The sequence below is a fragment of the Streptomyces sp. NPDC006923 genome, assembly GCF_040635655.1.
In the GTDB taxonomy this organism is placed as follows: Bacteria; Actinomycetota; Actinomycetes; order Streptomycetales; family Streptomycetaceae; genus Streptomyces.
In genome coordinates this window covers 228405-284813 of record NZ_JBEYIF010000010.1, presented here as the reverse complement: position 1 = coordinate 284813, position 56409 = coordinate 228405, and the positions used below count along the sequence as shown (strand labels likewise).

At 69.2% G+C, this 56409-nt stretch carries 53 protein-coding genes and 7 pseudogenes (2 of these 60 running past the window's edge); 36 read left to right on the top strand and 24 right to left on the bottom strand.

Features of this window, described 5'->3' with window-relative positions; all coding sequences use genetic code 11:
• From ABZ707_RS22025 to ABZ707_RS22015, 3 genes are all read left to right on the top strand, one after another.
• On the top strand, positions 1-675 hold the final stretch of the coding sequence (locus ABZ707_RS22025; RefSeq protein WP_360177390.1) for a M81 family metallopeptidase. 903 nt of this gene lie to the left of the window's left edge; the window shows 675 of its 1578 coding nt (coding positions 904-1578); the start codon falls outside the window, past its left edge; the stop codon is at positions 673-675.
• Between the two features lie 102 nt (positions 676-777).
• On the top strand, positions 778-1077 hold the full coding sequence (locus ABZ707_RS22020; RefSeq protein WP_360177387.1) for a DUF4235 domain-containing protein: 300 nt from the start codon (positions 778-780) through the stop codon (positions 1075-1077).
• A gap of 39 nt (positions 1078-1116) precedes the next feature.
• Positions 1117-1770, top strand: a complete 654-nt coding sequence (locus ABZ707_RS22015) for an endonuclease (RefSeq protein WP_360177384.1) — start codon at positions 1117-1119, stop codon at positions 1768-1770.
• Between the two features lie 71 nt (positions 1771-1841).
• Here the strand turns inward: ABZ707_RS22015 and ABZ707_RS22010 are convergent, their stop codons facing one another.
• The 3 genes from ABZ707_RS22010 to ABZ707_RS22000 form a co-directional block, all read right to left on the bottom strand.
• Positions 1842-2042, bottom strand: a complete 201-nt coding sequence (locus ABZ707_RS22010; protein WP_360177381.1) for an antitoxin — start codon at positions 2040-2042, stop codon at positions 1842-1844.
• Between the two features lie 102 nt (positions 2043-2144).
• Positions 2145-3701 (bottom strand): M1 family metallopeptidase, encoded by a 1557-nt coding sequence (locus ABZ707_RS22005; RefSeq protein WP_360177378.1) that lies wholly within the window; start codon positions 3699-3701, stop codon positions 2145-2147.
• A 136-nt stretch (positions 3702-3837) separates the two neighbouring features.
• Positions 3838-4320 (bottom strand): hypothetical protein, encoded by a 483-nt coding sequence (locus ABZ707_RS22000; protein ID WP_360177375.1) that lies wholly within the window; start codon positions 4318-4320, stop codon positions 3838-3840.
• A gap of 655 nt (positions 4321-4975) precedes the next feature.
• Between ABZ707_RS22000 and ABZ707_RS21995 the strand changes: the two genes are divergently transcribed.
• A complete protein-coding gene (locus ABZ707_RS21995; RefSeq protein ID WP_360177372.1) occupies positions 4976-5494 on the top strand; it encodes a lytic polysaccharide monooxygenase auxiliary activity family 9 protein in 519 nt (172 codons plus the stop codon).
• A 183-nt stretch (positions 5495-5677) separates the two neighbouring features.
• The gene (locus ABZ707_RS21990) at positions 5678-6415 is read left to right on the top strand and encodes a chitinase (RefSeq protein WP_360177369.1); all 738 of its coding nucleotides are present in this window, start codon (positions 5678-5680) and stop codon (positions 6413-6415) included.
• Positions 6416-6604: 189 nt separating this feature from the next.
• Here ABZ707_RS21990 and ABZ707_RS21985 read toward each other — a convergent pair whose 3' ends face one another.
• From ABZ707_RS21985 to ABZ707_RS21975, 3 genes are all read right to left on the bottom strand, one after another.
• On the bottom strand, positions 6605-7600 hold the full coding sequence (locus ABZ707_RS21985; protein WP_360177366.1) for a DUF1259 domain-containing protein: 996 nt from the start codon (positions 7598-7600) through the stop codon (positions 6605-6607).
• A gap of 88 nt (positions 7601-7688) precedes the next feature.
• A complete protein-coding gene (locus ABZ707_RS21980; protein ID WP_360177364.1) occupies positions 7689-8930 on the bottom strand; it encodes a PP2C family protein-serine/threonine phosphatase in 1242 nt (413 codons plus the stop codon).
• Between the two features lie 106 nt (positions 8931-9036).
• Complete coding sequence (locus ABZ707_RS21975) at positions 9037-10326, bottom strand: GAF domain-containing SpoIIE family protein phosphatase (protein ID WP_360177362.1); 1290 nt, start codon at positions 10324-10326, stop codon at positions 9037-9039.
• Positions 10327-10470: 144 nt separating this feature from the next.
• Here ABZ707_RS21975 and ABZ707_RS21970 point away from each other — a divergent pair, with 144 nt between their 5' ends.
• Complete coding sequence (locus tag ABZ707_RS21970) at positions 10471-11196, top strand: DedA family protein (RefSeq protein ID WP_360177358.1); 726 nt, start codon at positions 10471-10473, stop codon at positions 11194-11196.
• Between the two features lie 724 nt (positions 11197-11920).
• Positions 11921-12184 carry a DUF2180 family protein gene (locus ABZ707_RS21965; RefSeq protein ID WP_360177355.1) on the top strand — a complete coding sequence of 88 codons (264 nt, stop codon included), beginning with the start codon at positions 11921-11923 and terminating at the stop codon, positions 12182-12184.
• A gap of 29 nt (positions 12185-12213) precedes the next feature.
• Here ABZ707_RS21965 and ABZ707_RS21960 read toward each other — a convergent pair whose 3' ends face one another.
• Together ABZ707_RS21960 and ABZ707_RS21955 are read right to left on the bottom strand one after the other, a co-directional pair.
• Positions 12214-12411 carry a hypothetical protein gene (locus tag ABZ707_RS21960; RefSeq protein WP_360177352.1) on the bottom strand — a complete coding sequence of 66 codons (198 nt, stop codon included), beginning with the start codon at positions 12409-12411 and terminating at the stop codon, positions 12214-12216.
• Positions 12412-12515: 104 nt separating this feature from the next.
• Complete coding sequence (locus ABZ707_RS21955; protein WP_360177349.1) at positions 12516-13745, bottom strand: helix-turn-helix domain-containing protein; 1230 nt, start codon at positions 13743-13745, stop codon at positions 12516-12518.
• 242 nt (positions 13746-13987) lie between these two features.
• On the opposite strand from ABZ707_RS21955, the gene ABZ707_RS21950 reads away from it, so the two are divergent.
• Complete coding sequence (locus ABZ707_RS21950) at positions 13988-15730, top strand: thiamine pyrophosphate-binding protein (RefSeq protein WP_360177346.1); 1743 nt, start codon at positions 13988-13990, stop codon at positions 15728-15730.
• Positions 15731-15950: 220 nt separating this feature from the next.
• Positions 15951-16226 carry a hypothetical protein gene (locus ABZ707_RS21945; protein WP_360177343.1) on the top strand — a complete coding sequence of 92 codons (276 nt, stop codon included), beginning with the start codon at positions 15951-15953 and terminating at the stop codon, positions 16224-16226.
• An 88-nt stretch (positions 16227-16314) separates the two neighbouring features.
• Here the strand turns inward: ABZ707_RS21945 and ABZ707_RS21940 are convergent, their stop codons facing one another.
• Positions 16315-17388, bottom strand: a complete 1074-nt coding sequence (locus ABZ707_RS21940) for a PP2C family protein-serine/threonine phosphatase (RefSeq protein WP_360177340.1) — start codon at positions 17386-17388, stop codon at positions 16315-16317.
• 511 nt (positions 17389-17899) lie between these two features.
• Between ABZ707_RS21940 and ABZ707_RS21935 the strand changes: the two genes are divergently transcribed.
• The 8 genes from ABZ707_RS21935 (at position 17900) to ABZ707_RS21900 (ending at position 24421) form a co-directional block, all read left to right on the top strand.
• The gene (locus ABZ707_RS21935) at positions 17900-18328 is read left to right on the top strand and encodes a heme-binding protein (RefSeq protein ID WP_360177337.1); all 429 of its coding nucleotides are present in this window, start codon (positions 17900-17902) and stop codon (positions 18326-18328) included.
• Positions 18329-18769: 441 nt separating this feature from the next.
• On the top strand, positions 18770-19270 hold the full coding sequence (locus ABZ707_RS21930; RefSeq protein WP_360177480.1) for a spore-associated protein A: 501 nt from the start codon (positions 18770-18772) through the stop codon (positions 19268-19270).
• A gap of 333 nt (positions 19271-19603) precedes the next feature.
• Complete coding sequence (locus tag ABZ707_RS21925) at positions 19604-20695, top strand: serine hydrolase domain-containing protein (RefSeq protein WP_360177477.1); 1092 nt, start codon at positions 19604-19606, stop codon at positions 20693-20695.
• 87 nt (positions 20696-20782) lie between these two features.
• Positions 20783-21271: a helix-turn-helix domain-containing protein gene (locus ABZ707_RS21920; protein ID WP_360177334.1), complete on the top strand. Its 489-nt coding sequence runs from the start codon at positions 20783-20785 to the stop codon at positions 21269-21271.
• Complete coding sequence (locus ABZ707_RS21915) at positions 21264-21626, top strand: DUF4180 domain-containing protein (protein ID WP_360177331.1); 363 nt, start codon at positions 21264-21266, stop codon at positions 21624-21626. The genes ABZ707_RS21920 and ABZ707_RS21915 overlap by 8 nt, the downstream gene beginning before the upstream one ends.
• A 214-nt stretch (positions 21627-21840) precedes the next feature.
• Positions 21841-22041: a hypothetical protein gene (locus tag ABZ707_RS21910; RefSeq protein WP_360177328.1), complete on the top strand. Its 201-nt coding sequence runs from the start codon at positions 21841-21843 to the stop codon at positions 22039-22041.
• A 68-nt stretch (positions 22042-22109) separates the two neighbouring features.
• A complete protein-coding gene (locus ABZ707_RS21905) occupies positions 22110-23762 on the top strand; it encodes a SulP family inorganic anion transporter (protein ID WP_360177474.1) in 1653 nt (550 codons plus the stop codon).
• 323 nt (positions 23763-24085) lie between these two features.
• Positions 24086-24421, top strand: coding sequence for a metalloregulator ArsR/SmtB family transcription factor (locus tag ABZ707_RS21900; protein ID WP_360177471.1), 336 nt, complete (start codon positions 24086-24088; stop codon positions 24419-24421).
• A 57-nt stretch (positions 24422-24478) separates the two neighbouring features.
• Here ABZ707_RS21900 and ABZ707_RS21895 read toward each other — a convergent pair whose 3' ends face one another.
• Both ABZ707_RS21895 and ABZ707_RS21890 read right to left on the bottom strand, forming a co-directional pair.
• On the bottom strand, positions 24479-24712 hold the full coding sequence (locus tag ABZ707_RS21895; protein ID WP_360177325.1) for a hypothetical protein: 234 nt from the start codon (positions 24710-24712) through the stop codon (positions 24479-24481).
• A 260-nt stretch (positions 24713-24972) separates the two neighbouring features.
• Positions 24973-25485 (bottom strand): GNAT family N-acetyltransferase, encoded by a 513-nt coding sequence (locus ABZ707_RS21890; protein ID WP_360177322.1) that lies wholly within the window; start codon positions 25483-25485, stop codon positions 24973-24975.
• Positions 25486-25733: 248 nt separating this feature from the next.
• Here ABZ707_RS21890 and ABZ707_RS21885 point away from each other — a divergent pair, with 248 nt between their 5' ends.
• Positions 25734-27734: a polyprenyl synthetase family protein gene (locus tag ABZ707_RS21885; RefSeq protein WP_360177319.1), complete on the top strand. Its 2001-nt coding sequence runs from the start codon at positions 25734-25736 to the stop codon at positions 27732-27734.
• 61 nt (positions 27735-27795) lie between these two features.
• Here the strand turns inward: ABZ707_RS21885 and ABZ707_RS21880 are convergent, their stop codons facing one another.
• Positions 27796-28620, bottom strand: a complete 825-nt coding sequence (locus tag ABZ707_RS21880; protein WP_360177316.1) for an ABC transporter permease — start codon at positions 28618-28620, stop codon at positions 27796-27798.
• A 436-nt stretch (positions 28621-29056) separates the two neighbouring features.
• Here ABZ707_RS21880 and ABZ707_RS21875 point away from each other — a divergent pair, with 436 nt between their 5' ends.
• From ABZ707_RS21875 to ABZ707_RS21865, 3 genes are all read left to right on the top strand, one after another.
• Positions 29057-29335, top strand: coding sequence for an Ada metal-binding domain-containing protein (locus tag ABZ707_RS21875; protein WP_360177313.1), 279 nt, complete (start codon positions 29057-29059; stop codon positions 29333-29335).
• Between the two features lie 43 nt (positions 29336-29378).
• Positions 29379-29939, top strand: a complete 561-nt coding sequence (locus tag ABZ707_RS21870) for a GNAT family N-acetyltransferase (RefSeq protein ID WP_360177310.1) — start codon at positions 29379-29381, stop codon at positions 29937-29939.
• A 131-nt stretch (positions 29940-30070) separates the two neighbouring features.
• On the top strand, positions 30071-30664 hold the full coding sequence (locus ABZ707_RS21865) for a TetR/AcrR family transcriptional regulator (RefSeq protein WP_360177307.1): 594 nt from the start codon (positions 30071-30073) through the stop codon (positions 30662-30664).
• A 139-nt stretch (positions 30665-30803) separates the two neighbouring features.
• Here the strand turns inward: ABZ707_RS21865 and ABZ707_RS21860 are convergent, their stop codons facing one another.
• On the bottom strand, positions 30804-31238 hold the full coding sequence (locus tag ABZ707_RS21860; RefSeq protein ID WP_360177304.1) for a VOC family protein: 435 nt from the start codon (positions 31236-31238) through the stop codon (positions 30804-30806).
• Positions 31239-31494: 256 nt separating this feature from the next.
• Here ABZ707_RS21860 and ABZ707_RS21855 point away from each other — a divergent pair, with 256 nt between their 5' ends.
• Positions 31495-32493, top strand: a complete 999-nt coding sequence (locus tag ABZ707_RS21855; protein ID WP_360177301.1) for a zinc-dependent alcohol dehydrogenase family protein — start codon at positions 31495-31497, stop codon at positions 32491-32493.
• 166 nt (positions 32494-32659) lie between these two features.
• Here ABZ707_RS21855 and ABZ707_RS21850 read toward each other — a convergent pair whose 3' ends face one another.
• Positions 32660-33382: a helix-turn-helix domain-containing protein gene (locus ABZ707_RS21850; protein ID WP_360177298.1), complete on the bottom strand. Its 723-nt coding sequence runs from the start codon at positions 33380-33382 to the stop codon at positions 32660-32662.
• A gap of 132 nt (positions 33383-33514) precedes the next feature.
• Between ABZ707_RS21850 and ABZ707_RS21845 the strand changes: the two genes are divergently transcribed.
• Positions 33515-35110, top strand: a complete 1596-nt coding sequence (locus ABZ707_RS21845; protein ID WP_360177295.1) for an NAD(P)/FAD-dependent oxidoreductase — start codon at positions 33515-33517, stop codon at positions 35108-35110.
• Positions 35111-35178: 68 nt separating this feature from the next.
• Positions 35179-36147 (top strand): cyclase family protein, encoded by a 969-nt coding sequence (locus ABZ707_RS21840; protein WP_360177292.1) that lies wholly within the window; start codon positions 35179-35181, stop codon positions 36145-36147.
• Between the two features lie 32 nt (positions 36148-36179).
• Here the strand turns inward: ABZ707_RS21840 and ABZ707_RS21835 are convergent, their stop codons facing one another.
• Positions 36180-36842 (bottom strand): SDR family NAD(P)-dependent oxidoreductase, encoded by a 663-nt coding sequence (locus tag ABZ707_RS21835; protein WP_360177289.1) that lies wholly within the window; start codon positions 36840-36842, stop codon positions 36180-36182.
• 91 nt (positions 36843-36933) lie between these two features.
• Between ABZ707_RS21835 and ABZ707_RS21830 the strand changes: the two genes are divergently transcribed.
• The gene (locus tag ABZ707_RS21830; protein ID WP_360177286.1) at positions 36934-37347 is read left to right on the top strand and encodes a MerR family transcriptional regulator; all 414 of its coding nucleotides are present in this window, start codon (positions 36934-36936) and stop codon (positions 37345-37347) included.
• Between the two features lie 179 nt (positions 37348-37526).
• Here the strand turns inward: ABZ707_RS21830 and ABZ707_RS21825 are convergent, their stop codons facing one another.
• The 5 genes from ABZ707_RS21825 to ABZ707_RS21805 all read right to left on the bottom strand — a co-directional run bounded on the left by ABZ707_RS21825 (position 37527) and on the right by ABZ707_RS21805 (position 41636).
• Entirely contained in the window at positions 37527-38405 is an 879-nt protein-coding gene (locus tag ABZ707_RS21825) for an SDR family oxidoreductase (protein ID WP_360177283.1), read from the bottom strand.
• Positions 38402-39193 carry an SDR family oxidoreductase gene (locus ABZ707_RS21820; protein ID WP_360177280.1) on the bottom strand — a complete coding sequence of 264 codons (792 nt, stop codon included), beginning with the start codon at positions 39191-39193 and terminating at the stop codon, positions 38402-38404. The genes ABZ707_RS21825 and ABZ707_RS21820 overlap by 4 nt, the downstream gene beginning before the upstream one ends.
• A 506-nt stretch (positions 39194-39699) precedes the next feature.
• Positions 39700-40032, bottom strand: a complete 333-nt coding sequence (locus tag ABZ707_RS21815; protein ID WP_360177277.1) for a helix-turn-helix domain-containing protein — start codon at positions 40030-40032, stop codon at positions 39700-39702.
• Positions 40029-40448 carry a hypothetical protein gene (locus tag ABZ707_RS21810; RefSeq protein ID WP_360177274.1) on the bottom strand — a complete coding sequence of 140 codons (420 nt, stop codon included), beginning with the start codon at positions 40446-40448 and terminating at the stop codon, positions 40029-40031. Before ABZ707_RS21810 ends, ABZ707_RS21815 begins: the two co-directional genes overlap by 4 nt.
• Positions 40449-40697: 249 nt before the next feature.
• A complete protein-coding gene (locus ABZ707_RS21805; protein WP_360177271.1) occupies positions 40698-41636 on the bottom strand; it encodes an MBL fold metallo-hydrolase in 939 nt (312 codons plus the stop codon).
• Between the two features lie 101 nt (positions 41637-41737).
• On the opposite strand from ABZ707_RS21805, the gene ABZ707_RS21800 reads away from it, so the two are divergent.
• Together ABZ707_RS21800 and ABZ707_RS21795 are read left to right on the top strand one after the other, a co-directional pair.
• Entirely contained in the window at positions 41738-42676 is a 939-nt protein-coding gene (locus ABZ707_RS21800) for an AraC family transcriptional regulator (protein ID WP_360177268.1), read from the top strand.
• 266 nt (positions 42677-42942) lie between these two features.
• Positions 42943-43336 (top strand): annotated as a pseudogene (locus ABZ707_RS21795) (transposase); the annotation flags it as partial.
• Here the strand turns inward: ABZ707_RS21795 and ABZ707_RS21790 are convergent.
• Positions 43302-43484, bottom strand: a pseudogene (locus ABZ707_RS21790) (hypothetical protein); the annotation flags it as partial. The pseudogenes ABZ707_RS21795 and ABZ707_RS21790 overlap by 35 nt on opposite strands.
• 634 nt (positions 43485-44118) lie before the next feature.
• On the opposite strand from ABZ707_RS21790, the pseudogene ABZ707_RS21785 reads away from it, so the two are divergent.
• The 5 genes and pseudogenes from ABZ707_RS21785 to ABZ707_RS21765 form a co-directional block, all read left to right on the top strand.
• Positions 44119-44343, top strand: a pseudogene (locus ABZ707_RS21785) (hypothetical protein); the annotation flags it as partial.
• 732 nt (positions 44344-45075) lie between these two features.
• The gene (gene uvrA, locus ABZ707_RS21780; protein WP_360177265.1) at positions 45076-47562 is read left to right on the top strand and encodes an excinuclease ABC subunit UvrA; all 2487 of its coding nucleotides are present in this window, start codon (positions 45076-45078) and stop codon (positions 47560-47562) included.
• 134 nt (positions 47563-47696) lie between these two features.
• A pseudogene (locus ABZ707_RS21775) lies at positions 47697-48015 on the top strand (thioredoxin family protein).
• 32 nt (positions 48016-48047) lie between these two features.
• The gene (locus ABZ707_RS21770; RefSeq protein WP_360177262.1) at positions 48048-48311 is read left to right on the top strand and encodes a UBP-type zinc finger domain-containing protein; all 264 of its coding nucleotides are present in this window, start codon (positions 48048-48050) and stop codon (positions 48309-48311) included.
• Positions 48311-50125, top strand: a complete 1815-nt coding sequence (locus ABZ707_RS21765; RefSeq protein WP_360177259.1) for an FAD-dependent oxidoreductase — start codon at positions 48311-48313, stop codon at positions 50123-50125. The genes ABZ707_RS21770 and ABZ707_RS21765 overlap by 1 nt, the downstream gene beginning before the upstream one ends.
• Before the next feature lie 84 nt (positions 50126-50209).
• Here ABZ707_RS21765 and ABZ707_RS21760 read toward each other — a convergent pair whose 3' ends face one another.
• On the bottom strand, positions 50210-50944 hold the full coding sequence (locus ABZ707_RS21760) for an alpha/beta fold hydrolase (RefSeq protein WP_360177256.1): 735 nt from the start codon (positions 50942-50944) through the stop codon (positions 50210-50212).
• 170 nt (positions 50945-51114) lie between these two features.
• Between ABZ707_RS21760 and ABZ707_RS21755 the strand changes: the two are divergent.
• Positions 51115-51501 (top strand): annotated as a pseudogene (locus ABZ707_RS21755) (helix-turn-helix domain-containing protein); the annotation flags it as partial.
• Between the two features lie 816 nt (positions 51502-52317).
• Positions 52318-53143: pseudogene (locus ABZ707_RS21750) on the top strand (IS5 family transposase).
• Here ABZ707_RS21750 and ABZ707_RS21745 read toward each other — a convergent pair.
• The gene (locus tag ABZ707_RS21745) at positions 53125-53577 is read right to left on the bottom strand and encodes a DUF5959 family protein (RefSeq protein ID WP_360177253.1); all 453 of its coding nucleotides are present in this window, start codon (positions 53575-53577) and stop codon (positions 53125-53127) included. The pseudogene ABZ707_RS21750 and the gene ABZ707_RS21745 overlap by 19 nt on opposite strands.
• 158 nt (positions 53578-53735) lie before the next feature.
• Here ABZ707_RS21745 and ABZ707_RS21740 point away from each other — a divergent pair.
• Positions 53736-54687, top strand: a pseudogene (locus ABZ707_RS21740) (transposase).
• Positions 54688-54781: 94 nt separating this feature from the next.
• Here the strand turns inward: ABZ707_RS21740 and ABZ707_RS21735 are convergent.
• Positions 54782-55813 carry a saccharopine dehydrogenase NADP-binding domain-containing protein gene (locus ABZ707_RS21735; RefSeq protein ID WP_360177250.1) on the bottom strand — a complete coding sequence of 344 codons (1032 nt, stop codon included), beginning with the start codon at positions 55811-55813 and terminating at the stop codon, positions 54782-54784.
• Between the two features lie 102 nt (positions 55814-55915).
• Between ABZ707_RS21735 and ABZ707_RS21730 the strand changes: the two genes are divergently transcribed.
• On the top strand, positions 55916-56409 hold the 5' portion of the coding sequence (locus ABZ707_RS21730; protein WP_360177247.1) for a helix-turn-helix domain-containing protein. Its footprint extends 496 nt past the window's final position; 494 of the gene's 990 nt are visible here — the first part of the coding sequence; the start codon lies at positions 55916-55918; its stop codon lies off the right edge, out of view.

Sequence of the window (56409 nt, the reverse complement as noted above, 5' to 3'; positions counted from 1 at the left end):
GCCCGGGCCGTCGCCTCCGACAAGCGCCCGTTTCTGATCAGCGACTCCGGCGACAATCCCACCGCGGGCGGTGCCGGTGATCTCGCCCATATGCTCGGGAAACTGCTCGACCACGAGGAGATCGCCTCGGGCAGGGTCACCGCGGTGCACCCGGGGATCACCGACCCCGCCGCCGTCCGGGCCTGCTTCGAGGCCGGCCTCGGCGCGACGGTCACACTCGACGTCGGCGGCAAGGTCGACCCGAACCATGGCGGCCCCTACCGGCTGACCGGTGTGGTGACCGGGCTCCAGCGCGCCGCGGACAGGACCGACCGGGCGGAGGGCGGCGCGTACGACCTCGGCTGCGACCTCGCGGCGATCACCACCGGCGGCCTCACCGTGGTCGTCACCGAACGCCGCAAGCCGTTCCACACCGTCGCGGACTTCACCGGGCCGGCCGAGGGCGGCCTCGGCATCGATCCGCGCACCTTCGACCTGGTCGTCGTCAAGATCGGCTATCTGGAGCCGGAGTTGTACGACATGGCGGCAGACTGGCTGCTCGCGCTCACGCCCGGCGGAGTCGACCAGGATCTGCTGCGTCTGGGCCACCACCGGGTGGAGCGGCCGCTGTATCCCTTCGACGAGGACGCGTACGAGGACGGCTCCGGCCCGGATCTGACCCCGGTGCTGCTGTAGGCGCCACGGCGCGCACCTGTGTGTATCCGCGCGGGGCGGGCACATGCCTCCTGTATCGCGAAACCGGCCGGACACGGCCGCCGTCAGCGAAGGGAGACGCGGGTGAGGAAGAAACAGAAACTCACGCTCGCCTACAGGCCGATCGGATTCGTCCTGGGATGGACGGGCGGAGCGCTGGCGGGCCTGGCGTTCCAGACCACATGGAAGGCGCTGCGGCACGAGGACGACGCCCCGGACGCACTCGACCGCAATCGCGGCTGGGGCGAGGTGCTGCTGGCGGCCGCCGTTCAGGGCGCGATTTTCGCGGTCGTGCGCAGTGCCGTGGACCGCTCGGGAGCCAAGGCCATCGAGCGTGCGACCGGGACCTGGCCGAGTGACAATGGCAAGGGCGGCCGGGATTAGGACGTGTCCCGGGCGTCCCGCCCCGGGAGGTGTGCGGTGGTGAAGACCAGCGAACAGGAGGCCGTGCGGGAGCTGCTCGACACCCATGGCCGGACCTACGCGGACGAGGCGCACATCCATCTGCGTGACACCCCCCAGCCGCTCTACCAGTCCTTGGTGCTGGCCTGTCTGCTGAGCGCCCGGATCCGCAGCGGCATCGCGCTCGCGGCCTCCCGGGCGCTCACCGATGCCGGTCTGCGCACTGCCCGGCGCATGGCCGACGCCACCTGGCAGGAGCGGGTGGACGCACTCGGCGAGGGCGGATACCGCCGCTACGACGAACGTACGGCCACCCAGCTCGGCAAGGGGGCCGAGCTGCTTCTCGACAAGTACGGCGGCGATCTGCGCCGGATGCGGGAAGCGGCGGGCGAGGACATCGACACCCTGCGCGACCTCCTGCGGGAGGTGCCCGGTCTCGGTCCCGTCGGTGCGGACATCTTCCTGCGCGAGGTGCAGGGCGTCTGGCCGGAGATCGCGCCGTATCTGGACGAGAAGGCCCTCCAGGGAGCGCGCCGTCTCGGGCTGCCGGGCGAGCCCGAGGAGCTTGCCCGGCTGAGTGGTGACACCGACCCGGCCACCTTCGCCGACGCGCTGGTACGAGTCGCCCTGGAGAAGAAGAGCGAGAGGAAGGGCGGACCGGCGAAGGCCGCCTGATACGCGGGCGTGTGCCGCTGGGCCGCCGACGAGCGATCGGCGGCCCAGCGGCACACGCGCGACGGCGGCAGTCAGACCTGCGGCGGCCGGTGGCCCGACGGCGGATCCTGCTTGCCGAGCTGCTCGTCCATCTTCTTCTGGGCGGTGTCGACCTGGCCGCTGTACTTGTTCTGCGTCCTCCGGTCGAAGGCGTCACCGCCCTTCTCCACCCCTTGGCGGGCCGTGTCCTCGTGCCCCTTGATGAGGCCCTTCAGCTTGTCGAGCATCGACATGTTCGGCTCCTCGCTCGAAACGTGATCACTCCCACCTTCGCCGCTGCCCGCCGATTCCGCATCCGCAAGCGGAGCTGACCGTTCCGCCGCCGGTGCTCCTGGTCAGAGCGTCGCGCTCGCCAGGTCCTTGGGAGAGCGCCGCTGCTCCCTGCGGGCGGCGACGGCGCTCGGCGGGGTGACGGTCCAGTCCGGGTGGCCGGGCATCCGCGGTGTCTTCGTCCCGTAGAGCCAGTCGTTGAGGAAGCCGGAGAGATTCCGCCCGGACACCTCCGAGGCCACCGTGATGTAGTCGCTCGTGGCGGCGTTGGAGTTGCGGTAGCGATCGAGATAGGTCCGCTCCACACGGGCGAACGTGTCGTCGCCGACCAGCTTCCACAAGGCGTACAGGACCAGCGAGCCACCGGCGTAGCGCTGGTTGTCGAAGAGGTTGGACGCCGTCGGCGCGGCGACCGGGCCCGAGTCCTTGCGCCACTGGTCGCCCCGCGCGTACACGTCCTTCATCCGGGCTTCCATGGTGGCCAGGCCCAGCGAGTCGGGCCAGCCGCGCTCGTAGCGGTACAGCAGCGCGTAGTAGTCCGCGTGGCCCTCGTCGAGCCACAGATCGGCCCAGGTGGCGGGCGACACCATATTGCCGAACCAGCTGTGGACCAGCTCGTGCACCATGTGCGGAGCGATCTGGCTCTCCTTCTGCAGCAGGAAGCCCGGCTTGTAGAGGGTCAGGGTCTGGGTCTCCAGACCCGTGAAGTCGAAGGCGGCCGGATCGTCGGTGTTGGCGGGCAGCAGGCCATACGTCTCGAACGGGAAGCGGCCGAGCCGCCGTTCCAGCCAGAGGAGCTGACCGGGCGTCAGCGCGAGGGCCGGTTCGAGGGCCTTGGCGCGGCCCCTCGGTACGACGTCGCGCACGGGCATCCCGCCAGGTCCGCGCCGTTCGGTCAGCCGGTAGTCCCCCACGGTGATCTGCACCAGCTCGGTGGCGATCGGATCGCGCGACTGGTAGACGAATGTGGTCGCGCCGTTCTTCGCCCGACGGGTGGAGACGAGCGCACCGCTCGCGACGGCCGTCAGCCCCTTGGGCACGGTGATACGGAAGCGGAAGTCCGCCTTGTCGCTCGGGTGGTCGTTGCACGGGAAGACGGTGCGGGCCAGGTCCGGCTGAGCGGCCACGGCGAATCCGTCGGGCGTGGGCACCCAGCCGTTGCCCGGCGCGGGCAGCTTGCGGGGATCGGCGGTGTAGTCGATGTGTACGAGCAGTTTCGCGCGGTTCTCGATCCGGGCGGCCGGAGTGACGACGATCTTGTCCGGGCGCTGTTCGAAGGCCGCCTTCCGGCCGTCGACCCATACGCCGTGGATGCCGAGACCGACCGAGTCCAGGGAGAGGCGGGAAAGATCCTTTGTGGCGTACGCGCTGATGGTGACGCTCGCGTCGACCAGCTTGGTACTCGGACGGTACGTGAGGTCCAGCCGGTAGGCCGAGACTCGGTAACCGGCGTTGCCGAGGCGGGGATAGACCGGGTCGCCCAGGCCCTCCTCGCCCGCCGTGCCGGCCGTCGTACCGTCTTCCCCGGCGCTCCGCGCCCGTGCGGCTGGGGCGAGGACGGGTACTGCTGCTGCGCCGAGGAGTGCGGCCGTGGGTGCCGTCACTCGGGTGCGGTATCGCATGCGTCTCTTTCGGTTCGTGCCATGGAGGCCAGAAGCCGGTCGGACTTGTGCCACAAGAACAGCCCTGTCAGCAGGATCCGCCCGGCGGGCGGCTGCGGCAACTTCTCGTGGGCGGCGGTCGGGCCGGTGTCCTGGTTCAGGTCCTGTTGCGGCGCTCGCGCTCCCGTGCGTCCCGGTCGGCGGGCGGCGGGGTGGGAGCGTGCGCGGCGAGCGCGGCATCGATCTCCCGTGCCGTGTCCGGGTTGTAGACCTCGGCGACCTGCCGTACCAGCAGGAGGGCGTCGGCCACCGCTGGTTCCAGCGGCCGGTCGACGCCCCCGACACCGGCCGGGAGATTGCCGAGGTGGCGAGCGCTGCGGAGCTTCCAGGACGCCTTGGTCTCCAGACCGGCGGTGGCGAAGCCCAGGGCCGAGGCCATGGTGACGGCCGCCTCGGCCGCTCCCGCCGCGAGAAGGGACAGCCCGGCCTGGTGCTCCGACTCCGTGCCGGGAAAGGAGTGCAGCCGGCAGGTGTCCTCGGCTCCCTTGAGGAGGTGTTGCGCCTGCTCCAGCAGGAGCACCGCCCAGGCGAGTTGGGCGACCTCCACGGCCGGGGGCTGCGTGCCGGGCTGCATCTCCATCGCGGGCTCCCTCAGGTCGGCGGACCCCGAGCCTAGGGAGCGCGCGGCCCGCTGTGCGGGTGGTTTTCCGCAGGGCCACTCGAAGGGGGAGCGGGCTTCCCGGCGTTTTCATGTGCGAGCCGCTGGGGCGTGGTGTGAAGGCGTCGTCCGCCCGCGGGGCGGGGCCCACGGCGTCCGGTGGGTGCGATCGCGGGGCGGAGGATCGTTCGCGTACGAGGCGTAACCGGACGGCTCCGACAACACGGCGAGCGCGCGTGCCGGGCGTCATGAGCAGGACGGGACTTTCACAACACGCCCCAGGCGCATTCATGCGTTCCCCCAGAGGGCCTGAACATATGTGTGAGGTGACTGATGTCAGCATTTTATCCACTACGACTCGGAAATCCCTCCAAGGCTTCCACCGGGCGCGCCCCGGCCGCCCGCCGCCTCAACTGCCGCTTCACACAGCCCTCTTGACGGGGACACCTCGACCTGTATGGTCTAGGCCAAGTGGTCGAGCCTTTCCGAACGCAACGTCATTCCCGCTGCGTGCGGATATGGAATCTGCCGCCGCCCTTCGCGCCTCTTGGCCCCCACACTCGAGAGGCCGACCCGCCGCATTCGGGTTCCCCACAATCCGGTGCCGCGCGGGAAGACCTGATGTGAAGGAGTAATTGTGCATTCGAAAAGGAAGCTGGCCGCTGCCCTCGGCGCGGTCGTCGCCCCGGCTCTCGCCATAAGCCTCCCCGCGAGTTCCGCCAGTGCCCATGGCTATATCTCCTCGCCGCCCAGCAGGCAGGCCCAGTGCGCCGCGAAGACCGTGAGCTGCGGTGACATCACATACGAACCGCAGAGCGTGGAGGGGCCCAAGGGGCTCACGAGCTGCAGCGGTGGCAACTCACGGTTCGCCGATCTCGACAACGACTCCAAGGGATGGACCGTGACGCCCGTGGGCAGCACGACATCATTCCGGTGGCAGCTCACCGCGCGTCATTCCACCAGCACCTGGCAGTACTTCGCCGGCGGCCGGAAGATCGCCGAATTCAACGACAACGGAGCGCAGCCGGGTGCGACCGTCACCCACCAGGTGAACTTCGGCGGCCTGTCCGGCAAGCAGAAGGTGCTGGCGGTCTGGAATGTCGCGGACACCACCAACGCCTTCTACGCCTGCATCGACGTGAACGTCGGCGGCTGAGGCACTCCGCCGGAGCGGATCCGGGTGAGCCCCGGCACCCCACCCCGGGGCTCACCCGTGCCGTCCGTACACACCTCTCCCCCACCGGGCCGCCCGCCGGCACACGCACGCGCGCGCCCGAATCCCCCCACACGCACGCATAGGGCCGCCGTCCGCGGCGGCCGCATCCAAGGAGTGAGACACGTGCGCCAGCGCATTCTGGGACTGCTCACCGCGACCGCTTCGGCAGCCGCGTTCTGTCTGCTGTCCCTCGCACCGTCCTCCGCGGCACAGACCGCACCCGCACCGAGCACACAGGCCGCTGATTTCATTGTCAGCGAGGCCCAGTTCAATCAGATGTTCCCGAACCGGAATTCCTTCTACACCTATGGCGGTCTCACCGCCGCGCTGAGCGCCTATCCGGGGTTCTCCGGCACGGGAAGTGACACCGTGAGGAAGCAGGAGGCGGCGGCGTTCCTGGCCAATGTCAGCCACGAGACGGGCGGCCTGGTCCATGTCGTCGAGCAGAACACGGCGAACTACCCGCACTACTGCGACGCCTCGCAGCCGTACGGCTGCCCGGCGGGCCAGGACAAATATTATGGCCGCGGCCCGATCCAACTGAGCTGGAACTTCAACTACAAGGCCGCCGGTGATGCCCTGGGCATCGATCTGCTGAACAACCCCGATCTCGTGCAGAACGATTCCGCCGTCGCATGGAAGACCGGCCTCTGGTACTGGAACACCCAGAGCGGTCCCGGCACAATGACCCCGCACAACGCGATCGTGAACGGCGCCGGATTCGGCGAGACCATTCGCAGCATCAATGGCAGCCTCGAATGTAATGGCGGAAATCCGGCACAGGTGCAGAGCCGGATCAACCTTTACACGAGCTTCACCCAGATCCTCGGAGTCGAGCCGGGCGGCAATCTCAGTTGCTGACGCAACACCGGAATCCGGGTCGGAGGACCCCGGCGATGTGGTGCCGCCGGCTCACCGCCGGCGGCACCCTGTCTCAGGGCGTCGCCGGCGCCCCCGTGTACGGAACGGGCTTACGGGCGAGCCGTGCTGGTGAACCGAGCGCCGGGGCCGTCCCCGGCGACGCTGTTGTCCGCCGACCGCTCCGCACGGTCAGCCGGCCGGTCTGATGTTGCTGGCGTTCACCGCGGGGCGCAGCGCCCTGGCGAGTGCGACGGCGTCGTCCACGGCCCAGAAGTGGGTGAAGAACAGACGTGGTTCGTCCGTCAGCCCGTGGTTGTGGAGTTCGACCAGGCTGATCCCGCCCTGCCGCAGCGCCGTGAGGACTTCCTGGACCTCGTCGGCGACCATGGCGAAGTCACCGCTGATCGCGGCCCGGCCGCCGCCCAGTGGCTGGAAGTTGAAGGCCGTGGACGAACCCACTCCGGCGGGCAGCACCATGCCCCCGTCGGTAATGGTCTCGCGGCGGACGAAGACACACTTGTAGACGTTGTCGTCGCGGTACCCCTTGATGCCCAGCGCCGCGTCGATGCCCTCGGTGTCCAGGTCAACGGCCTTCGGCGGGCCCGGTTTCCGGGCGGGCGGAGTTCCGGTGCGGTCGAGCGCCGCACGCAGGCCACGGGCCACGGCCACCGGATCCCGGCCATGGGCGTGGACGTGGGTCCACCAGATGTCGGGTGCCTGGGCGAGCAGGTGCTTGTGGATCGCGGTCTGCTCGATCCCCCGCGCCTGCAGGGTGTCGGTCACCTGCTGCAGCTCGCTCTCGGCGACCACCAGGTCCCCCATCACCATCGTGCTGCCGTCGTCATAGCGGACGAAGGCCACGTGTGAACCGAGGGCGAGCCCCGGTGTGACCGTGATGCCGTATGACACCACGCGCAGGTCTTCGCGCGGAAAGCCCGTGTGATAGGCCGTATCGCGCATCATGTTGCCCGGACGGCCCAGCGCTTTCGCGACGCCTTTCCAGTCGGCCAAGGTGGTGTGCACCGGTTCCAACGGGCTGCTGCCCGTGCCGGCCTTCCCGGTCGGGTCGGCGTGGCCCGCGTACCCCACTCCGGCCAGCACCGGTGCCAGCGCTGCCGCTGCCAGCAGTTGGCGACGCGGGGTGGTGGCCTGCGTATACGTATCCTGCTGTCGGTCTCCGCTCATCGTATGAGCACCTCCGTGAAACAGATGGAATCACGAGAAAAGGTGAGACCTGGTATTAACTAGGACGAATGGGGTAATAGGGGTCGACTCAGTCGATGATCGTGAGGTGGTCGGCGGTGTCTCCGCGCCACTCGATGAGGAAGAGAGTCGCGTCGTCGGTGGTGCGGCCACCCCGCTCCCGTTTCAGGGCGTGGGAGAGGGAGCGCACCACCGCACGCACACCGTCCTGTGTCGGCTCGACGCGGTTCACACAGTCGATGAGCTGCCCCTCGCCGAACTGCGCCGCGCCGGTCTCGTGCTCCTCGATGAGGCCGTCGGTGAAACACAGCACCCGGTCACCGCGCCGGAGTAGCTGTTCGCTGACCTGGGGATCGTCGCCGCCGAAGCCGACCGGCAGGGTGGTGGGGCTTTCGAGCTGCTGGACGACCCGGTGGTGGCGGATCAGCAGCGGCGCCGGGTGACCCGCGTTGACCCATCGCAGCAGGCCGCTCTCGATATTCAGACGCATCATCTGCGCCGTGACGAAATGGTCGGGCCCGAACTGATCGGCGATCGCCTTGTCCATGAACGCGTACATCCCGGCGAGGCCGATGTCGGCGCGTCTGGCGTGCCGGTAGGCGCCGATGGCGACCGTCGCCATTGTCGCGGCGTCCAGGCCGTGCCCCATCGCGTCGATCATCGCCACATGCAGGATGTCGTCGTTGAGCGCGTAGTCGAAGCTGTCGCCCGCCACGTCATAGGCGGGCTCCAGGATCCCGGCCACCTCGACCTGCGGGCAGGACATCTTCAGCGGCGGCAGCAGGGACCACTGGATCTCCGCGGCCACGCCCATCGGCGCGCGGCGCCGGGCCCGGAAGAACTGGTCGGTGTAGGTGTCCTTGGTGACGATCATGTCGGCCACCAGGCCCGCGAGCCGTCGCAGCAGCCGCCGGTCGTCGTCGTCCACCACGTCCAGGGTCAGGCACATCACGCCCACCTGGTCACTGCCGTCCAGCAGCGGCAGATACATCCGCACACCGCCGTCGCCCGGCACCTCGACCACGGCCCCGCTCAGGAACGCCGTCCCCGCCGGAGAGTCACTGATCGGCTCGGGGTCGCCGACGGCCAGCCGCTTCCCCGGCAGCGGCACCAGCACGAGCTGCTCGTAGTCCTGCAGGAGGATCGAGATGTCGCGGCCACCGATACTGGCCACTTCTTCCGCGATCAGCGGGGCGATGAGCTGGGGCGGCATCCGGTGCGCCCGGTCGAGCAGCACCCCCAGCAGCCGCTCCCCGAACCCTTCGGACCGGTCCACGTCGACTCCGCCGGGCTTCCGATCACCTCGGGCCATGGTCCACCACTCCATCACATACGGTGTGTACGGCCGACGCGCCGGAACACTCCCGCCACGGCGAGGGGACTGCCGGACGGTGTGGCCGTGAGTCCGGCGGTATGTCCTACGGCGTGGGTACACGCAGGGCGAGAACGGCGACATCGTCACCGTAACCGATGGCCAGCCTGCCGAGCAGTTCGTCGCAGAACACCGGGAGGGGCTCGTCCGCCAGCACCGCCGCGTGCTGCCGCAGGCGGGTCAGCCCCCTGCCGATGTCCTCCCCGGGACGCTCGATGAGTCCGTCCGTGTAGAGCAGCAGTGTCGAGCCGGCGAAGAGGCTGACGCGTGCGGTACGGCGGCGGAGCGCGGGATCCACACCGAGCACGGGCGCGAGAGCGCCCTCCAGGAACTGCGAGGTCCCACCGTCGCGGATCAGCAGCGGCGGCGGGTGTCCCGCATTGGTCCAGTGCAGCAGCCAGGGCCCCGCACACGGGGTCTCGACCCGCGCGATCACCGCGGTGACGAGTTCGACCGTGCTCACGCCCTGCATGACCCGGTCCAGGCGGCGCATGACATTCGCCGGTGAGCCCTTGCTGTCATAGGCGAGAGCTCTGAGCATGTTGCGCATCTGCCCCATCCGGACGGCGGCGACCAGATCATGGCCCACCACATCACCGATGGCCAGGACGGTGGATCCGTCGGTCAGCGAGAAGGCGTCGTACCAGTCGCCGCCGACCTCGGCCCGCTCCCGGGAAGCCACGTAACGGGCCTCCAGCGGGACCCGTTCCACACCGGTGAGTTCGGGAAGCAGCGAGCGTTGCAACTGTTCGGCCGTACGCTGCTGGAACGCGTACAGCCGGGCGTTGTCCAGCGCCAGCGCCGCGCGATGTCCGAGGTCGACGGCGAGCGCGATGTCCTCCTCGTCGAAGCCGGCCGTCGAGACCGGCCGGACCAGGATGATCGCGCCCAGCACCTGACGGCGCGCGCTCATCGGCACAATGAGCGCCGCTCCCGCCTCCAGCGTGCGGTAGAGCTCCTGCTGCGCGACACCCAGCGGCCCGGGCAGCGCCGACGGTGTGAAGTCGGTCAGCCGCAGCGGCCCCGCCCCGCGCAACACCCTGGCCAGCGGCGCCGTGGAATCCGCCACGGGAAGGAACTCGCCCACCGGCACCCGCCATGCCCGTTCCGGATCACGGTGCGCGACAGCGACCCGCCGTACCAGATCACCGTCGAGCACATCCACCACACAGGCTTCGGCCAGATAGGACACCACCAGCCGGGCCAGACTGCGCAGCGCCTCCTCCGCGTCCTGGTTGCCGGCCAGCGCGCTGCTCACATCGGCCAGGAAGCGCAGTCGCAGTGAGGTCCTCCCCAGCGCGTCCTTGAGGTCGGACACCTGGGACTCCGTGCTCATGAGACCCGCCTCCTCACGACCTCGGCTGCGCCTTCCGTACATATGTCACAGTAGATCGGAAACCGGTCGGCCGAGTGGCGCACGGTGACGACCGGCCGACGAGACCCCAGAGGCCGCCCGACCACCCCGACCACAAGGACCGCGATGAGTTCGATCAGCGACTGGTTGGCCGCTCTGCCGGCGGCCGCTGTGTACGCGGTGGTCGCCGCCCTGGTCTTCTGCGAGGACGCCATTTTCGTGGGGTTCGTCCTCCCCGCCGAGAGCGCGGTGATCATCGGCGGTGTTCTGGCCGGTCAGGGCCGGGTGTCCGTGTACTGGCTGGCCGCGGCCGTGGTGGTCTCGGCAATCCTCGGGGACTCCGTGGGTTACGAGATCGGTCACCGCTTCGGGCCCAGGATCCTGGAGATCCGGGCGCTGAAAAACCATCAGGACCGTATCGGCCAGGCCCGCGGGATGATCCGGCGGCGAGGGGCCGCAGCGGTGTTCATCGGCCGTTTCCTCGCGTTCTTCCGCGCGATGATGCCCGCGCTCGCCGGTGTCTCCCATCTGCCCTATCGCACCTTCCTGCTGTTCAACGCGCTCGGCGGGCTGGTGTGGGGAGTCGGTTTCACGCTCCTCGGCTACTACGCCGGAGCGGCCTACGGCAGGATCGAGCACACGGTGGGCCGGGCTGTCGCCATCACCGTCGCCGGCCTGGTCGTCGCACTCCTGATCGGCCGGCATGTACGGCGCCGGCGCGGGGCCCGGGCGCACCCGGCCGCGCGGCCCACCGCGATGAAGGACCGCGCCGCGCGCGGCAGTGACAAGGACGCCCCACCTCCCGGTGAGGACTCGGGCGAGGAGGTCTCAGGACGACCGGGCGACGAATAACGCCCGTGTCCGAAGGGCCGGATCCCGGCCGTCGGCGTCCGTCGGCGTCCGTCGGCATCCGTCGGCATCCGTCGGCGGTTTCCGCTCGCGGGGAGACCGGGCCCGCGTATCGGGCTCCCCACTGCTCCCAACTACGGGAGGCCGTACGGGAGTACGGCGTCACCGGGCCCTCCCACCGGACCGCCGCGTTTGACCCGGGCAATGGGGCGCAGTTCACTGGCACACAGGCGGGGGATTTCGCCGGGGCCCAGAGTCTGGACCACCCCCACGGGCCAACGGTTCCTGATCGAAGAAGTCAGGAAGCCGCGCGGCGCGGAAGCCACCGCCGAGAGAGCGACGACGGAGCCGACTCTCCCGTCGCCGGGGCGCTCATGAGCGAATCTCGGTGCGCCGTCCATGAACCAGTCGGCGAAAGACCAGCGGGCGAAGTGCGGCACGGCATCAGCGTCGATACCGCGCCCTTCGCCGCACCGTCTCCGACCACACGGAAAAGGCAGCACGGTACACGGGGTGCCGCCTGTCATGGAGAGCCGCGCGGACACGCGGATCAACGCCGCTCCGTACGGTGGTGATCCCCTCGGCCCGCCGGCACCGCGTCTCACACTCCGGCGCGCCCCGACCGTCATCCACTCTCGCATCGCCCGACCGACTCGACCGGTCACAACGGACCGGCCGGTCAGGCGAACCCGACCGCTCAGAACGACCCGACCGAGACGGATCCTCGATGAACTGCTTCGACTGCCACCTCACCCACCAGGCCACCGCCCCCGCCGTCGCGATCTGCCGTCGCTGCGGAGTCGCTGTCTGCGCCGATCACATGCATGTCGGGGCCGAGCCCATCCAGCGCCGTGCCGGACTGGGCCCGGCCACGCAGCCCCACAACGTCCGCAGGATCACCTGCGCGACCTGCCACGCGGCCGAAGCCGGACGCCACCCGCGCTCACACCTGCGCAAGGCGTCCACTCACAGTGGGCGTGTCCACGAGTGATCATCCGTCGAGGTGTCACCGGTCCCCCCTCAGCGGGCCGGGGGTGGTGCCGGTGCGCCGGCGGGCGGCGCGATCTTCGCGAAGGAGGTCTGCCCACCGGCGGCCGCCTCGGCATCGGGCTCCCTCGGCATCAGGGCGTCGCGTGCGGCGCCGGGATCCCCGCCCGTCTCGACCACCCGCTTCCGCATCAGGACCGCGCCGCCCAGGACCGCGAAGCCGATCAGCAAGGTGATGACGAGTCCGGCGCCGCCACCGGCTGCTCCCGCGTTGCCGATGATTACGCCGAACCAGCCGAAGCCGGCGTCGCCGAAGGTGGTGTTCCGGCCGTCTCTCAGACTGGGGCATCCGGGCGCGACAGCGGCAGGCCCAGGGCCACCATGCTGCTGCTCAGCCCCTCCCAGGTGTGTACGTCCCAGCCGGTGAGCTGCCGCCAGCGGTCCAGGCGGTATTTCACCGTGTTGGCGTGCAGATGCATGACCCTGCTCGCCGCCGTCAGCGAAAATCCGTTGTCGGCGAAGGTGTGAACGGCCGAGGTCAGATCCGGATGTTCCGCCGCGATGTCCCGGCCGCGCTTGAGCAGGGGGATCAGCCGGCCGCCGCGGGGCGCCAGGGTGGCGAGCATCCACTGTTGTTCGAACGCCACGGTTCCGCCCAGCTCAGCGGCGAGGTCCAGAGCTTCCTCGGCGTCGACGATGCTGGCGGCAGCGCCGTCCGTGCCCGGCCGGCGGAGGCCGATGCCGACGGGCGTGGCGGGGTTGGCCTCGGCCATCGCCGCCACCAGCGTGTCGGCGGACAGTCCCTGGGCGACAGCCGTCATCGAAGACCCGTGGCCCACACAGCGGACCACTCCCGGGCCGCCCGAGAACCGCCTTCGCAACGCGATGAGTTGGTCATCCGTCCAGGCGGACGCCGGAGCGCACACGGCCTGGAACTCACCCGAGGGATCGAAGGTGAGCGCCCGCGCCAGATGCGCCAGTTCGCCGCGCGCGGACGCGGGGGCGTACAACGCGTCGAGGAATCGGTAGGCCAGTCCCAACTGCGTGGCGTCCTCGGCCCGTACGGCGTCGCCGAACGCCTGGACGGCGGCACTGCTCGCCTCCTGCACCCAGCTCCACACGGGGCCGACAAGACACACCAGGCGGGCGCTCGACTGCGCGTCACCCTCGTTCGCCCGCGCCAGCAGCACATTCCACATTTCCCGGTAGCCGACGTGGTACGCGCTGATCAGCGCCTGGGCCGGCAGTCCTTCGCCCGCGCGGCGCTGCCCCAGCGCCTTGGCCCGCTCGTGCTCCTCGGACGAGGGCCCGCGCCGTGACGCGAGCCCGGTCAGCAGTCCCCGGTACTGCTCGGCGATGCCGATTTCATGGGCTGCCCGGGGCACGACCGCGTACTCGGGGACCTCGCGCCTGATGACCTCCGCGATGCCCGGCACAAGACTCGGCAGATCGGCCGCCACGGCGGCGCACAGCTCAGCGATCGGCTGCCAGTCCGCGCTCTCGACAGGTCCCTCGGAGCGGCCGGCCTCTGCGGTTTCACCGTGGAATGCGGGCGGTCTCGCCATCGCAGATCCTTACCGTGGATTCCACGTAAAGGGTACTCGGCCGGTCGGAGCCGAGGCGCGCGAAAGAGGGCCGGGCGGCGCACCCATCCCGGAACGCGCGCTTCCTGGGCCCCGGCGTGAACACCCGCATTGTGGAAAACACAACGGCAAGCACCTCCGAATCTCGGATCCGGCCCTGGTTCGGCGCCCCCGGCCGGGGCCACTCTGGAAGGGACACGTCCGCATCACCACGAGGACCGTCCATGACCATTGACCAGGCTCATCCCTCTGCCATCTCCGGCGTTCCGCGCCCGGCCGTTCTCTCCCCCGGCGGCTCCGGTCCGGGTGACACGACCACCGTGGTGGATTACCTCCTCGACCGGCTGTCGGAGCTGGGCGTCGGCCATCTTTTCGGCGTTCCCGGCGACTACAACCTCGTCATGCTGGACAGTGTGGTGGACCATCCACGGATCGACTGGGTGGGGACCGCCAACGAACTCGGCGCCGCGTACGCCGCCGACGGCTACGCCCGCGTACGCGGTTTCGGCGCGCTGCTCACCACGTACGGAGTCGGCGAGCTCAGTGCCATCAACGGCGTGGCCGGCAGTTTCGCCGAACGCGTCGCCCTCGTACACATCGCCGTGGGTCCCTCGCAGTCGGCGGAACGGGCGCACGCCGCCGTCCATCACACGGCGGGCGACGGCGACTTCGACCGGTTCGCACGAGCCCATGAACAGGTCTCGTGCGCGCATACGGTCCTGAGCCCGGACAACGCCCCGGCGGAGATCGACCGTGTCCTGCTCACCGCGGTGCGGGAGCGGCGCCCCGGCTACCTCCGTCTTCCCGGCGATGTCGCCACGACGGCCGTACGGGCGGCCTCCGCGCCGCTCGCCATCGAGCCGCCGCCGGTCGACGCGGCGAATCTGGCCGCGTTCGCCTCGGCCGCCCGGCCTCTGCTGGCGGACGCCGGTACGGTCGCCGTCCTCGCCGACTCGCTCGTGGACCGCTACGGCGCGCGTACACACCTCGCCGAACTGGTGGCGACCGGGCCGCTGCCCCACGCCGTCATGGCCATGGGAAAGAGCATGCTCGACGAGACCGGCCCCGGCTTCCTCGGGCTGTATTCGGGAGTCCTGGGAGACCCCCGCACCCGGGACACCATCGACGGCGCGGACCTGCTGATCCGCGCCGGAGTACAACTGGCCGACACGACCAGTGGCGGGTTCAGCCACGGTTTCGACGAGAAGGCCGGTATCGACCTGCGCCCCTCGGACGCGATGGTCGAGGGGCAGTTGTTCGAGAACGTGCCGATAACGGCCGCCCTCACCGTGCTCACGGAGCTGTCGCGGACACGGCCCGCTGCTCCGCCCGTCGCCGGTGACCAGCAGGACCTCAGCGCTCCGTCCGTGGACCGCGACGGGCCGCTGACCCAGGACTACCTGTGGAAGGGGATCGCCGGGGCTCTCACCGGCGGCGAGACGGTGCTGGCCGAACAGGGCACCTCGTTCTTCGGGATGTGCACGCAGCGGCTTACGCCCGGGACGCGGTTCATCGGGCAGCCGATGTGGGGTTCGATCGGTTACACACTGCCCGCGCTGCTCGGTTCACAACTGGCCGACACCGGCCGGCGGGGCTTCCTGCTGATCGGCGACGGCTCCGCCCAGATGACCATCCAGGAACTGGGCACGATCGCCCGTCACGGTCTGCATCCGGTCATCGTGCTGGTCAACAATGACGGCTACACCGTGGAGCGGGCCATTCACGGGGCCCGCCAGGAGTACAACGACATCGCGACCTGGCACTGGTCCGCCGTGCCCGGAGCGCTCGGCGCCGACGACGCCGTGGTCCTGGCCGCACATACCCCGGCCGAGCTGGACATGGCGCTGGCGACGGCGGCCGCGTCCCCGGACCGGCTGATCTTCATTGAGGCCCGCACCGGTAGGGACGACACCCCGGCGCTCCTCGGCAAGATCGCCGAAAGGATCATCGATCACAGCGAGGGCTGAGGCCGCGCCGTCCCGCACGGCCACCGACATGGCTCCGGAGTGCCCCTGCCGCACGGTGCGGCAGGGGCACTCCCCCGTACACCCCGGCCGGGAATCCACCGGCATCCGGACGGCGCCTGGCCAGTGTGTTCCGTCGCGCAGGTGCGACCTCCGGATGCGGCGAGGCATGCGCTGGGTGACGGTAGATGAAGAGAGTGCACTCAATCCTCCGGGGAGAGTCATGATCGTCAAGATGCTTCACACCAAAGGGCTCCGCAGCGAGCACATGTACACCGCGGCCTTCGCGTCCATCGGCCTCACCCTCGTTTCCTGGGTGGGCTCCATGAAGTACGAGCCGACCGGTGGCGTGGACCGCGCCGACCGCTGGGGAATTTTCGTGGGCGAGTGGGCACCGACCTTCTTCGCACTCGGACTGGCCCTGGCTCACTACGAGCGGACGGACGCGGAGCAGCAGGCGCGGCGCGACCAGGTACCGTCCGATCTTTCCACCCTCTGATCCGCTTCAGGACGTCCGAGGCCCCCTCCCGCGCGGGAGGGGGCCTCGGACGTGCTGGGCAGACGCGGACCGGCAAAGGCACTGGGGATCAGCGTTCGCATGCCTGCTCGGGGAACGAGGTGTTCTCCTCGACGCGTTCCATGGCCACAAGGCCGACGTCGTCCTCCAGATGTCCGTCGACATGGTCGAGCAGATCCATGACGAGGCGCTGGAGGAGCTGATCCGGATCGCGCCACCGCAGGGACGCGAACCGGTCGGTCGCCGGATAGAAGGCCCCGGTCGCGTCGCGGGCTTCCAGGAGCCCATCGGTGTGCAGCAGCAGTGTGTCTCCCGCATCGAACTTGAAGGTGTCGACGTGGTATTCCTCTCCGGCTCCGGCCAGGCCCAGAGGAGGCGCCGGCTGCGGCGAGCGCAGGGCCAGCGCGCGACCGTCGTGTGATCGCAGCGGCGGCGGATGGCCGCAACTGATCAGGCGGACCACGGGGGGATCGTCGGGGATCTCCAGGACCAGGGCGGTGATGAAATGTTCACCGCTGTCCCGGTCGGTTTCGCCGACGGATCGCAGATGCCTGCGGACGCTGCCTTCGAGTGAGGCGACCAGCTCGGACAGCGCGGCGTCACGATGGGCGGCCTCCCGGAAGGCGCCGAGCACCGCGGCCGCGTCGTCGACGGCGGCGAGGCCCTTGCCGCGGACATCACCGATGATGAGCCGGACCGCCCCCTTGACCCGCTCGGCCGCGTACAGATCGCCGCCGATCTGGGCCTGGGCGGCCGCCGACCGGTACATGGAGGCGATGCGCAGGGACCCCATCCGGCGGGGCAGTGGCCGCAGCACCGCGCGCTGGGCGGCGTCCGAGACCGTTCTCACCTGGAGAAGCGCCTGGGAGTCCAGATCTCGCAGCCGCCAGAACACGACCACAAGACCGCAGACCACCAGCAGGTCGAGGACATGGATCGGCAGGATCGGCGAGTCCAGCAGGCCGTCATAGACATCGAGGGTGGCGGCTGCCGCGCAGGCGGCCACGGTGAGCCCCACGGTGAACCGAGGGCCCACGAGCCCGGCTGTGAGAGCGGGGACGGCGACCAGCAGAGAGGCCAGATGTATGTCCATCGGGACAAGGAAGCCCGCCACCGCCACCGAGCACAGCACTGCCAGTGGCATCACCTTCGGCGCGTACCACAACAGGCGACGTCGGGCGGGACCCCGGACGCCCGGTCCACACAGCCCAGAGACTCCGGAGCGGCCTCGTGCGGTAGCCGGTATCGCACGGTCTCTCAAAGCGGCACCTCTCGCAACTGGAATCACTGCGGCAGAGCAGCGTTTAGTCGTCTTTTATACCGATTTTCCAACCGTACGTCGTGAGACGGCCTCCTCGCACGGATGTAACCGATGTCACTGAGAGTCGGCGATACGAACCAGCGCCCGTGCGTGACCGGCGCACACGCGGGTCCGCGGGAAAAGATCGTGGCCGCGTGGAGATCCCCGCTGGTCCGCGCGGTCGTTCAGCACGCGGGACGCGGCCGGGACCACACGCTGCCGAAAACCGGTGAAACGCCCTTCGGTTTGACAGCGTTCACCGGAGTGCGACGCTAGTGACGGAAGGGATGCTCTCCCGCGGGAGGGATCCCGTGCCGGGCCGACTTCCCGGAGCGGCGCTCAGGAGGTACCGAGCATGATCAGCTTCGAGACCGTGTCCCTCGCTGACGCGCGCAAGGTGATCGACGCCGGGGAGAAGAAGGCCCAGGAGCTCGGACAGCCCTGCAATATCGCCGTGGTGGACCACGGTGGCAATCTGGTGCTCCATGTCCGGATGGACGAAGCCTGGATCGGCAGCATCGACGTGGCGATCGGCAAGGCCTTCACCGCGCGCGCCCTGGATGTCAGCACCAAGGAACTCGCGGTGAACGCCGCGTCCGGAGGACCTGTTTTCGGAATCAACACCTCCAACCAGGGCCGCATTGTGATCTTCCCGGGCGGCATCCCACTGCTGCGGAACGGCAAAGTGGTCGGCGCGGTGGGCGTCAGCGGAGGCACCGTCGAGCAGGACCAGAGCATCGCCGAGGCGGCAGCCTCGGCCTTTGACGCCGACGCCAGGGGCTGAATACCGAAGCCCGGCCGGACCGCCCCCAAGAACCGCCCCGCCCCCGTCACCGGAAATGGTGTGCCGCCGCGCCCGCTCGCGGTGAACCTCCGCGGCCGGGGCCGCAGGCCCGACGCCGGACGGCAGGTGGGGACACGCCTCGGGCCTGCCCATCGCCGCCGGCATCGTCGAGGTCCCCGGAGGCGGCTCCGGCCGACACCCCGCCCCGGCGGCCTCACCACACGGGACTCGCCGCCCGCACACACACCGGGCACGGCCACCTCCGCGGGGCCGTCGGCCCCGATTGTTCCCTGGGCGCCGCCGCCCCGGCAGGGGGCGATAAGTAGGGGACGTCGTTCCGTACAACGGTGTGCGTGATCCATGGGTCTGACTGGACGAGATGCAGAGGCATCCACAAAGAACTGGGGGAAAGACATGCGGAAATCACGTCGCGCGGCAGCGGTGGCGGCCTTGGCCACACTCGCCGCGGCGAGCTCTGCCACCGTCCTGGCCCAGCCCGCCGCCGCCGCCCCGGCTGCGGCGTCGGCTCAGGCCGCGTACAACGGCGCCTGTGGGAGCGGGTATTCGGTGGTGAACTCGGCCGACATCGGCAAGCAGGGCACCGTGTACCTGACCTACAACTCCCGCAACGGCCAGAACTGTGTGGTGACGATCCGCAAGACCAGCGGAGCGCCGGTGTACATGTTCTCCTACGTGTCGGTGTCCGCGACCGGCGAGGCACAGTACGACGGGGACTACTACTACTCGTACGCGGGACCGGTCTACGCCTACGGGCGGGGCCTGTGCGTCGACTGGGCCGGTGGCATCGGCAACCAGGAGACCTGGACCTACGCTTCGAACTGCGGCGCGCTCTCGGCGACCCGTGTGACGAAGGACGGTGACACGACCGCCCGTTCAGAGGTCGCCGAGCCCTCCGCGTCGCGCACGGGCGTCGCACGCTGACACACTGATCCGCCGCACGACCCTTTTGTGCGCCGGACGCCGCCGTCGGTGATGTACTGCCGGCGGCGGCCTCGGCGTTCCCCTTTCCGTGTGAACGGAGCACCGACGGCGTCACACCGACGCACCTCTCGCCGGAACACTCACGGAGCCGGAACCCGACCGGTCACCGCCCCGGGCCCGAGCACCCGACGACGGATTGCCAAGGATACCCCTCCCCGGTATTTTCTCAGAGCGGGTCAATACCCCCTGGGCGTATGCGCCCGGGGGGTCCGCGGTCCGGCCGGTCCAGGCCGCAGCGCTCCGCGCTGCGGGACGAGGGAGACGTACGTGGTGATGGTCGAGGGGTTTTCCGCAGCCGGATACGAAGAGGTGCGCCAGCTTTTCCAGCGCCTGCTGGACGACGGCCGGGAAACGGGGGCGGGACTTTCCGTCTGGCGGGGCGGCCGGGAGGTCGTCCGGCTGAGCGCGGGTTGGGCCGATGCCGAGCGGCGCCGCCCATGGCTCGGGGACACTCTGGTCCAGCCCTACTCGCTGTCAAAGCCGTTTGCCGCGCTCACCGCCCTGGTGGCGGTCCGCGACGGCGCGCTGGCACTGGACGAACCGGTCGCGACCCACTGGCGCGCGTACGGCGTCCGGGGCAAGGAACACACCACACTGCGTCACATACTGACGCATCAGGCGGGCCAGCCCCGCTTCCCGGCCGAGGCCGCCCGCCTTGACCTGCTGGATGACGCCGGACTGCGGGCGAGTCTCGCGGAGGCGGCGCCGGAGTATGCCCCAGGGACGGGCCTCGGAGAACACGCCCTGACCTACGGCCATCTGATCGACGGCCTGCTCCGCGCCGGAGCGGGCACCACGCTGGGCGAGATGTTCAATGACGTCGTGCGGCCCGCGCTGGACCTGGACGCCTGGTTCGGCCTGCCGGCGAACGCCCTGCATCGCGTCGCGGACCTGGAGTACGCCGAGCGGGACTGGCCGAGCCGACTCCCCGCGGCGCCCTGGCTGGGGATTCCCGCCGGCGCCCTGGACATCGAGCGGACGAACTCCCGGCCCTGGCGGCAGGCGGTCTTCGGAGCGGCCAATCTGCACACGACCGCAAGCGCCATGGCGGGCTTCTTCGCCTGCCTCAACAGTCCGGACGGCCCGGTGCGGCACCTGCTCGGTCCCGAGTTGCACACCGAGTTCCTCACCGCTCAAGTGACCGGCCATGACGAGGTCTTCGGCACCAGGCTCACCTGGACGCTGGGTTTCTTACGCGACCGAAGCAAGATCGCCAAGGGCGGGATCGGCGGTTCGGCCGCCTGGTGGTCGCTCAAGCACCACCACGCCGCCGCCTATCTGACACGCCGGCTGGCGGACCACTCCCGTGCCGCCGAGATAGCCGCCGCGCTGGGCGACGACCTGAGCGTGGTGGGCGAGGACTGAAGAAGCCCCACGAGCACAGAGGTCCATCCTTCCTCAACATTCCCTATCGTCCTTTGTTCAAGTTTGTTTGAGGTAGCATACGGACACATGGAGAACAGTGAACGCGAGCTGTACTCGGTCGGCGAGGTTGCCGAACGGCTGGGACTGCATGTGCGGACGGTCCGGAACTATGTCCGCGACGGCCGGCTCAAGGCCGTCCGGATCGGCAAGCAGTACCGGATCAGCCGGGCGGACTTCGAGGCCCTGACCGGCCCAGGGACCCCGGAGGCCGGCCCGGCGACCGCCGCTGCGCGCGGGCACGTGGAGGTGTCGAGCATCGTGCAGATCGACGCGATCGGCCCCGACGCGGCAAGCAGGCTGAGCACCCTTGTCACGGCCGGCGCCCAGTCCGGGCGGGACACTCCGGATCCGCTGCGCATCCAGACGGTCTACGACAAGGAGCGCACCCGGATGAAGATCGTGATCCTCGGCAATGCCGCTGCCACCAGCGATGTACTGCACCTGATCGACGGCGCACTCGGACCCGGAAACAACATGTTCCTGTCCCAGGGCGAGCAGGAGGCACACCATGCCTGACCTCCTCGCGGAATACCACGGCGTACCGGTGCTCGTCTGCGACGCGAGCGGCCCGCCGATCGCCACGGCGCAGGACGCGCTCGACCATCTGATCGGCGCGGCCTTCCAGCACGCGGAGGTGGTCGCCGTCCCGGTGGGCCGCCTCGACAACAGCTTCTTCGACCTCAGCACCGGGCTCGCCGGGGCGATTACGCAGAAGTTCGTGAACTACCGGCTGCGCCTGGTGGTCGTCGGAGACATCACGACCCGCCTGAGGACCGGCACGGCGCTCCCCGATCTTGTCCGCGAATCGAACCGGGGCCGGCACGTGTGGTTCGTAACCGATCTCGAAGAGCTCGCCGCCCGCCTCACGTAGCCGGGGCCGGGCCCCGGAGCCGACGGGGCCCATAGCCGCCGGAGAGGACACACACCCCGGACCCCACGACCGGCCCGACGGCTTCACGAATTGCAAAAATCTGCAATTACATACATTCTTAGCTGGCTGTGCCCGCAGGTAGCCGCGGGCACAGCCCCCGTTGTTTCCCCGCGACTGAGTGATCAGAGCTGAGTGATCAGAAGGGTGGCCGGACATGCCGGTTCCGCCGCGTCGGGCCAGAGCCGAGTCCTTCCGCGTGCTCGGACACGCGATCCGCGTACGCGTACAGGAGCCGGTGCGGGGCGGGCCTGCGCTCGTACGGGAGCACCTCGCGGCCCGGCGGATCCACACCGCGGTACGGGCCGGGCGGACGGAACCGCTGGAGCCACGCGACGGCGAGGTCCCCGCACGGTGAACACGCTGCTGCTCGCGTTGGCCGGCCGGGGCCGCGCTCTGCTGCCCGCCCGCGCCGACTTCGCCCTCATGGCGCGCGCTCCCCGCCGGGACCTGCTCGCCGGACTGACCGTCGCGATCGTGGCCCTGCCGCTGGCCCTCGGGTTCGGTGTGTCCTCCGGGCTCGGCGCCGAGGCCGGGCTGGCCACCGCCGTGGTCGCCGGGACGCTCGCGGCTCTCTTCGGCGGCTCGAACCTCCAGGTGTCGGGACCGACCGGCGCGATGACCGTGGTCCTGGTGCCGATCGTCGCCGAGTACGGGCCCGGCGGCGTCCTGACCGTCGGTCTGATGGCCGGCGTTCTGCTGATCACACTGGCTCTGCTGCGTGCCGGTCAGTACATGCGGTACGTGCCCGCGCCGGTGGTGGAGGGCTTCACCCTCGGGATCGCCTGCGTGATCGGCCTCCAGCAGATGCCCAGCGCTCTCGGGGTGGCGAAGCCCGACGGCGAGAGGGTCGTGGTGGTGGCCTGGCGGGCCGTGGCGGAGTTCTTCGCGGAGCCGAACTGGACCGCGGTCGGGCTCTCCGCCGGTGTGGCGGCGGTCATGCTGCTCGGAGCCCGCCGGCGGCCGGCGGTCCCGTTCTCGATCGTCGCCGTCGTCGCGGCCACCCTCGCCGCGCAGGTCTTCCGTCTGGACGCGGCGGTTCCGATCGGGGATCTGCCCTCCGGGCTGCCGGCGCCCTCCCTCGCTTTCCTCGATCCGTCCGCGCTGGGCCCGCTGATCGCCCCGGCGGTGGCGGTGGCCGCGCTGGCGGCGCTGGAATCGCTCCTGTCGGCGACGGTCGCGGACGGTATGACCGTAAGTCAGAAACACGATCCCGACAGGGAGTTGTTCGGGCAGGGCATCGCGAACCTGGCCGCCCCGCTCTTCGGCGGTGTCCCGGCCACGGCGGCGATCGCCCGTACCGCGGTCAATGTCCGCACCGGAGCGTCCTCCCGCCTCGCGGCCCTCACCCACGCCGCCGTTCTCGCCGTGATCGTCTTCGCCGCCGCCCCGCTTGTCTCGAAGATCCCTCTGGCGGCGCTCGCCGGTGTCCTGCTGGCGACCGCGATCCGTATGGTCGAAGTCGGCTCCCTGCGCGCGATGGCCAAGGCCACCCGGTCGGACGCCGTCGTCCTCGTGCTGACCGCCGTCGCGACGCTCGCTCTCGACCTCGTCTACGCCGTGATCATCGGCCTCGTCGTGGCCCACGCCCTCGCTCTGCGCGCCGTGGCCGCCCAAGCCGGCCTGGACCAGGTCGACTTCCGTCCGGACCTGGCGGGCGAACACAGTGCGGAGGAGCACGCGCTGCTGGCCGAACACATCGTGGCGTACCGGATCGACGGACCTCTGTTCTTCGCCGACGCCCACCGCTTCCTCCTCGTGCTCTCCGAGGTGTCCGACGTGCGCGTGGTCATCCTGCGCATGTCGAGGGTCACCACCATGGACGCGACCGGCGCCCTCGTGCTGAAGGACGCGGTGGAGAAACTGCACCGGCGCGGCATCGCCGTGATGACCTCCGGCATCCGCCCCACCCAGCGCCAGGCCCTGGACTCCGTCGGCGCCCTCGAACTCCTCCAGCACGAGGGCCGGGAGTACTCCACCACTCCGGAAGCCATCGCCGGAGCCCGCGCCTACCTGGAACAGGCCGGACTGCTGCCCGTCCGGCACCCGCCCCACCCCGTCCCGAAGGCACCGCGATGACCGCCCCGGCCCGCACCACCCACAGATGACCGTGATCGTCGGCGTGAACGACGCGACGTGCCGGACACCGCCGGTGACCAGCTCGGCCGGGATCAGCGGCACCGGCCCGTGCGGGGGCACGGCCTTCACACGAGCCAGGCGTCCCAAACCGGACCACGATGGCCCGGAAGTTGCAAGAATCTGCAATTGTGGAGGTCGCAGATGGTGGACGGGGGCACACAGGGCCCCTCGGCGAGAAGCATTGGGTGGACAAAGTGCCAGGTACACGCGCGGGCAAAGCGGCCGGGATGCCAGGCGACCCGGCCGATGCCGGGAACACCCAGGTGAGCGAGCCGCTCTACCAGTTGAAGGCCGAGTTCTTCAAAAACCTCGGCCATCCGGTCCGCATCCGTGTCCTGGAGCTGCTCAGCCTGCGCGAGCACGCGGTCGCCGAGATGCTGCCCGAGGTCGGCGTCGAAGCCGCCAGCCTCTCCCAGCAGCTCGCGGTCCTCCGCCGCGCCAACCTCGTCGTCACCCGCCGCGAAGGCTCCACCGTCTATTACCGGCTCACCAGCCCACGCATCGCCGAACTGCTGAGTGTCGCCCGCGGCATCCTCTCCGGCGTCCTCGAAGGCCAGGCGGAGCTCCTGGCCGACCTGCGCGCCACCGGCCCACGGTAGGGCGCGCCGCGAAAGCCCCGCCCGGACGGCCCGCCACCGCTGCGGCTGCCTTCCGGGTCAGGGCTGCGGTTCCGCTCTCCCGGCTCCGGCGGACTCGTGCCCGCCGTCCGGGCGGACATACGGGCGGACGCGGACCTTCACCCCATCACGGCCCGCCCGTTCCAGGACATCGCGGACCTCGTGGACGTCTCCCACATGTGTGAGGGACTCGCTGCCGGCGTCCAGATAGGTGATCTCGTACATCCGGGCCTCCTGTCTGCCGCCGCCGGTCATCTCCGCGAACCCGGCCACACCACAACCCCCACCCAGATCCTGAACTGGCAAATTGCATAACTCTGCAAGTCTACGATGCTGACAGCCCGGACGACTCACCGACAGTGGATCGCCGCACCCGACTGGCTGGAAAGTTCGTCCCGGACCCCGGCTACCGGCCCGGCCGCAGAGGTCGCCGGCCGAACCAGCGCCACGGCGCGACGGGGCGGGACAGCCCTTGGGTCGCGACGGCAAGCACCTGGAAAGCCGTCCCCGGACGTTGGCGCGGAAGGACCGGGTCAGGTGTCCAGCGCCGCCGGGTCCCGGTCCAGGTGCCGCAGATAGCGCGTACCCGGACGGCCGCCGATCACGGTCTCGCCGGTCGGTACGAACCCGGTCCGGGCCAGAACCGTGCGCGAGCCCGCGTTGTCGAGGGTGGTCACGGCCCTCAGCGTGGTGAGACCGTACCGCTCGGAGGCGAGCGCACAGATCCGGAGCACGGCCCGGGTAGCCAGGCCCCGGCGGGCGGCCTTCTCCGCGATCCGGTAGCCGAGTTCGGCGGTACGGTCCGCCACGTCGACAAGGTTGATCCGGCCGAGCACCGCGCCGTCGCCGTCCACCAGAACGTGGAAGAAGCACAGCCCGGCGCCCTGTTCGGCGAGCAACTCGGCGTGCCGGGCGTCGAAGCCACTGAAGTAGTCGTCGCCACGGTCCGAAATGGACGCGGAGAAGTACGCCCGGTTCTCCCGCTCGAACGCGAGCACAGCGGGAGCGTGATCGGGGCGCAGGAGGTCAAGTGCGGGTTCGGGCACGGGAGCACGGTACGCGGACACGCCGGTCGCCGCCCCCGTTTTTTTGCGGTCCCAGCTACGGGCAGCGGCGCGGCACGCTTCTTGCGTGACGCGGAACGGCAACGGTGAACCTGACGACGATCCGTTCATACGATCAGGGGATTTTTAGAGACTCCGCCCGCGTGACTCCGGCCGTGTCTCTGTTAATGGCCGCAAGAGGTGGGGCGGCGTCCGCCCCACCTGGGGCCGCCGAGTGCAGGAGCGCACACGTGTCATACGGTATCGATCCCACCGCCTTCCCTTGTCTGGCCGCTGATCTGGACCGAGTTCGCGATCTTCTTGGCCCCGTACGGATACCGGGCCGGCCCGAACTGGCAGCACTGACCGGCGACGAGTCGGACACATCTCGCCGCCTGGTCCGTCCCACCCTGACCCTGCTGTCGTACTACGTGCTCACCGATCCCACCGAGCCGGCCGACGACCGGGCGGTGCGCGCCGCGGCGGCCGTCGAGCTGGTGCATCAGGGCTCCCTCTACCACGACGACGTCATCGGCCACTCCCCCGAGCGCCGGGGCCGGGCCAGCGCCAACGCGGTGTGGGGCACGCCCCTCGCCGTGCTGGCGGGAGACTGCGTCACGGCCGCCGGCCTGCGCATGATGGCCGAGTTGGGCGGGCGCGAGGCTCTCGCGGGTACCAGCACGTGCGAGCTGATGTGCATGGCCATGGTGACCGAGACCGCCGACCGCTACATGGCCTCCCGCAGCGAGCAGTCCTACCTGGACTCGATCGACGGCAAGACGGCAGGTCTGATGTCGCTGGCCTGCCGGGTCGGGGCGATGCAGTCCGGCCGGGGCCCGGAGCAGGAGGAGGCGCTGGCCGGGTTCGGCCGGTACATCGGGCTCGCCTACCAATTGCGCGACGACATCCTGGACCTCACCTCGACCGCCGAGGAGATGGGCAAACCCGTCAACGCGGACCTGTCGCAGGGCATTTACTCCCTTCCCGTCATCCGGGCCGCCGCCCGGGACGCCGGCCTGCGCCGCCTGCTGCGCGAAGGGATGACACCGGAGGACGCGGCACATGTCCGCGAACTGGTGGTCGCCACCGGTGTCATGGACGAAGCACAGACAGTGGTGGACGGCCTGGTGGAGCAGGCCGGGGGGCAACTCGGCGCACTGGCCTGCCCACCACGGATCCGCCGGGCGATGACCGGCTACGGCCGGGCCGTCCTCGACCGGCGCGCCCCCGGCCAGGCCGTACCCCGACAGCCCGGGGAGAACTCCTCCCTGAAGCGCCGGGAAGCGTCGCCGCGCCGGACCATGCACTGGGTCAGGAACTGGTTTCTGGACTCCGGCCTCGCGGCCGACCCGGCCGAACTCGAACACCACCGGCTCGCCGATGTGTTCCACTTCCGGGCCACCGCCCTGCCGCGGACCGATCCCGAACGGGCCGAGACCGCCGTCGGTCTGCTCGCCCTGGGCGCGCTGTGGGACGACCTCTTCGAGGACCCGCGGCTGACGGACCCGCGGGCGGTCACCGCGCTCAGGCGCGCGCTGGTGGCGACGCTGCGCCAGGACCCGCAGGGCCCGCGAGGCGCGATCCCGACAGCGTGGGCGCGGCTGTGGCCGCGGCTGTGTGAGGGCAGGACCACCGACTGGCGGGAAAGGTTCCTCGACAGCTTCGAACAGTGGTGTGCGGCCGCCGAGCGCGAGGCGCACCACCGCATCAGTGGCTTTGTGCCCTCCACCGCCGACTGTCCGGCACTACGGATGGCGACCAGCGGACACAACATCGCCCTGGCCTTCTACGAGGTGTGGCAGGACCGGGAGATCCCGCCGAAGGTGCGCAGCCACCCTGTGGCCCGTCGCCTGGAGGAACTCGTCTTCTCGGTGGCCCTCATCGAGAACGATCTGGCCACACCGGAGCAGGACGAGGCCGACCGGGTCCCCTACAACCTGATCAGGGCTGTCCGCCGGGAGACCGGATGCACGCTCCAGGAAGGCGTCGCACGGGTGGAGCGCCATGTGGCACAGCAGCGCGCTCAGCTCGATGCCGTGGCAGCCCACGCGCCCGCGATCCTGCGGATGCTCCCGGGCCTGTCCAGTCACGGGAGGGACATCGCGTCGTTCTACGAGAGCCTGGCAAGCCGGCTTTCGCTCTTTCGACGGCTCGACCGCAATCGGGTGACCGCGACTTCGCCGGGACCGGATCTGGAGCGCCTGCGCCGCGAGATCTGCGCCCCGGCCGCCCCGGCCCACTCCGTCCCGTAGGCCCCGGAGCCGGGCAGCGGCGGTGTCCCGGGCGGTGTCGGCAGCCGTACGGGACACCGCCTCAGCGCTCCCCCGCTCGCGCGGGCGCGCGGCGCCCGGGCACCCTTCGGAGGAGCCGCGTATCGCCCGGCAGAGCGGACCGGGTGCGTCGACGGAAGGCGAGCAGGCCGACCAGGGCACTCCCGGCGAACCAGGCCAGTTGCACAGCGAAGTATCCCAGGGGCGTACTGGCGGAAAAGCTGGCCGCGACACTGGCCTGCATCGCGCCGTAGGAGGGCAGCCACCGCACAATGCCGTCGTTGGCGCCGGTGCTGGCGATGGGGTTCTGCAGGGCGAGATCGATGACACTGATCATGACGATGGCGAACATGCCCTCCACCTCCCGGCGCAGCAGCGTACCGAGGGCGACACCCAGCGCGCCGTAGGTCGTCGCGGCGCAGAACAGCGCCGCGGCAAGCAGCACCGGCTGCCGTGGCGACCACTGGAGGCAGATGACAACGGTGGCGTACACGGCGACGGCCGCCGCGCTCAGGGCCAGGCAGGCGACCTTCGCCAGGCCCAGCGGGACACGGTGATACCCGGCCATGGACAGCCGCCGGTCGAAGGCCCCGCTGCTGAAGGTGGCGGCGAACATCATGAATCCGACAATCAGCGTGACCGCGTTCAGGGCGCCGGTGATCTGAGTGATCTGGTTTCCGTTGGCGACCAGGACGCCTCCGGTCGCCTGCAGCCGGAACCGCACCGGGTCATCAGAGATGGCCAGGCGGACCAGGGAGACCCACGCGGGAATGAAGAGGGCCACCAGCAGCATGGCAAACCGATTGCGCGCATGCTCGATCAGGCCGTAGCGCGTGGCAATGACAAACAACCGCAGGACGCCCCTCACCGGATCTCCTCCCGAGGGTCGTACGGGACGCCGCCCCGCGTTCGCCACAACCGGTCGGCATGGTCCGTGTCCTGGCCGATGTCCCGGCACACTCGTGGGCCACCACACAAATGATGGACGTCCTCCACCCGCACAACCGCTCCCTCCCGCCCCAACCCCGTTCATCCGTGCACCCGTTCAACGAACCGGCCACCGCGAGGAAACGCCACATCCGGCGCCGGCCCATAACTCGAACAGCATGTCCTGCTGTGTCCGGCGGAGCGCGCCCCACAGGGGTCGGTCCGGCACTCCTGAAAGCCGGATCTCACGTGTGCCGAATCCGGTTCGTCTGCGGAGTGTGATCAAGCACCGTTGTGAGCAGATCGTGACCGGCAGCGGGCCGGTGCCCACGGCCGCTGCGAAGGGGCCGAGCAGGCAGGGCGGAGCAGGCAGCGCCGTGAGGGTGAACACGTACACACTCCTCGGCGCCGACGGGCGCTCCTACGAGAGCACCGAACCAGGGACGTTCGGTGGACACCGTGGCGGCCGGGTCTACGGCCGCCTCGACTGCCCGAGCGCGCTTCGCGCCATTGAGCGAGGCGGCTATGTCACCCACCGGGTGTTCTTCGCGGACGAGGCAACCGCGCTGGCCGCCGGCTACCGCCCCTGCGGAACCTGCCTGCGGGAGAGATACCGGTCGTGGAAGGCGAGCGCCTCACCGAACTCGCCCGTCTGAAAATCGGTGGCAGGCCCAGTCAACCCGCGGTGAGGATCGCGGCATGGCCAACTTTCTGGAGACCGACCGGCTCGTCCTGCGCGCGTTCACGGCGGCCGATATCGACCACCTGCTCGCCCTGGACAACGACCCCGAGGTCATGCGCTTCATCAACGGTGGCCGCCCCACACGTCGGGATTCGATCGAGACCAGGACGCTCCCGCAGTTCCTGCACGACTACCCATGCTGGAAGACCCGAGGCTACTGGGCCGCGCAGGAGAAGCCCACCGGCACCTTCCTGGGCTGGTTCGAGTTCCGGCCGTTGGAGGAGCACAGCCCCGCCGTGGTCGAACTCGGTTACCGGTTGAACCGGGCGGCATGGGGGCGCGGCCATGCCACCGAGGGATCCCGGGCCCTGGTCCACAAGGGGTTCGCGGAACTGGGCGTCGAGCGGGTCACAGCAAACACCATGGCCGTCAACACCCGCTCGCGTCGCGTCATGGAGAAATCGGGCCTGTCCTTCGTCCGGAACTTCACCGGGGACTGGCCGGAGGCGATCAAGGGCTCCGAGCACGGTGAAGTCGAGTACGAACTCACCCGTACCGCGTGGGAGCAGTCTCGGTAGACATCAACGGCCCCATCCACACCTGTTGCCAATGTCTCCGTCTCACGGTCCAAGCCCCACTCCCCCAGAGAGGAAGGTGGAGATCAACACGAAAGATGAACGCACTAGTCCGTTCGATTAGGATGGGCCTCATGACAGTGACCCGTCGGACGAACACCGTGGAGAGGATCCTCAGCACGGCTTCGGACCTGTTCTACACACACGGTCTCCGTGGCGTGAGCATGGACCAGGTCATCGCGGCGTGTGGCGTCGCGAAGTCGACTCTGTACGTGCACTTTCGCACAAAGGACGCCCTCGTCGCGGCCTATCTGCGCCGCACGGACGAGTCGTGGACGGGGCAGTTGCGCACCGCTGCCGAACGCGCCGGTGAGTCTCCCGCCGATCAGCTCGTCGGGCTTTTCGACGCCCTGTCAGACGCGTTCGATCGGCACGGCTTCTTCGGGTGCCCCTTCGTCAGCGTGGCCGTCGAGGTTCCGCTGGATTCCGAAGCACGCGCGATCACCATCGAGCACACTCAACGCCGCCAGAGGTGGCTGACCTCGCTCGCGGAAGCGGCCGGCGCGCGCGAACCAGCCGCGCTGGCACGCCATATCGGGCTGCTCATCGACGGCACCTTGGCGTCCGGCAGGCTTCTGCAGGATCGGACAGTCGTCGACGACGCCAAGGACGCGGTACGGCGCCTTGTCGCCGAACACACGTCACCTCGGAGCAACTCCTCGTCCTGACGGGACGCACGCCAAGCCGCCGAGTGCCGGAACCAACGGGTCCGAGGTGTCGGCGGCATGACGCCAACCGCGACCGTGCTTTGCCGGCGGGCCGGTTCGCGGCCGGTATTCCGCGGCCGGAGAACCACTGCGCGGCCACTCAGTCGAGGCAGAACTCGTTGCCCTCGACGTCCTGCATCCCGAGGCACGACTCGTTGACCCCATCGGCCACCAGCAGTCGCCCGCGTACCGCGCCGAGCGGGATCAACCGTGCGCATTCGGCCTCAAGTGCGGCCAGGCGCTCTTCACCCACGAGCCCGGTGCCGACCCGCACGTCAAGATGCACCCGATTCTTGACGACTTTCCCTTCGGGAACACGCTGGAAGTACAGTCGCGGGCCCACACCTGACGGATCAGCGCATGATGCGGACGCTGGACTCTGACGCTCCTGGGGCAGAGCGCGATCGAAGTCGTCCCACGTGTCAAAGCCCTCCGGCGGCGGCGCGACGTACCCCAACACCTCGGACCAGAAACGAGCGACGCGTTCAGGTTCCGCGCAGTCGAAGGTGACTTGGACCTGCTTGATCGATGCCATCGGCCCATCGTAGGGCGTGTCGAGAAGTAGCGTTGTCCGCCCGCCGACAGCCCTGGAAGGGGGGTCTTTCGTCACCTCCACGGGCCGCCCGCTCCTGACCGGGCGGCCCGGCAGTGGCCTCGGACGACTTGCCGCGCTTAATCGAACGAACTAGTCTGTTCGATTAATGGGACGCTCAGGAGCCCAGGGTGTCCGTGCGGCAGACGGCCCAGGTTGTGCGCGCGGTCGACAGCGACCACAGGAAAGAGGTGCCGCCATGCGTGCGGTCTTGCTGGAAGAGTTCGGAAGCCCTTTGGTCGTGGGGGAGGTACCGGAACCGATCGCGGGACCCGGTCAGGTGCTGGTTCGTGTGATGGCCAGCGGTGTCAACCCCCTCGACATCAAGCTGAAGGCCAGTGCGGTCCGCCGGGGTGGTCCCTCCATGGGGCGCCCCAAGAGTCTGCCGGCAATCCTGGGCATGGACGTCGCGGGCATCGTCGAGGGAGTGGGTCCCGGCGTCACCGGTTTCGCGCCCGGCGACGAGGTCTACGGCCTGGTCGGCGGCGTGGGCGACCTCCAGGGCACACTCGCCCCGTACGTGGCCGCGGACGCCCGGCTCCTCGCGCACAAGCCCAGCAGCCTCAGCATGCGGGAGGCTGCCGCGCTTCCGCTTGTGGTGATCACCGCATGGGAGGGACTCGTCGACCGGGCGCGTGTCGGTGCCGGGCACAAGGTACTGATCCACGGCGCTGCCGGAGGCATCGGTCACGTCGCCGTCCAGGTCGCCCGGGCGCGTGGGGCGGAAGTCTTCGGGACCGCTTCGTCCCAGCGGCTTCCGGATGTCGTCCGCCTCGGCGGCACCGCCGTCGACCGCGCCACTCCGGTGGAGGAGTATGTCGCCGAACACACCGGCGGAGAGGGTTTCGACATCATCCTGGACACGGCCGGCGGGGCGACACTCGACGCTTCCTTCGGAGCCGTCCGCGCCTATACCGGCCATGTCCTCAGTGCCCTCGGCTGGGGAACACACAGCCTTGCGCCGCTCTCCTTCCGGGGAGCCACCTACTCGGGCATCTTCACCCTCGCGCCGATGCTCACGGGGCGCGGACGCGAGCGGCACGGCGAGATCCTGCGCGAGGCCGCTTCGCTGGTCGACGCCGGTCAGCTCCGCCCCGTTCTCGACCCCCGGCACTTCACCCTCGACACCGCGCCGGACGCCCACAACGCGGTCGCCAACCACGAGGCTTCGGGCAAGGTCGTCGTCGACGTCGTCTGATGTGGCGCGGCAGACATCGGGAGCAGCCGGTGTGGCCCAGCCCGACGTGGCCGGTCAACCCGCACATGGCCAGTTCCTGAGCCACCGCCGTTGTTTTCCGGCGCGGCAAGAATTGCTGAAGTAGGACCTGGCGAAAGGCGAGTTGGCGTCGCTGTCGGCCGGGGGTTCAGCGACGCGGTACGGGCGCGCCCGGTCTGCTCCGTGACAGGTCGGCCGCGATTCTGCCTGCCGTCCGTCGCGCCGCGGTCACGGCCGAGTCCGAAAGGCCATCGCCGCCGGGCACCATGAGCCAGATGGCTCCGGTGTCGTGGCGGGACACCCGGAACGGCGCCGCGGCGCACGCCACGGCGGGGTCGGCGTCGCCGGGATCGAGGACGGGGCGCAAATCGCCGTGGCGGGCCTGTCGGTGGGCCCGGACCGGCGCGACGCGGGCGATATCGACGCCGACGGCAGCGAACTCGTCCTGGCGGAGCACCATGCCGGGGCGGGGCTCGCGCTGCTCAAGGGGTCGGGCGCCGGGGAGGACATCGATGACGAGTCCCCGGCCGGCGGCCTCGACACTGAGGGCGACAAGAGCGCCGGTGGCTCTGGCCAGTTCCATCAGGGGGCGGCGTGCGACGTCATACAGCCGGGGTTCCGCGGCGGGTCCCGAGCCGAGGTCGAGGAGGGTGGGGCCGAGGCGCCAGAGGCCGTCGACGCGCTCGACAGCGCCCACGTCGTGGAGCTGGCCGAGGAGACGGTGCACGGTCGTACGGGGCAGTGCGCAGTCGCGCTGCAGCTCGCTCACCCGGGCCGGTCCCCGCTCGCGCAGGGACGCCAGAAGGGCGAACGCGGCACCGATGACGGGGCGCGCAGACTCGTCGGCCGCCCCTGGACCCATCCTGTTCATCGATCCATCCTGCCTCCCACGAGCGAAACATTGCCATTCCACACTGCCCCCGGCAGGGAAATGCGCGACAAGTGTCCACTGACCGGTCACCGACCCGTCGTCCCGTGCCCGGCGTGCCTAGCATCCACCGATATGACGGATCTTCCCAGACAAGTGGATGTCGTTTTCATCGGGGCTGGACACAATGCCCTGGTCGCCGCCGCCTACCTGCTCGACGCAGGTCGCAGTGTGTGCCTCGTCGACCGGATGGCGAAGCCGGGAGGCTGGGTGCGGACGGAGGAGCTGGGTGCACCCGGCTTCCTGCACGATCGCTGGTCATCGCTGCACCCGGCGTTCGTCGGCGGTCCTGTCTGGGCCGAACTGGGGCCACAGCTCAGCCGTCACGGCCTGGAATACGTGGTGGCCCCGCTGGCCGGCGGTTCCTCCCTTCCGGATGGTCGCACCGCCATCGCGCCGGTCGATCCGGAGGCGTTTGCCACTGAACTCGACCGGCTCGGAGAGTCGGCCGGCTGGGGCTCGCTCTTCTCCTCTATCGGACCATACCTCCCCTCACTGTTCGGTCTGCTGGGCGGCGGCCTGGACAGCGCCGAGGCAAAAGCGGCGCTCGCCGCGTTGAGCAGTGACACCCGTACGAGCACACTGCCGTTCGACCGGCTGCTCACCGGCAACGCCGTGGGACTGGTGAACGACTATTTCAGGACCGAGGAACTCCGCTCACTCGCGGCGCCGTGGCCGCTGCACCTGGGCGCGGGTCCGGAGGACCCGGCAAGTGCCCTCTGGGTGGCCGTCGCCCTGGCCACCTTCGCGGGAGGCAACCCCACCCCGGTGGGTGGCAGCGGCCGCCTCGCGGAAGCACTGTCGGCCCTCGTCACCGAGTGGGGCGGGTCCATACACTGCGGCGTCGACGTCGACGAGGTTCTGGTACGCGACGGCAGGGCGGTCGGCATACGGACCAGTGACGGCGCGACGGTGACGGCCGGCGAGGCGGTCGTCGCCTCGACGACGCCCGACCGCCTCTACGGCAGGCTGCTGCGCAACGTGCCCGGCATTTCGGCGGAGCTACGGTCCCAGGCCGGTGCCTACCGCTACCGGCGTGGCTGCTTCCAGATCAATCTGGCCCTGTCCGGCCGCCCTCACTTCAGGGACAGCCGGCTCGATCAGGGGGGTGCGATCAATCTCGGGCGCGGCACCGACGCTCTCGTGAACTCCGTCCGGCAGGCAGAGGCCGGTTTGCTGCCGGAACATCCGTCCATCTCCTGGCACGAACCGACGGCCGTCGACAGCACTCGCGCCCCGGAAGGCCACGCCGTCCTGCGACTACAGGTCCTCGACACACCGCTCAGCCCGACCGGCGACGCGGCAGGCAGCTCGTACGGAACGCGGGGATGGGATTCCGACACCGCTGAAGCCTTCGCGGACCGGGTCATCGCCGAGGCCGAACTCCACGCCCCCGGCCTGACCGGCCTCACCGTGCGGCGCCACCTCACCTCACCCGCGGATCTCGCACGTCAGAGTCCCAACGCGGGACCCGGCGACCACGCGTCGGGCGACAACTCCCTGGAGCAGGCGTTCACCCGACGCCCTGTCGCCGCTCACGGCGGCGGCTACCGCACCGCGGTCCCCGGCCTGTGGCAGACGGGTGCCGCGACCTGGCCCGGTCCCGGAGTCAATGGCGCGTCCGGTCGCAATGTCGCCCAGAAGCTCATCTCGGTGACTTCTTCTTCCTGATCCGGACCGCCGCTCCCGTGCAGCGCGCCACAATGCCCCAGCCCCAGACCGCCCGGAGGAAAACCGAAATGGAAGAGAGCATGGAAATGGTCGGCGATCACAGAAATGACGCGGGAAACGGCGCGACGCAGGGCGACGCGACGATTTCCCGGGCCGCCGAAGAAATGAACCGGGGCGGCAGGGAACGCCGGATGTACGAGCTGTCGCACGTGTACTCCGACAGAATGCCTCAGTCGCCTTTCGCGGAGCGGATCAGCGTCACGTACAACCCGACCGACTATATCGCCTCCCACGCCGGAAACGGCGAGGTGATGACGGGCCAACTGGGCAGCCAGGGAACAAAAATGGATGCCCTGGGTCACTTCGGCTACAGGGATTCCAACGGCCAGGTCGCCTATTACGGCGGACTCAAGCAGGCCGATGTGAAGCCCACGGATGAGTCACCGCTGCTCCGTCTCGGGATCGACGAAGTACCCCCCATCATCACCAGCGGTGTGCTGCTCGACGCCACAAGGCTGAAGGGCAGGAGCATGACCGCCGGAGAGCAACTCACCGCGGCGGACCTGCAAACAATGATCGAGAAGCAGCGCCTGCGGGATCTGCTGCCGGGAGACGCTCTCTTCATCCACACCGGCTGGGAGGAAAAATGGCTGGACGAAAATCCTGACCCGGCGAGCACCGAGTACTACCGTGCAGGGCCCGGAATCTCACACGACGCCGCGCTCTACATCGCAGAAAAGGAGATCGTCTGCGTGGGGATGGATGTGCCCTTCATCGATGCCGTCTGCGATGGATTCCTGGAGGGGGCCGCGAAGGCACCGTCCGACGCGCCCGCCGAACTTCCCTTCTTTGTCCACCATCAGAATTTGACGCAGGCCGGCATCTACCAGATCCACAATCTGTCCCTCGCCGAACTCGCCGCCGACAAGGTCTATCTCTCAGCGACGATCATTCTCCCCCTCCGCATCAAGGGGGCCGCGCACTCGGCCGTACGCCCGGTGGCCATCGGCCGGCCCCACGTACCGTCGGCCGGGTGATCCGACCTCACCTCCCCGAAGCGGCGTTGGACTCAGGCGAGGCCGCTGTGAAGGACTTCCCGTTGCCACCGGTGTCGCGGCTGGGTGTGCAGCCGCCAGTAGTGCTCCGCGATGTCGTCCGGGTCGAAGGCCGTACGCGGAGCGACCGGACCGTCCACCGTGACACTGGCCACGTGGACTCCCGAGGGCCCGTATTCCTGATCGAGCAGGGCCACCAGGGTGCGCACTCCGGCCTTGCCGAGCGAGAGGCTGACATGGGAAGCCTTCGGCTCGGGCATTCCACCGGTAATGAGGAAGGAACCGCTGCCGCGTCGCGCCATCTCGGGTGCGATGTGGGCGGCGGCGGTCAGGGCTCCGACCACATTGACCGCCCAGGAGTCCAACTGGCGGCGCGCGGACAGCTCTCCGGGCCTGTCGGGCTGGATGACCGCCGCGTTGTAGACCACGACATCGGGGAGGCCGAACGCGTCGACCGCCGCGTCGAGTGCCGCACACAACGCCGTCTCGTCGGTGCTGTCGGCGGTCAGCGGGACGACGGGCACTCCCCGTGTGGAAGGGGAGACCTCTTCGGCCGCGTCGGCGGGTGTCGTGGCGGTCCGTGCGATGAGCGCGATCGGCAGGCCCTCCCGCGCGAACCGGCGGGCGACCGAACGGCCGATCCCCGGACCGGCTCCGATGACTATCGCTCCCGGCATCGCTGACTCCTCCACTGGACGACACGACCGACCACCGGAACGTTAAAGTGTCACATCAGTGTGAAGGTCAACCTCTGGGCGGGGGCGCCATATGCGGATCGGTGAACTGGCCGAGACGACAGGGATCAGCCGGCGGTTGCTGCGCTACTACGAAGAGCAGGGGCTGCTCCGGCCGCTGCGGCTGGCCAACGGCTACCGCGAGTACTCCCCGTCGGACGTCGCCGGTGTACGGCACATCCGCGCCCTGTTGGCCGCCGGGCTGCCCACCACGGTCATCGCGCGATTACTGCACTGCGTCCACGACGACGGTGAACGAGTCCTACCGTCGACCTGCCCAGGAATGATCGCCAGCCTGCGGCGAGAACACCGCCGTATCACCGACGCGATCACACAGCTCCAGTCGTCCCAGCAGGCGCTCGACACCATGCTCACCGCCGCCCTGCGACCACACGGCAACCGACCGAGCAGCGCGAACGGGGCCGCACGCCCGGCGGATTCGGCCTGACCACGGTGGGACGCACGGCCACACAGCGGCGCGGGGTCTTCCCCAGGCCGCCGTCTGCCACACCGTCCCCGTACGCCGCCTGACATGGCAAACCTCCGCGCGTGGTGTGGTGCCCGCGCACCTCGCCACGCCGGAGGTCTTCGCCATGATCACGACACCCGTGTCAGCACCGCTTCTGATCACTGCACCTGGCGCGACCGCCGCTGTCCGAGAAACTCCCGGATTGACGTCGTGGGCCGGCCGATCAGCCGCTCGATGTCATCGGTGGGGGTGAACTCGCCCTCGGCCATGGCGCGGAACCACGCGGCGGCGAACGACGCCCAGGGCTCCGGCATCCCGGCCGCCACACGTGCGGCGACGTAATCCTCGACCGGTGTGTCCTGGTAGGTCACGGGCGCGCCGGTGACCTCGCCGAGAATCACGGCGACGTCGTCGAGGGTGAAAGCCTGGGAGGCCGCGAGCGTGTAGCTGTGTCCCGCGTGGCCTTCGGTAGCCAGTACAGCAGCGGTCGCCTCGGCCATGTCGGTCCGCGTCGCCAGTGCGGTCGGGGTGTGACCGGCGGGCACCCGGATGACGCGGTCAGCAGCCAGCTCGCCGATCAACATGTCGAACGACTCCAGGTACTGCGAGTTGCGCAGCACGGTGACATCGAGCCCGGACGCTGCCAGCTCCTTTTCGGTGTACGCGTCCCACTCCGTGACCTGGGGAATCTCAAACGTCGACCCCGCACGGCGCTGGATGGCCGTGTAGTGGACGTGTCGCACCCCGGCTGTCTTGGCGGCGTGGATCACGTTCCGGTGTTCCGCCTTGACATCGGTGAACGTCCTCGCCGAGATCAGCAGAAGCTTCTCCACACCGTCAAAGGCCCGTTCGAGGCCATCGGGGTCCTCGTAGTCGCCGCGCCGCACGGAGACTCCTCGATCGGCGAAGTCGGCGAGTTCCTCGGGCCGGCGGGCCAGAGCCGCGACACGATGGGCGGGAATCAGCTTCAACAGGAACTCCACGACCTGGCGCCCGAGTTCACCACTCGCGCCGGTGACCATGATGAGCCCGCTCATGCTTCAACTCCTGTCGTCGTGGCCGGCCGGCCCGGCACAAAGGGAACGGTGTCGGGCGCCTCACGTCGCGCCGCGAGAATCGCGCGAGCGGCATCGCCGACAGGTACGCGCAGCGGGAGCTGCGGCAACTCGGCGGCATCCGCGATTTCGACGGCGGCCTCCTCCGGCGTGATCATCCCCGCCCTGGCCCCGCTGTCGGGGTCCCGTGCGACGATCGCAGCGTACGGGTCGCCGGGAAGCGTATAGCTGGTCACGGCGTCCAGCGCTCCGGAGCTGACCGTTCCCGGCTCCAGGAGGGCGGCTTCGAGGCCGAACGGGGCGACCTCGATGGCGAGTGCCTCGACCAGCCCCTCCAGCGCCCACTTCGTCGCCTGGTAGGCGGCTCCCGGCGGCGCGACGATGCGTCCGACGACGCTGGACATGAACAGCAGGCGTCCATGCCCGCGTGCCCGCATGCCGGGAAGGACTGCCTGGGCCACCCGAAGGGACCCCAGCGTGTTCAGGTCGAACAGTTCCGCCAGCTTCTCCGGGGGCGTGGCCTCGACGGCAGCGAAGAAGATCACCCCTGCGTTCGACATCAGAATGTCGACTTCGCCGGCGTTTCGCACCGCAGCGCTGATGCTCTCCGGGTCGGTGACATCGAGCGGCAGCCGCTGATCGACGTCGAGGCCGGCCAGCGACCGGGGATCACGTGCCGTGGCTACGACTCGGTGACCCCGGCGTGCGAACTCCGCCGCTGTTGCGCGGCCAATTCCCTTGGAGGCTCCGGTGATCAGTACTGATGCCATGACATCTCCTGGCGGTTTGTGTGTTGGGCGAGCCCGGCGGTGACACCGCCGATGCCTTCGGGAGCGGCGATCAGAATCGGGACCATGGGTTTACTCCTGAAGGACATGGGTTTACTCCTGAACGGGACGGCTCAGCGCGGGCGTGCGCCGGGCTACGGTGCGAGCCCCGAGGGGCTCTTCCCGCCGGATGGGCCTGCGGGACTTGGTTTGACTTTCACACTCACTACTCCTTGCACTGTAGACCGAGTTTGGAAGTCATACCAACTCATGAGGGCTCGGCCCGTGCTTCGGCCAGGTGTCATCAGGCGCAGACGGAGCCGCCGGCGACGACTGGACTCCTCCAGGCGTCGTCCCCGGGGGTGTTTCTCTGGACCGGGCCGCCCCGGGGAGTGTCGGATTCATCCATGTACATCCCGTACACAGACGGTCCCCTGCCGTGCGATCGCACGCACCGGACACCGCGAGCCCGGCCCCGCGGGCGGACGACACCACCGTTGAATCACGCCTCAGAAGGCGTGATTTTCGCCCCAGATCTCCAGCTCACGGAGCACCGGCGCAATGGCCCTGCCCGCGTCTGTGAGGATGTACTCGTCGCGCGGCGGGTGCTCGCAGTATCGACGGCGCGCGATCACTCCCGCCTTCTCCAGCTCACGCAGTCGGGTCGTGAGCCTGTCGCGGGGCGCACCGGTGTTGGCCTGAATGTCATTGAAGCGATGGACTCCGCGGGACAGATCGCGGAGCACGAGCAGGGACCACCGGTCGCCGACGATGTCCAGTGCGGCGGCGATGGGGCAGCCACGGCCGCCACCGGCCTCGATAGATTTGATTTTCAGACTCACGCCCCCCAGCGTAGCCGATCGCCGTCGGCATCATCGTGCGGAACTGAGCCGGCCTCGCGCTCGGCGACCACGCCCGCGACATGGGTGGCGCCCACGCCGATCTCTCCATCGGCGGGCGCCACCTCGTAGGGGCGCGCCCACGCGCCGTGGTGCTCGCCGACGGCAGGGCCGTCGCATGCGGGGAGCCCGCCGAGGTCCTCACCGGTGAAGGCCTGAGCGAGGTTTTCCAGGTCCAGTGCGACGTGGACACAGTGGCCGGCACACCACGTTTCAGCTTCCGACCGCGACGGCGACACCCGCTGTGAATGAGGGCTGGTGAACGGGGGCGTTGCGGCGACGTCACTGAAGCCGTTGAGCGCCACTGCCTCGACGAGTGCCTGGCGGCCGGCGAAGGCCGCCCTCCTGGTCGCGCTCATGGTTTGGCGACAGCTCCCGCATCGCCCTGGCCTGCTGCTCCGCCGCCTCCGCGATGTCCGGATCCAGCCCCGGGCCGGCGCCGCGGCCTGGCGGTGCGCCTCGACGGCGCGTTGGTGCTGGTCCAGGCCCCCGCTTCGGCATACTCCGGGTTCATCCCCCGCGCCCGCCACGTGACCCGGATGTGCCTCGGCCGGACGAGGAGACGACCTGACGTGCTCAGCAGGTGTGCCGGTAGGCCGGGTAGGCATTTACCCCGCGTCAGCACTCTTCTCCCGGCTTGCTGTTGCCCATGGGCCAAGGGCAAACCGGTCACTGTCCCGTCGTACTTCCAGGGCCCCTGCGCCACCGAAGTGCGCGGGAACGAGCAACTCCCGTTCGTCAGCCGCCCGCCCGAGAATCCGACGACGGCTGGCCACCGCTTGTTCCGGGGCCAGGCAGGCGCTGCTGTTGCAGCAGGGGTCCAAGATCTGCACCGGGCTGTGCAGCAGATCTCCGACGAAGACCGCCCGATCGCTGCCGGATACGAGTCGCAGCACGGATGAGCCGGGAGTGTGACCGGGTGCGGACTCCAGGGTGAGGTGTTCGTCGATGCGGTGGAGGCCGTTCCACAGCACGGCCTGTCCGGCCTGGTGGATGGGCGCGATGCTGTCTTCGTAGATCAGGCGGTCGACCTCCCGCGCGCCGTTCCCGTAGGCGTGGTCCGGACCGTAGTGGAAGTCGTCCGCGGCCGGAATGAGGTACTGGGCGTTGGGGAACGTCGGTACCCACTGCCCGTCCGCGTCGACGGTGTTCCAGCCGACGTGGTCGACGTGGAGGTGAGTGTTGACGACGACGTCGACGTCCTGCGGGCGGACACCGGCCCTCGCCAGGAGGCCGAGGAAATCACTCTGGGAGTGGTGGAACGGCCCCATGCCCGGCCGCTCGCGCCCGTTCCCCGCTCCGGTGTCGACCAGGACGGTCCGGCCCGCGCTGCGCAGCACCCAGCTCTGCAAAGCAAGCACTACGAGCTCGCTCTCCGGCTCCCAGTGGTCCGGTGCCAGCCAGTCCTCGTTGTCCTTCCACACATCAGCGGCAGCTCCCGGGAACATCCCGGAGGCAGGCAGGAATGGTTCGCACCACTCAACAACCCGGATGACCTCGACGTCTCCCAGCATCATGCTCTGCGCACTCTCGTTCTCGTTCGTCACGTGTTCGACCTTAAGGACCGTCGAACGATCGCCTCAATATGCATTCAGCTCAAGAAAATACGAATCCGTCTCATCTTTCATTCGGGATATACCCTGGCCGGATGGATGTGGTGAGCGATGCGATCTCTGCCGTGCACCTCGGGCACCCCCGGTCCCACCGGCTGCGGATAAGCGGGAGTTGGTGCGCGCGACTGGACCCGTACGACGGCGCGGGCTTCTACGTCGTCCTCAAGGGCCACTGCTGGCTACTGACCGACGGCGGCGCCCCCATACCTCTCGGCGTGGGTGACGCGGTGCTGCTGCCCCATGGCACAGGCCACGTGATCGCCGATTTCCCGGTCGACGCGGCGGTCGCGAAGAAGAAGGCGGTGCCGTTCGAGCAATGGCTTGTGGGGGCAGAGCCGCGAACCCGGCCCGATCGCTACGAGACAGAGATACTCTGCGGCAAGTACTGGCTCGACTGCAGCCGCATGCACCCGCTCATGGCAGAGCTGCCTGATGTCGTCCACCTTCCCAGCCGAGTAAGCAGCCACCTCGAACTCCGTGCCGCCATCGATCTGCTCGCCGGTGAGCTGGATGAGATGCGACCCGGCTCCTGCGTGGCGCTCCCGAGCCTGCTCGACCTCCTCCTCGTCTACATGATCCGCGCCTGGATGACCGAGGCCCCCTGCGGAGCCTGGCCCCGCATACTGGGCGACCCGGTGGCGGCCGCCGCACTGCGGGCGCTGCATTCGAACCCGGCCGCGCCGTGGAGCAATGACCGTCTGGCGGCGGAGGCGGGCGTCTCCCGTCCCACCCTCGCGCGCCGGTTCAGCAGTCTGGTCGGCCGCCCTCCGATGGCGTACCTCACCTGGTGGCGCGTGATCCGCGCCGCCACCCTGCTCCGCGACACCCAGGACACCCTGGCCACCATCGCCGGCCACGTCGGATACGGCAGCCCGTACGCACTCTCACACGCCTTCCAACGGGAGTTCGGCACCACACCAGGGCGGTATCGAGCGCAGGCCGCAGGACGATCCGCTGACGCCGAAACAAACTGACAGCAGGAACCCGGCCAGGCAGTGACGCTCACAGTCATAGGGACATGGCATCCGCGGTCGCGTGCGCACTGACTTGACTGGACCCGGTCGTGGCCAGGTCGGGCGGCTTTCTGAAGCCGGCTCGGCCAGGTTTTGCTCACCCAGAGGGGTGAAGTCGACGTCGAGTTCCTGGTCGTATGCCTACAGCTCGCGACGCACGCCGGAACGCCCTGCCGGGGGGCGCCTGCCTGGTTCGAGACGCCGTCCTCGAACAAATCACCGACCGGAACGGAACACCCCTTGCCGTGTCCCTGACCGGCAGGAAATTGCCCTGCCGCCACGCAGTTGACACCACTGCTGGACGCGATCGCGCACATCCGCGGGACCCGCGGCCCGCCCCCGTCGCCGGCCCGGGCGCCTGTTCGCCGACCGGGGCTACGACTACGACAAGTACCGCCGCCTCCTCCGGGCCCGCGGCATCACACCGAAGATCGCCCGCAAAGGCATCACCCACGGCTCCGGCCTGGGAAAGACCCCCTGAGTGGTGGAGCGGACTTTCCCCTCGCCCTATCAGTTCAAACGGCTGCGGACCCGCTACGACATACGCGCGGACCTCCACCCGGCCTGCTCCAACTGGCCTGCGGCATCATCTGCTTGCGACGACTCCGAACGTCATTCTGAAACAATCAGTTGGACGCTTGTGGCTGTTCCCGTGTTCGTTCGGATGCAGGACCACCTTGGTCCAGCCATCGTCACGGGCGTCGAAGTGGTCGTAGGCGGTGGGGGCCTCGTCTAGGCTGAGTTCGTCGGAGACGACGAAGCTCGGCTTCTGACCGCAGCACGGATGCGATGGAGACGGCGTACAGCGCCTGACTGCCGGGAGTTGGTGCGACGGGGTCCATGGCTACGGCATGCCTCTGTGGGCCGTTCACCCAGTCCAGGTGGAACGGTGGTGCCGCCGTGGGCCTGGCCGGCTGGGCTTCGGCGCTCCGGCGGCGTGCCGTCCGAGTCCCCCCGTCGGCCCTTGACGCGAAACAAGCACGCACCGGTCGGTCAGCGGAATCTTCGTACGCGGACGACCACCAACCCATCTCCGGCGCGGGTCACCAGCCAGCTAGGCGCCGTCGTCGTCCTGGAGCATGTGGCGGCGTTCCTGTTCGCGCTTGGAGTAGGCGGCTGCCCGGATCGCCTCGTCGCTCTCCAGGCCTGATCCCAGCGCTCCGCCCACGGTGGCGACCGAAGCGACGAACCAGGACAACGTCCAGTATTCCGCGGCGTGCAGCGGGGTTCCTGTTGTGGCGGCGTACACGTGGCCGTTGAGGATGAACAGGGCCCACACCAGGTTGATGACGATCAAACCCACGTAGCAGACAATCACCCCGATACCCACGGTCATGACCGTCGAGGCGTTGTAGAGCCTCGCCCTTTGCCTCGCCTCGGGCGAGTGCTCTGCCGTTCGATGCCACAGCCGCGCGTCCACGATCAGCCAGCCGATCATGAGCGCGACCGACCCGACCGTGGCGATCACGAGGCGCGGCGCGCTCAGGGACTCGGCCAGGTTCCAGATGGTGGAGTTCACGGTGGCGACTGCTCCCGTGGCGAGGGCGGCCGCCAGGGCTTTCGACAGGCCCGGCACCAAGCGCCACGGCCGGTTGGCGCGGACCATACCAACGAGTAGCCTCAGGTAGCCGCGCGGCCCGCTGACGACGTACCGCAGATCAGCGGTCTCCTCCGCACCGACCTGGCCCGGGTGAATAGGCGCGAAACGACTGACGAAGGGAGCCAGCAGCGGCTGACTCCGCGGAGGTCCCGCCACCCCGGTGGCCCGCCGACCCGCCAGACTGAGCACGGCTTCTTCCACGGCCCGCCGGGCCCTCGTCTGCAACCGCAAGCCCCCCAGCGTAGGAAGAGACAGCAGTGCCACGCCGTGTTCGTGACTCAGATCCACCACAAGCTTGCGCCCGTGTGAGTGCAGCGGAAGGTCGGTGAGGGCCACGACGATGTCCCAATTCCGCGCACTTCCACGGTCCATGATCCGGCGCATCAAGGTGGGCAGGTCCTCGGTCCCCGCGGTGAAGGGCTCACTGACCACCTCGACGTCGAACCGTCGCCCCTGGCCAGACCTGTCGGCGAGCCGAGCAGGAAGTATCCGGGCCATGCGCTGCGCGATCTCCGTGGGGGCGTCCGGATCCGCCAGGAGAGCCACGACCGTAACGCCCTGAGACGACATCCGCATGACTCCTTCTCGTCGGCTGCCCCCGCGATCGCCCGTGCGCACAGGATGCCCCCGAGGTATCACCGCCGCCGCGTGACACGCTGGCCCCTCCCCGCAGGTCCAGGCGGTACGGTCGCTCGTGTGAGCGAGGCCCGGGCCGGCCGCCTGTCGCGCGCCTCCCGGCGCTATCAGGTAATCAGGAACGGTGAACAAGGACGCGACCGACCCCTTCGTGCATGTCCGGGGCGCCAGTGAGAACAACCTGCGGAACATCGATGTCGACGTTCCGCGGGACGCGATGGTCGCCTTCACCGGCGTCTCCGGTTCGGGCAAGTCCTCGCTCGCGTTCGGCACGCTCTACGCGGAGGCCCAGCGGCGCTACTTCGAGTCTGTAGCACCGTACGCCCGAAGGCTGTTGCAACAGGTCGGCGCACCGCACGTACAGGACATCACCGGACTGCCACCGGCCGTGGCCCTGCAGCAGCGACGCGGGTCGCCCAGCTCGCGCTCGACGGTCGGCACCATCACCACGCTGTCCAATCTGCTGCGCATGCTGTATTCCCGCGCCGGCACCTATCCGCCCCGGGCCGCACGGCTGGAGGCCGAGTCGTTCTCACCCAACACCGCGGCCGGCGCCTGTCCGGAGTGCCACGGACTGGGCGTTGTGCACGACGTCGCCGAGGACCTGCTCGTCCCGGATCCTTCGCTGAGCATCCGCGAGGGGGCGATCGCCGCCTGGCCGGGCGCCTGGCAGGGCGCCAACCTGCGCAGTGTCGTGAGCGGCCTGGGGATCGACATCGACCGACCGTGGCGCAGGCTCAGAAAGAAGGACCGGGACTGGCTGCTGTACACGGACGAGCAGCCCTCCGTGTACATCGAGCCGGAGGAGGACCGCGTCGACTACGGCTACCAGGGCAAGTTCTGGAGCGCCCGCAAGCACGTCATGCACGTCCTCGCCGACTCCAAGAGCGAGAAGATGCGCGAACGGGCGCTCCGGTTCGTCAGGAGTGTGCCCTGCCCCGAGTGTCACGGCAGCGGACTGCGGCCCGAGGCGCTCGCCGTGACCTTCGCCGGATGTTCCATCGCCGAGATCAACGCGATGCCGCTCACCGAGGTCGTGGCGCTGCTGCGGCCCATCGCGGGGCGGTCCGAGGCCGACGCCACCACGCCGACCGCCCGATCCGGGGAGACGACCGAGGTCGCGGTCCGGATCTGCGGCGATCTGGTCGCGCGGATCAACGTACTGCTCGACCTGGGGCTCGGATATCTCAGCCTCGGGCGCCGCTCGACGACCCTGTCGCCCGGCGAGGCGCAGCGCCTGCGGATCGCCACCCAACTGCGCTCGGGGCTGCTCGGCGTCGTCTACGTCCTCGACGAACCTTCCGCGGGCCTGCACCCGGCTGACGCGGAACCGCTGCTGGACGTGCTGGACCGCCTCAAGGCGGCGGGCAACTCGCTGTTTGTCGTGGAGCACGACATGGACGTCGTACGGCGGGCGGACTGGGTGGTCGACATCGGCCCCGGCGCGGGCGAGGGCGGCGGACGTGTGCTGTACAGCGGCCCGGTCGCCGGTCTTGAGCGGGTCGGGGAGTCGGCCACCAGCCAGTATCTGTTCGGCCGCGCCCAGCCGCTCGATCACCGCCCGCGCACACCGCACGGCTGGCTGCGCCTGCGCGGTGTCTCCCGCCACAATCTGCACGACGTGTCCGTCGACGTGCCGCTCTGCGTACTGACGGCGGTGACGGGCGTGTCCGGTTCCGGAAAGTCGACGCTGGTGACGCAGGTGCTCGCCGAGGTCGTCCGCGGCCACCTCGGACTCGTACCCGAGGAGTCCGACGAGGCGCAGCTTGAGGTCGACGTCCGGGACGCGTCGGGGGTCGAGTCGTTCGACCGGCTGGTCCGGGTCGACCAACGGCCCATCGGCCGAACTCCTCGCTCCAACCTGGCCACGTACACGGGGATGTTCGACGCGGTGCGCAAGCTGTACGCGGCGACGGACGAGGCCAGGGCGCGCGGCTACTCGGCCGGGCGGTTCTCCTTCAACGTGCCCGAAGGGCGGTGCGAGACCTGCCAGGGCGAAGGATTCGTCGCGGTGGAACTGCTGTTCCTGCCCGGCACCTACGCGCCGTGCCCGACCTGCGAGGGCGCCCGGTACAACGCCGAAACGCTGGACGTCACCTACCGCGGCAAGAACATCGCGGAAGTGCTGGCGCTGTCCGTCGACGCCGCCGCCAAGTTCCTGTCCGCCGTCCCGGCCGCCTCCCGCAGTCTGGAGACGTTGCGCGAGGTGGGACTGGGGTACCTGCGGCTGGGCCGGCCCGCGACGGAACTCAGCGGTGGTGAGGCGCAACGCATCAAACTGGCCACCGAACTGCAGCGAGCGCGCCGCGGGCACGCGCTCTACCTGCTCGACGAGCCGACGGCGGGGCTGCACCCCTCGGACATCGCGCTGTTGCTGCGACAGTTGCACCGGCTCGTCGACGCCGGCAACACGGTCGTCCTCGTCGAGCACGACCTGGACACCATCGCCACCGCCGACTGGGTCATCGACCTCGGGCCGGGCGGCGGTGACGCGGGCGGGCGGGTCGTGGCGGCGGGCCCGCCGGCCAAGGTGGCGAGGGCCCGCCGCAGCGCCACCGCGCCCTATCTCGCGGCCCGGCTCGCACACTGCCATCGGCGGAACACATCGTAGACCCGGCCCCAGGGCCCCTACTCGACGGACATGTCCCGCCACGGAACACCGGTACGGACCCGGAACCGTATGCCGTCGATCACACGAGGGAGGCAGCGACCGTCGGTTGTCCGAACTGCGGGCACACCAACCGAGTGCCCGTGGCCGCGGAGGGCGCCCCACGTGCGGCCACTGCGAGCAGCCCCTACCGTGGGTGGTGAACGCGGGCGACGACGACTTCACCGAGGTCGCCGAGCGGGGCGGCTCCAGCGCGGGGCTGACCTATGCGGCGAAGGTCGCCACCGATCTCGCCGGCCGCATCACACTCGTCAAGGTCGACGTCGACAAGAATCCGCGGCTGTCGCGGCGCTTGAGGTCCAGGCGGTGCCGGCACTGCTCGTCCTCGACCCGGGCGAGACGGTCGCCCGGCAGGCGGGGGGGGTGCCCGCCCCCCGCTCTGCCCAGTGGGTGTAACAGCCGATCACGGCCCCGGAAGGGTGATCCGGATGACCCTGCACGCAGACCCCCATCTCTCGCTTGTCCGGCCGGTCCAGCCGCTGACCCCAGAAGGGTGTCAGGAGTGTCTCCTGCTCGGCTCCCCGTGGGTCCACCTGAGGCTCTGCCTGACCTGCGGGCACGTCGGCTGCTGTGACTCCTCGCCGAACAAGCACGCGCGTCGGCACGCGGCTACCGACGCCCATCCGATCGTGCAGTCGTTCCAGCCCGGCGAGGAATGGCGCTGGTGCTACGTCCACGAGGCGTTCGTCTGATGCCCGGCAACCAGTCGCTGCCGGGCGAAAACCCGGTGCCGGGGGAAGCGGACAAGGCCGTCTTCTGGGAGACCCCGGACCTCTACGGCGCGTATCCGCGCCTTACGGAGGACCAAGTGGCACGTCTGGCGGAGCACGGGCAACGCCGGAGCATGGCTCCGAACGACGTGCTGATCCAGGAGGGCGAGCGCTGCGAGACGTTCTTCGTCGTCCTCAGCGGTACCGTCGCCGTCGTCGAGGACTACGGCACTCCCGAGGAGCGCGTGCTGCGCGTGCACGGCCCCGGTCGCTTCATCGGCGAACTCGGCCTGCTGCACGGACAGGTGGCCTTCTACACCGCTGTCGCCAGGGAGCCGGGCAAGGTCCTCGTCGTCTCCCTGGACCAATTGCGCCACCTGGTGGCCCAGGACTCCACCCTCGGGGACGTCGTGCTGCGCGCCTGTCTGGGCCGTCGCGCGCTGCTCGTCGGACAGGGCGTCGGCTTCCGCATCATCGGCTCGCGCTACTCGCCCGACACCCGGCGGCTGCGCGAGTTCGCCATCCGCAACCGGCTGCCGCACCGCTGGATCGACCTGGAGACCGACGAGGAGGCCGAGGAGCTGCTGCGCCGCTTCGGCGTCGGCCCGGAGGAGACACCACTGGTCATCTGGCGGTACACCACCTTGTTGCGCAATCCCAGCAACGCGGAGCTGGCCCGGCTCATCGGCCTGCCGTCACTGCCCGCCGGAAGCCGTCACGGCGACGTCCTCATCGTCGGTTCCGGACCCGCCGGCCTCGCTGCCGCGGTGTACGCCGCCTCCGAGGGCCTGAGCACCACCGTGGTGGAGGCGATGGCCACCGGCGGCCAGGCCGCCACGTCGTCCCGCATCGAGAATCTGCTCGGCTTCCCCGCCGGCATCTCCGGCGCCGAACTCACCGAACGCGCCGTGCTCCAGGCGGACAAGTTCGGCGCCCGGATCAGCATTCCGGTGGAGGCGACCGCACTCCATCCCAAGGACGAGGACCACTACGTGGTGGCATTCGCCGACGGCAGCGAGATCGCCGCCCGCGCCGTCGTCCTGGCCACGGGTGCCCGCTACCGCCGGCTCCAGGTGCCCGGTATCGAACGCCTGGAGGGAACGAGCGTCCACTACTCGGCGACCGTCTACGAGGCCCAGCAGTGCCGCACCGACCCGGTGGCCGTCGTCGGCGGGGGCAACTCGGCGGGCCAGGCGGTGCTGTTCCTCGCCGGGTACGCGTCGAAGGTGCACCTGCTGGTCCGAGGACCCAGCCTTGAGGCCGGCATGTCCCGCTACCTGGTCGACCAGGTCGAGCGGCATCCGCGGGTGGAGGTCATGCCGCACACCGAGGTCACCGAGGTCACCGGCCAGGAGGTGCTGGAGGAGCTCGACGTGGTCGACAACCGCACGGGTGGGCACCGCCGACTCGCGGTACGGCGCCTCTTCGTCTTCACCGGCGCCGACCCCCACACCGAGTGGCTCGCCGGCATCATCGCCCTCGATTCCCGCGGTTTCGTCCTCACCGGCCCGGAGGCCCAGGAAGCCTGCGCCCACCCCGAGGTGTGGCACGAGCGCGGGCGCTCGTGCATGACCCTGGAGACCAGCCTGCCCGGGGTCTTCGCGGTGGGGGACGTCCGTAGCGGCTCGGTAAAGCGGGTGGCCTCGGCGGCCGGTGAGGGCGCGATGGCCATCCACTTCGTGCACCGGCACCTTGGGTACTCGGCCGCACCCGGCACCACGGGCACGTCCGCTGCCGCATGCGGCTCGGACATCTCTCCACGCATACGTCGCAAGGAGTCCGCATGGCTCGCATGACGAATGGCGGGCGATGAGATCACGCGAAGGAAGAAAGAGGCGAGGCAGCGCAAACCAGGTTCGATACGAAGTCCTCTGCGAATGTCAGGGACTGACGGCAGCCTTGAGAAGCAACGCGCTGAGTTCGCCGGGCATGGTGACCATACAATCGTGGCCGGTCGGCAGCTTCCACACCCGCGCCGGAGAACCGTTGGGCTGTACCGCGGGGACGGGCGGCAGAGTGAAGCCTTCCGCGTTCCCGCCGTCACAGCGGATGTGGGTGTGCGGGATCGCGTTCGCAGCCGGGTTGTCCAGCCGGACCGGTTGCTGGATGCAGCGCACCGGGTGATCCGAGATCACCGTGCGCAGCCACGCGACATCGGCCGGGTCGGTCACTCCGAACAGGCCGAGCGGGGGCGGCTGTTCCGGGGGCGGCGGAATGAGCCACGGGCGATCGGATTCCGCGGCCAGGTCAATCAGACCCTGTAGTTCGGGCAGGGTGTCGACCGGGGTCTCGCCGTCCTCCGGCACCATCGAGTCGACGTACACCAGGTGCGCGATCCGGTCCGGCACGTGGTTGGCCGCGGAAGAGATAACCGCCCCCGCGTAGCTGTGCCCCACCAGCACCACGTCGGTGAGGTCCGCTTCGTCGATCAGCCGGACGACATCGTCGACGTGTGTGTCGAGCCCTACTTCAGGGCTGAGCAGATGCGCCTTGTCGCCGTAGCCGGTCAGCGACGGAGCGAGCACACGATGTCCGGCCGACTCCAGCAGCGGAACCACTCGCTCCCAGGACTGTCCACTGTGCCAAGCACCGTGGACGAGCAGAAATACTGACATGACAGGAACAATCTTCTTTCTTGAGGCGTCGGGGCATCGAGATGCACGGAATAAAACAGCAGTTACCATTCGTATCTGGGTTCCCTTTGGGAACCGCAATCATCATGGTGTGCCCGACACGGGCCGGGCAATAGGGCACATTTCAGTGCCATGGTTCCCTGGAGGTAACGATGACCGTGGCGGACAGTGAGCCGGTTCCGGAGCGGCAGGACGCAAGCCGGCTCCGCGTCGTCCTCGGCATGGTCGGGGACAAGTGGTCGCTTCTGGTCGTGTGCAACCTCAAAGAAGGGCCGCGGCGCTTCTCCGAACTCAAGCGCTCCGTCGACGGGATCAGTCAGCGCATGCTCACCGTCACCGTGCGCAATCTGGAACGGGACGGCATCCTGACCCGCACCATCCACAACGTCATGCCGCCCCATGTCACCTACGCGCTCACCCCGATGGGCAGCACGCTTTGCGAAGCCGCCCTGCCCCTCCTGGAATGGAGTGCCGAGCACCTGGCGCTCATCGACGACGCCCGCGCGGAATACGACACGCGCGCCGACACCCCGCCCGCCGGGTCTGCAAGTTCATCCGACGGCCGGTCCTTTTGGCACGAGCCCGTCCTACCGCTGTCCGGGCGGCAGCCCGACCTTCGAAGCCTCGGAGCCCCGCACGGCGGCAAGGAACCCGGCACTACTGAAAGCGAGGGCTGACATACACTCCCGCCCTCCGGCCTGACCAGCAAGAGGCCCGTTGAAAAGCCGGAGTCCCCAGTCCCCGAGCAACAGACTCGGGGACGGACTCCGGCTTTCAGCGGATCAGCCGAGGGCCGCCGCCGATCGTGTGGCCGAGTGTTGCGGGGTTTGGGGCAGAGGCAGACCGTCGCCGGCGACGCGGGGTTCAGGTGGGCGTGGAGGTGGTGCCCGGCCTGTGTGACGGCCGCGCCCACACTGGTGATGAGGTTGAGGTCGCTGTGTCGGCGTACACATGAACGCCCCCACCCGCGTACAGACGAACGTGGACAGTGTTGGAGCGGTGAGACCTGCTGCTCGATACTCTGCTGATCGGACAGGGCGGGCGACGGAGGGCGGTTTCTGATCTCACCGAAGCTGGGCCGAGCCCATCCTGGCGCGAGGAGAGGGTTCGTGGCGGTCCGTCGTCAGGGGGTGCCGACACCGTAGCTGGTCGTCACCACCCGCCGGTGCGGCGAGGAGGCCCTGGAAGCACGGCTGAAGTGCATCGCCCGTCTGGGCGGGCTGCCGATGAGGGAGACGCGCCACGACCACACCCGTCCGGCGCGCAGCGTTGGCGCCCTTCCCGCTAAGAACTCCTAACGAAATGATCTTCGAGGTGGTTGGATCACTCCGGGAGCGTCGATCTGGGGGTGTGGGGTGGCTCGGCCGAAGCCGTGGGAAGTTGACGACGAGTTGTGGGCGGTGATCGAGCCGCTGTTGCCCAAGGTTGAGCGTCGGGCCCGGCATCCGGGACGCAAGCGGCATCCGGACCGGCTGGTGTTCCAGAACATCCTGTTCGTGCTGCATACCGGGATCTCCTGGGAACACCTCCCGCAGGAACTCGGCTTCGGCTCGGGCATGACCTGTTGGCGCCGCCTGGCCGAGTGGACCGAGGCCGGCGTGTTGCCCGGCTGCACGAGTTCCTCCTCGCCAGGCTCCGCGGCGCGAACGCCCTGGACTTCTCCCGGGCGGCGGTCGACGGCTCCCACATCCGGGCGTTAAAGGGGGATCCAAAACCGGACAAAGCCCTGTAGACCGGGGCAGGGCGGGTAGTAAACACCACCTGATCACCGACGCTACCGGCATCCCGCTCGCCGTCACCCTGACCGGCGGCAACCGCAACGACGTCACCCAGCTGATCCCACTCCTCCAGGCTGTGCCTCCCGTGCGGGGCAAGCGCGGCAGGCCCCGGCGCCGCCCGGACGTGGTGCTGGGCGACCGTGGCTAGGACCACGACAAATACCGCCGTCTGGTCTGGGGCCTCGGCGTGAAACCGCTGATCGCCCGCCGGGGCACCGAGCACGGCTCCGGGCTCGGCACCCAACGCTGGGTCGTGAAGCGCGCGTTCGCCCACCTCCACTGGTTCCGTCGCCTGCGGATCCGCTGGGAGATCCGCGACGACATCCACGAAGCCTTCCTCACTCTCGGATGCGCACTCATCTGCTGGCGACGCCTGGCAGCAGTTCAGCGCCGCCACTCATAGACACCCGGTGAGGACCGCAGGACCTCGCTCGGCCACTCCTTCATCACCTGCCCAAGCAGCCTTCGCTGCTCGTCGATCCAACCCTCTTCAAGGTTCATGGGAAGGAACACGGAGACGCACGAACTGCCCGGATCCTCTACATGGACAGCGGGAGTCTCGTGCTCTTCGTTGTGCGGCTGGATCCTGATCTCAGGGCTGTGGTCGTCGTCCCTCCAGCAGATGTCCTGCCCTGCAGCGAGGAGATCCAGAGCCCGGGACCAGTCCTCCAGGTCGGAAGGGAACAGGGACATGCCCAGCCGACCGTTGACGAAGCTGCTCGTGATCAGGACCTCTGCGTCGAGCTGGTCGTGAAGATGCAGCACACCCGGCGACCGACGCCCCAGAACACGCACCCGGAAGCCGTTGTCACCATCCGAGAGGCTGATCAGATCCACCGTGCACCCTCTGCTCTGCTTACCTTCACCCGCGAGAGCTCATGGTGCCGAAGCAGAGCTGCAGCCACAACCAGATTGCCCCAGTCTCATTTCGTTAGGAGTTCTTATACTCCAGCGGGGTTTCGTGTCCTGAGCTGGGGTTGTGCGTTGTACGGGGTATGGCGGGGACTGTTGAAGTAGACGTGTGGGCAGCTGAGTTGGAGTCGTTGCTGGGCCGGGTGGCGGGTCTGTTCGGGCGGGTTGATCTGCGGTGGCGGATGCGGGACTACGTCCGCGGGTTGCTGGGCCCGGTGGCCCGCAAGAACGGCTGGCAGCTTGCCGAATACGCGGGCCATCGCACTCCCGGAGGGTTCCAGCACCTTTTGAACGGGGCCTGCTGGGATGCCGAGGGCCTGCGTAACGAGGTGCGCGATTATGTTGTCGAGCACCTCGGACGGGATGGTGTGCTGATCATCGATGACACGGGTTTCATCAAGAAGGGCACCGCCTCGGCGGGCGTGGGCAGGCAGTACACCGGAACATCGGGAAAGATCGACAATTGTCAGATCGGGGTCTTCGCCGCCTGTGCCACCGACCGTGGCAGAGCGTTGGTCGACCGTGAGCTCTACCTCCCGAAGTCCTGGACGACAGACCGGGAACGGTGGCGAGCGGCGAAGCCTCTACGACTGGGCCGCCGCGAGAATCCCGGTCAACCTGGTCTTCGACCCCGATCCGCCAACCCACTACCGGTGGGTTCTGGCCCGCCGTAGCCTCTCCGATCAGGCGGAGACCGCCTATTACATGGCCTATGCCCCTACCACTGCCGACGTGACCGAACTCGTGCGGATCGCAGGAGCGCGCTGGGCTGTTGAGGAGTGTTTCCAGGCCGCGAAGAACGAGTGCGGACTCGACCAGTACGAGGTTCGGCGCTATCCGGGCTGGTATCGGCACATCACCCTCGCCATGCTCGCGCACGCCTTCCTCACCGTAGTCACCGCCCGCACAGACACCCCCGTAAAAGGGGCAGCAGAAACGAATCCACCAGCCTCATCCCCCTCACCGTGGGGCGGAGATCCGAAGGCTCCTGGCAGCTCTCCTCCCCGCCCCGGGACCCTCACACGCACGCCCTGAACTGGTCCCACTGGCGCAGAAAACACCAAGCCACAGCACAACGCTGCCACTACAACCGAAGAACCAGCTCAGGACACGAAATCCCGCTGGAGTACTAAGGATGCAGTACCAGGGAGATGTGCGAGGACAGCGCGCGGAGGAAGCCGGGCGCGTCGAACATCGCGCCGGCGGAGGCGACGCCGACTGTCCTGGTCCGGCCCGTGAGGATGCGGTCGACCGCTTCGACCGCGAGCGGTGCGGTGACGGCATAGATGTCCTGGCCTCTGGCCACGGCGCGCCGTTCGGTGTCGCCCAAGCGCACGACGACGTCGACGAGGAAGGTCTGTGCGGACCGCCCGTACTCGTCGACCGCAGTGGGAGTCGGCGTGTCCGGGGCCGACACGCCCCTGGCCGCTTCGGTCGTCATGTAGGTGCGTACTTCGGGGATGGACAGGTGGCTGGGGATGGTGACTACGTCGGCCATGGTGAACTCGCCGATGACGGCCCGGAGCCCCAACGGGTCCGGGAAGGGCCACTTCAGGGTGGGCAGGTCATCGTTGTGGTACTCCAACTGCCCCTTCGTGAAGCGGACACGGCGGCCGTTTCGCCGATCGACGGAGACCTTGCCTGCGGCGCGCGTCCCTTTTGTGGGGGCCCAGTTGTTCAGCCCGTACGCGATGTGCGCCTCGTTCGCCTCGGTCCAGTCGCCCATCGCTGCGGTGGCCAGCAGGTCGCCGAGGCCGCCGTAGAAGGCCATCGCGGGGACGATCGCCGTGCCCGCGTCGCGGGCACGGTCCGCGAAATGCGCGAACGTATCGGCGTTGGCCTCGATCTCGGCCGCCACATCGACGTACGGGATCCCGGCACGCAGGGCCGCCTCGATCACCGGGGCGGCCGTCGTGGCGAAGGGGCCCGCGCAGTTGATGACGGCTGCCGCACCTGCCAGTGCGCGGTCGAGCGACGCCGGGTTGTCGACCGAAGCAGGGCGAACCTCGACTCCGGGGTACTCATCCGCCAACGCCTTCAGCTTGTGGGCATCGCGCCCAGACAGGACCGGGAGTAATCCGCGCCCCCGCAGGTGTGCCACCACGAACCGGCCGGTGTGCCCATACGCGCCGTACACCGTCACCATCTGCCTCGCCGCCATGACTTCTCTCCTGTGCTTGAACCGATCAACTGCGACGATCCTGGCGCGGTTGAAGCTTCAGCCGTGAGTGTCTGGAACGACATCTCCCATACAATTCCGGACATGAAAACTGTCGCGCTGGCCGTCACCGACGGGATGCTGCACTTCGAACTGTCCGTGGCCCATGAAGTCTTCGGCTCCGCCCCGGGCGGAGTCACCGTCCCCTGGTACGACATCTCGGTCTGCGGGCCGGACACGGTGCGGTTCGGCCCGTTCCGGCTGGAGCCCGACCACGGCCTCGACCGGCTCCAGGGCGCCGACACCCTGATCGTCCCAGGCTGGGCCGACGTCGACGTGGCCCCGCCCGCCGAACTGGTCGAGGCGGTACGCGCGGCCCACGACGCGGGCGCCCGCGTGGTCTCCCTGTGCACGGGCGCGTTCGTGCTGGCCGCCGCGGGCGTACTGAACGGCAGGCGAGCCACTACCCATTGGGCGCACACCGACGACCTGGCCTCCCGTTACCCCAACGTGGAGGTCGACCCGGACGTCCTCTACGTGGACAACGGCAGCGTGCTCACCTCCGCAGGCAAGGCTGCCGCGCTCGACCTGTGCCTGCA

Excerpts from the sequence above, each read along its gene's own strand:
- ABZ707_RS21910 (WP_360177328.1), top strand. The coding sequence starts at position 21,841 with ATGCCGGTTCCGCCGCGTCGGGCCAGAGCCGAGTCCTTCCGCGTGCTC.
- ABZ707_RS21770 (WP_360177262.1), top strand. The coding sequence starts at position 48,048 with ATGACCCTGCACGCAGACCCCCATCTCTCGCTTGTCCGGCCGGTCCAG.
- ABZ707_RS21870 (WP_360177310.1), top strand. The coding sequence starts at position 29,379 with ATGGCCAACTTTCTGGAGACCGACCGGCTCGTCCTGCGCGCGTTCACG.
- ABZ707_RS21980 (WP_360177364.1), bottom strand. The coding sequence starts at position 8,930 with ATGGCCCGAGGTGATCGGAAGCCCGGCGGAGTCGACGTGGACCGGTCC.
- ABZ707_RS21820 (WP_360177280.1), bottom strand. The coding sequence starts at position 39,193 with ATGGCATCAGTACTGATCACCGGAGCCTCCAAGGGAATTGGCCGCGCA.
- ABZ707_RS21865 (WP_360177307.1), top strand. The coding sequence starts at position 30,071 with ATGACAGTGACCCGTCGGACGAACACCGTGGAGAGGATCCTCAGCACG.
- ABZ707_RS21925 (WP_360177477.1), top strand. The coding sequence starts at position 19,604 with ATGGTCGAGGGGTTTTCCGCAGCCGGATACGAAGAGGTGCGCCAGCTT.
- ABZ707_RS21830 (WP_360177286.1), top strand. The coding sequence starts at position 36,934 with ATGCGGATCGGTGAACTGGCCGAGACGACAGGGATCAGCCGGCGGTTG.
- ABZ707_RS21935 (WP_360177337.1), top strand. The coding sequence starts at position 17,900 with ATGATCAGCTTCGAGACCGTGTCCCTCGCTGACGCGCGCAAGGTGATC.
- ABZ707_RS21965 (WP_360177355.1), top strand. The coding sequence starts at position 11,921 with ATGAACTGCTTCGACTGCCACCTCACCCACCAGGCCACCGCCCCCGCC.
- ABZ707_RS21825 (WP_360177283.1), bottom strand. The coding sequence starts at position 38,405 with ATGAGCGGGCTCATCATGGTCACCGGCGCGAGTGGTGAACTCGGGCGC.
- ABZ707_RS21945 (WP_360177343.1), top strand. The coding sequence starts at position 15,951 with ATGATCGTCAAGATGCTTCACACCAAAGGGCTCCGCAGCGAGCACATG.
- ABZ707_RS21920 (WP_360177334.1), top strand. The coding sequence starts at position 20,783 with ATGGAGAACAGTGAACGCGAGCTGTACTCGGTCGGCGAGGTTGCCGAA.
- ABZ707_RS21970 (WP_360177358.1), top strand. The coding sequence starts at position 10,471 with ATGAGTTCGATCAGCGACTGGTTGGCCGCTCTGCCGGCGGCCGCTGTG.
- ABZ707_RS21860 (WP_360177304.1), bottom strand. The coding sequence starts at position 31,238 with ATGGCATCGATCAAGCAGGTCCAAGTCACCTTCGACTGCGCGGAACCT.
- ABZ707_RS22010 (WP_360177381.1), bottom strand. The coding sequence starts at position 2,042 with ATGTCGATGCTCGACAAGCTGAAGGGCCTCATCAAGGGGCACGAGGAC.
- ABZ707_RS21765 (WP_360177259.1), top strand. The coding sequence starts at position 48,311 with ATGCCCGGCAACCAGTCGCTGCCGGGCGAAAACCCGGTGCCGGGGGAA.
- ABZ707_RS21760 (WP_360177256.1), bottom strand. The coding sequence starts at position 50,944 with ATGTCAGTATTTCTGCTCGTCCACGGTGCTTGGCACAGTGGACAGTCC.
- ABZ707_RS22000 (WP_360177375.1), bottom strand. The coding sequence starts at position 4,320 with ATGGAGATGCAGCCCGGCACGCAGCCCCCGGCCGTGGAGGTCGCCCAA.
- ABZ707_RS21985 (WP_360177366.1), bottom strand. The coding sequence starts at position 7,600 with ATGAGCGGAGACCGACAGCAGGATACGTATACGCAGGCCACCACCCCG.
- ABZ707_RS21840 (WP_360177292.1), top strand. The coding sequence starts at position 35,179 with ATGGAAGAGAGCATGGAAATGGTCGGCGATCACAGAAATGACGCGGGA.
- ABZ707_RS21905 (WP_360177474.1), top strand. The coding sequence starts at position 22,110 with ATGGCGCGCGCTCCCCGCCGGGACCTGCTCGCCGGACTGACCGTCGCG.
- ABZ707_RS21940 (WP_360177340.1), bottom strand. The coding sequence starts at position 17,388 with ATGCCACTGGCAGTGCTGTGCTCGGTGGCGGTGGCGGGCTTCCTTGTC.
- ABZ707_RS22005 (WP_360177378.1), bottom strand. The coding sequence starts at position 3,701 with ATGCGATACCGCACCCGAGTGACGGCACCCACGGCCGCACTCCTCGGC.
- ABZ707_RS21735 (WP_360177250.1), bottom strand. The coding sequence starts at position 55,813 with ATGGCGGCGAGGCAGATGGTGACGGTGTACGGCGCGTATGGGCACACC.
- ABZ707_RS21855 (WP_360177301.1), top strand. The coding sequence starts at position 31,495 with ATGCGTGCGGTCTTGCTGGAAGAGTTCGGAAGCCCTTTGGTCGTGGGG.
- ABZ707_RS21850 (WP_360177298.1), bottom strand. The coding sequence starts at position 33,382 with ATGAACAGGATGGGTCCAGGGGCGGCCGACGAGTCTGCGCGCCCCGTC.
- ABZ707_RS21800 (WP_360177268.1), top strand. The coding sequence starts at position 41,738 with ATGGATGTGGTGAGCGATGCGATCTCTGCCGTGCACCTCGGGCACCCC.
- ABZ707_RS21975 (WP_360177362.1), bottom strand. The coding sequence starts at position 10,326 with ATGAGCACGGAGTCCCAGGTGTCCGACCTCAAGGACGCGCTGGGGAGG.
- ABZ707_RS21950 (WP_360177346.1), top strand. The coding sequence starts at position 13,988 with ATGACCATTGACCAGGCTCATCCCTCTGCCATCTCCGGCGTTCCGCGC.
- ABZ707_RS21810 (WP_360177274.1), bottom strand. The coding sequence starts at position 40,448 with ATGAGCGCGACCAGGAGGGCGGCCTTCGCCGGCCGCCAGGCACTCGTC.
- ABZ707_RS21835 (WP_360177289.1), bottom strand. The coding sequence starts at position 36,842 with ATGCCGGGAGCGATAGTCATCGGAGCCGGTCCGGGGATCGGCCGTTCG.
- ABZ707_RS21955 (WP_360177349.1), bottom strand. The coding sequence starts at position 13,745 with ATGGCGAGACCGCCCGCATTCCACGGTGAAACCGCAGAGGCCGGCCGC.
- ABZ707_RS21915 (WP_360177331.1), top strand. The coding sequence starts at position 21,264 with ATGCCTGACCTCCTCGCGGAATACCACGGCGTACCGGTGCTCGTCTGC.
- ABZ707_RS21845 (WP_360177295.1), top strand. The coding sequence starts at position 33,515 with ATGACGGATCTTCCCAGACAAGTGGATGTCGTTTTCATCGGGGCTGGA.